The organism is Leucothrix arctica, from assembly GCF_003172895.1.
GTDB classification, from domain to species: Bacteria; Pseudomonadota; Gammaproteobacteria; order Thiotrichales; family Thiotrichaceae; genus Leucothrix; species Leucothrix arctica.
Genome location: NZ_QGKL01000035.1, coordinates 115,343 through 173,013 on the forward strand (window position 1 = coordinate 115,343; position 57,671 = coordinate 173,013).

Sequence of the window (57,671 nt, forward strand, 5' to 3'; positions counted from 1 at the left end):
GTGCTCGTAAAGGGTCGAGCAGAGACTATAACGAGCAGCGTAGCGCCGGTTACTTTAAGGATCGTGACAGTAAGCCTAGTTTTTATGGCTCTGATGATTCTGATAGTGATACGTCTAGCTTTTATAAAGGCGGCAGCTCAGCGAGTCGTAATCAAGGCAATAGTAAGCCTAGCTTTTATAAGTCAGACTCTGATAGTCGCGATAGCAAGCCAAGCCCTTATAAGGCAGATGTGCCAAGTCAGGACAGCAAGCCTAGTTTTTATAAAGCAGATGTACCTGCTGAAGACAGCAAGCCTAGTTTTTATAAGGCGAAGGTTGAGAGTCAGGATGCTAAGCCGAGCATCGATAAGTCTGGTGAGAGCTTGCCAAGTAAGTCGACTCATTATAAATCGGCAGCGGCAGATGACTCAGTAGCAGATACAAAGCCTACGCCAGCGAAAGACCCTTGGGGTAATTTCAAAGGTGGAGATGCAGACGAGTAAAGTTTAATTATCTACTTGTTTTAAAGGAAGCCACTAAGTTGTTTATTAGTGGCTTTTTTGTAGGTGCAGTTTACCTAGGCGAGTCTACTAGTGACTGCTTCTTTGGGCTTTTTGAAGAGAGGGAGAACCTTGTTACAAAATAGCTTAATCAGTAGTACAAATATACCCACTGCGAGCGAGAGTAGTACTCCGTCAATGACGGTGATTAGGTAGATTTTGATAAACGAGTCAAGGCCAGTACTACTTAAGAAGTAACCAAATTGTTGTGCGAATTCCACACCTATTTCAACAAGGCCAACAGCAGCCATTCCAGCGGCTATTTCAATGGCGGGGAGGAACTGGGTAAGTGCTTTGATAATGACACCAATCAGTAGCCATTTTCTGAGTGTATCTTTACCTTGTTGAAGCAAGCGAAGGTCTAGCAAGTAGTACAAAACGACAAAGGTGAATACGCCACAAATCATGCCTGCAATTGCGGATTCTGTTCGAGCAGAATTTCCCAGTGCCATGAAAAAGCTAAATGCAGCGTTTAACCAAACGAGTATGGTCCATTTACAAAAGAGTTGTGGTTTTGTCATTGCAGCGGCCTGTTTGTTTTAATGGTTTGTATCTTAGAGACAGGCCTTGCAGATTATGTGCAGAAGCTTCTGATTAACTCATGAGCTTCTGCTTTAGCTGGTTTAAGTACCGCAAAAAGTCCGTAAGACCACTTCTTCTTTTTGAGGAGGTAAACCGTATTTATCCTTCCCCACTTGCTCAGTAAATGGCTGTTTCAAAACGTCCAGCATTTCATAAAACGGCGCATAGTCTGCATTATCTTCGGCTGCACGAACCACCGCTTCAACCAAGTGATTTCGCGCAATATACAAAGGGTTCACCTTATGCATATTTATCTGTCGCTCTTCATCGGTAAGATACTCAGTCGCGAGACGATCACGCCATCGCTCAGCCCATGCTTCAAACGGCTTTGAGTTTTCAAATAAGTCACGAATCGCTTGGTCGTTGACCGTGCTATCCATTAACGCGCTAGAGAGATGGTAGAAGGTCAGTGTGAAGTCAGCCTCGTTAGCATCCAGGACATCAAGCAAGTCATTCACTAGTTCAAGGTCGCCTTCAATGACTTCGCTCAAGCCTAGTTTTTGACACATACCTGTCAGCCAATACTTTTCGTAATGCTTAGGGAAGTCGTTTATTGCTTCCTGTGCTAATTTGCCTGCTTCATCTTGGTCTTCGCTAAATAGCTGTGCCATTGACTCCGCTAGTCTACAGAGATCCCAATGTCCCGCAGCAGGTTGGTTTTGGTAAGCATAGCGACCACGACTATCAATCGAGCTAAAGACCGTTTCAGGATGATACTCATCCATAAAAGCACAGGGGCCATAGTCAATGGTATCGCCTGAGATAGACATATTGTCAGTGTTCATCACGCCATGAATAAATCCTAACTGCATCCAATGTGCAATCAACTTTGCTTGGCGCTCTATGACCGCATTAAGCAAGTCCAAATAGGGCGTGTCAGAGGTTTTAAGTTCAGGGTATGTGTGCTCAATGACATAATCAGCCATCGCTTTTAAACCGTCATAATCACCACGAATAGCGAAGTGCTGAAACATACCTACACGCACAAAACTACGTGCGGTACGGGTAATAATTGCCCCGCGTAATTGGGTTTGTCGAACGATGTGTTCGCCCGTTGATACTGCCGCTAAAGCCCGCGTCGTTGGCACACCAAGTATGTGCATCGCTTCACTGAGTAAGTACTCACGAATCACCGGGCCAATCGCTGCGCGACCATCACCACGACGAGAGAAGGGCGTCCTTCCTGGACCTTTTAGTTGTATGCCGTAATGGTGTTGATCATTACCAACCACTTCACCTAATAAGATCGCTCGGCCATCACCCATGTATTTATTAAGATTACCAAACTGATGACCAGAGTAAGCCATAGCAATAGGGTCTGAGCCTTCAGGCAGTTCATTGCCCGAAAAGATAAGCGCAGGGTCAGCAGCTTCTAGTTGCTCAAGGTCGATGCCCAGCTCTTGAGCGAGTTCAGTATTAAACTGAATAAGTTTTGGGTCAGCGACGGGCGTAGGTGTCGCGTCAGCATGAAAAGTTTCTGGTAGCTCTACATACGTATTGTCGAAGGCGAAAGGCGTTACTTGAGTCATGGGGAGGCATATCGGTAATAGTGTGAGTCTATGCTACAACACTCCATGGCTTGTCGCTAAAAAACCTTTCTAATGACAGTGACCTGTTTAAAGCCAAATGTAGTGTGCTTTTGGTGGAATGCCGCCGCTTAACCTGAAAAGCATTGTGCTGGTCAGTTATCGTTTATAGCATCAGGCAAGCCACAATAATTAATATAATAGGTCTCCCCAATGAAACTTAGACAGAACCCACTCTTTAAATCCCTTATTTTTGCAGCAGCAGTACTCGTCAGCCCCCTCGCGAGCGCATTGCAAATGGAGCCGTTATCCTTGGTTTTAAAGCCTGCTGGCGCGGGTGCAAACCAAATATTTAGTGTTATAAATGAGAGTGATAAGCCGATCGCTGTTCAATTCAACATGACAACACGACAGCAGAAAGGCGCTGAAGAAGTGCGTTTACCTGCGGATGATAAGTTTATGATTTATCCGCCACAGACAATCATCCCTGCAAAAACAGCGCAGAAGGTTCGTGTGCAGTGGTTGGGTGATAGCAGACTGCAAGATGAGCAAGCGTATCGTTTGATCGCAGAGCAAGTGCATGTGTCATTGGATAAAGAACCAACGGGCGTGACGATGCTAATGAAGCTAGTCGGTGCTCTTTATGTTCAGCCGAGCAAAACTCAAAGTAATGTGAGCGTCAGTGCAGTCCAGCCACAAGGCGACAAGTTGAGTGTGACAATTGCTAACTCAGGCACGCGTCATCAACTGTTGAATAAAGCTATTTTGAGCTTGAAGCACGGTAACCAAGTGATCACGTTAAAAGGTGACCAATTACTGGGTATGGAAGGAAAAAATGTACTGGCTAAGTCGACGCAGCGTTTCCTTATCAAGAAGCCAGCACAGTTTCAAAATGCCGCTTGGATTGCATCATTGAGCGTACCAAAATAATAAGAAAGTTATGCTCAGGGCCTTTTTATAGTGGCTCTGAGCAAGGTGGTTGTGGGGATTATGGGGTTAAAACTTGGTAGGAGTGGTAATAGCACTAATGGGCGTGTTCGTTCAGTGTTGCTCGCCAGTATTTGCCTGAGTTTATGCTTACTTGTGTCTCCCTCTATCGCTTTAGCAGATCAAGCAGCCGATATGCAGGCCTTATTTCTTAAGGCATTTGGTACCAAGAAAAAAGCAGTGCCTTCGCAGTTCACCGTTGATTTGATGATTGATGGTCAAAAACATGATGCTGTCATGGTCTTTAACAGCAAGCAGCAAGTCGTTAATCGTGTTAAATCGGTTGATGTGATTCCCCAGTTAAAAACTATTCTAAAAGAAGATGTTTTCATCGCACTAGAGAAAGCGCTGGGTGACACTAAAGAGGTGAGTTTTGAGTGGTTGGCTGAGCATGATATCAAAGCGGCTTATGACACTGCAGCGCTAAGCCTTAACCTAAAGCTAGACCCTGAACAGCGCGAACCGCTGATACTGTCATTACTACAAGATATCTCCTCATCCGTTAGGAAAGACAATAAACTAGAAGCCAGTAATGTCAGTGGCTATTTAAATTTATATACAAATACTGAACTCACGTTTCAAGACGGTGAGAATTACAGTGACCTCCAATTACAGCTTGATGGTAATTTGACGGTCAATAAAGTGACGCTAGAAAGCCAGTTAACGAAGTCCGATGATGATTGGTCGCTCTCTAATACATACCTTACTTACGACGAACCTCATAACTTAATCCGTTACCGTTTAGGGGATGTGAGGGGTATTCAACGAAACTTTCAACAAGGTGTCACGCTGACGGGGTTGTCGATAAGTAAGGATTTCTCTCTGGATAGGTCTCAGGAAAGTCAGCCTGTGGCCAGTGAAAAGCTGATTTTAACGACTCGTTCGGATGTGATTGTACTCCTCAATAACTTTCAAATAGAGCGTTACACCCTTGCCGCGGGTACTTACCAGCTTGAGGATATCGGCCTGACTGATGGGCACAATGATATTACGCTTAAAATTATTGATTCCTTTGGTAAGGAGACGATTAAAGAATCGTCACAGTTATTTGATAACCGATTATTAAAACCAAAGCTATCCAAGTACTCCGTCGCCACAGGTGCGTTGTCTAATGACTCGGATAAGTTTGTCGCGAGTGGTATTTATCAATACGGACTAACCGAGACCATCACTGTTGGAGCTGACGCTCAGTTAGTGGGTGACCAACTACTGTTGGGTGCGGATGTCTTGAGCGCGAATGAATTAGGAAGTCTTCATGTGGGGACTGCGATAAGTCATACGAGCGCTGGTGGCATGGGCACAGCACTTAGCGCTACATTTAAGTCGAACGTCATGAGTAAACAAAAACAGGTTAGATGGGAGTTGGGTGGTGAACTACATTCAAAAGGTTTTTCTGCGGCATTAAGTTTAGATGATGTGACCCTTGAGGATAGTGATAGCCTCAGAACGAGCTTTTATTATAAAGCCAGCAAAGTGCTACAAAAAAAGTGGAACACGGCCTTAGGGCTTAACCACGCTAATTATTATGATGGTAGTAATGACCTAACGTTGGACTTATCAACCTCGCGTCGTTTTGGGAAAGGTAATAGCGTTAGTTTCGGGCTTAATTATGCAGATGACACCGATTGGAGCGTGAAAACGCAATTATCAATCGCTTTGGGTGGTAAGACATCTCGAAGAAAGCGGATTGGTGTATTGGCTAATAGTAAGGATAGCTCTCTAGAAACACGCTACGAAGTGAAGGCGCTTAATTCAATCGGTAAAGATAGTTTAGCGGGCAACCTAATTTATCGTAAAAAGGGCAGTAGTGTTGAGCAAAGGGTTGAAGGCTCGTTAAAGATGCAAAAGTTCGAGTCTCACTTTAGTGCTAGTCATGCCAGTACTAGCTCGACCGACCAGCAAAGTGTGCAAGTGGGTATTAATACGAGCTTGGCATGTGCTGGGAGCGAGTGTGCGGTGACGTATCCGATCGATAATAGCTTTGCGCTGGTTGGTGGGCCTAGAAACCAGAAACAAGCGATAGCGCTCAATACAGGCAATCGTCGCTTTGTCTATGCAGATGATGAAGATAGTATTTTGCCAGTCACGTATTCTGCGTTAATTCCATCGGTAGGAAAAAAGGCTGTCATCCATTTAGATGATTATGAAAGGCAGCGTATTAGTGTCGATGAAATCTCGCTTCCTTTCGGTTATGACCCAGAAAAAACCGAGTTTGAAGCATTTTCAGGATTTCATCATGGGTTCAGTTTTAATGTTGGCGGAGAGCCTGGTACGGTCGTTGATGGTATCTTAGTTGATGTCACTGGAAAGCCCTTGGGATTCAAAGGAGGGCAATGGATTTCGACTAAAAATAAAGACAAGGCAATCGCATTTTTCTCAAACAAATCAGGACGTTTCCGCATTCCTTCGGTTGCTTCAGGTAGCTATATATTAGAGCTTCATGATTACCCTGATATGGGTGCAGTTGAGGTTAAAATAAGCATTCAAGAGGATGGTATCCAAGACCTTGGTAAAGTTACCATCCATCTGTAAGTTATCGAAACTGAACGAATATTAAGTTTCGTTCATAATCCGTTCATGTAAAATTCAGTAAAGTAGCGACCAGATCTGAGGTATCTCCCCCGAGTTGCACAGATTAAAAATAATATAATTATAAAAATATAAGGTCTTAAAAATGAACAAATTTTCCCCGATTTTTGCTTCTGCTGCGTTCGTTGTTTTAACAGGTTCTGCTTTCGCTGCGACTGATACTAAGACAATCGATATCGAAGTAATTCAAGGTACTTATGCTGAGTTAACAGGTTCTGCTGTTGACGGTAATGTGAACAACATCAATATGGATGACATCACAGCAAGTAACAGCACTTCACTAGGTACATTGGGTGTAAATTCAAATGGTTCTAACTGTTCGATTGAGTTTTCAACGTTGAATAACTACCGCTTCAACCACGAATCAAGCGGCGCGACACTAAAGACTTATTTCCTAAGCTACTTAGGGACTAATGTTTATTCAAATGTTGATGCTAACTCGAATATGGCACTAGATTCATGTGCTACTAATGCTTCAGCCTTAACAATTACACCTTCTGGCGATACATTAGCAACGATCGAAGCAGGTACGTATAAAGATACAGTGACAATCACATTGACCGCTGAGTAAGAAACACATACCTTTTTGTAAAAAAAAGTAGTAGGTTGGGACGATGAAATAAGCGTTCCAACCTATTTTTTTATGGAAAGGCCAGAGAATGAATGCATCCCCCCAAGCTTTCTTATTCACCTCACTATTACTTTTAAGCACTGCAGCGTTTGCCGCTAGCGATGTTAAAACAATCAACGTTCAGGTTACCCAAGGCACATTTGCCGAGCTTACTGGCTCTGCTGTCGACGGGAATATCAATACAGTTTCCATGAATAACATAGAGTCCAACGCCGTTGTTTCGTTGGGTACTTTAGGTGTTAAGTCGAATGGTGACAGCTGTTACATCAAGTTCTCCACCATGAATGACTTTGCTTTGCTCCATAATGCCAGTGGGTCGCTCTTGAAGCGCTACCAGCTAGGTTTTCTTGGTCATCAAGTCACTACAAATACTGATAAGACTATTGCCTTAGACTCTTGTTTAATCGCTAATTCCGCACTTACTTTTGCTGCGCGAGATGGATTACCAGCAATTATTGAAGATGGCTGGTATCAAGATAGAGTCACTATTACCCTAACTGCTGAATAATTTATTCCCCCTGTTTGTCTCAATCGCTGAATTCTGTATTACACTATTACCATTAGTTATTAAGGAATTATCACTGCCATGGGTCTTTTATCAGGTTTTAAGTCACTATTTTCATCATCACCAGACGCTGAGCCAAAAATAGATACGTCTAAAATTGAAGAGTATGAGGGATTTCAAATTATCCCAATGCCTCAGAAAGAGGGCGGACAGTATCGTTTGAATGGCCTTATTCGTAAGGGTGATAAAGAGCATAGGTTAATTCGTGCAGATACTTTCGGTAGTGCTGACCAGTGTGCATCAGAAGTGCTGCGTAAAGGCCGTTTACTGATCGATCAAATGGGAGATCAGTTGTTTGGCTAACAACAGTTGTTTAGACGCAGAGTCTTTGACTCAGCTAATACATGAGAGTATCCCGCTTTCTGAAGCCATGCACTTTAATATTGAGGTGCTAGCCGACCAGTCAATAACGGTTGTTGCTCCTTTGACGCCCAATATTAATGTTCATGGAACAGGGTTCGCCGGCAGTCTTTATTCGCTAGCTGCTTTATCTGCGTGGGCGTTGACGACACACTTGATAAATCAGGCAGGTCTCAAAGCAGATGTTGTGATGGCAAGTGCAGAGATACGTTATCGTCGGCCCATTCAGTCCGAAATCCGTTGTCAGTGTGAATGCATGCCTGTAGTCAGCTTGACGTTTATTAAACATTTAAAGCGCAAAGGTCGAGCGCGTTTGTCACTGATGGTTGAACTGGGTGATAACGCAGATGTAGTGTTTAGTGCAGCGATGGTGGCAAGCCATAAGGCTTAGTGGGATAAGTTAGGGTTACTCTTCAATATGTGGTTGAGTAATCCCTGTGAAGCCACTTCAATCATGGTTAGTACATTTTCGAAGCCTCGATCACCACCATAGTAGGGGTCGGGTACTTCGCTTTCGTCACGCTCAGGCGCAAAGTCCATAAGTGAGAATACGCGGTCTTGTACAGGGCTTACTTTACTCAACGAGTATAGGTTTGCCTTGTCCATCGCGAGAATGTAGTCAAACGCCTCAAAGTCTTGTTTTGTTATCAGACGCGATTGCTGCGTTGATAAGTCATAACCACGAGTCAGAGCAACAGCCTGTGAGCGCTCATCGGGTGCTTCACCAACATGGTAAGCATGAGTTCCCGCTGAGCCGACACTGATTTTATCGCTGAGATTGTACTGCTCAACCAACGCCTCAAATACCCCATGAGCAGTTGGTGAGCGACAAATATTTCCCATACAGACAAACAAGACGTTTACTTTATTCATAAGTGATAAGTGGCTTATTCGCCTTCGTCTAGGTCGTGCAAGTACTTATATAAAAGTCGTGCAGACTTTGGTGGCTTACTCTTCTTCGCTTCAGCGTTAGCATTGCGAATAAGTTGGCGTAAATACTGTACGTCACAACCCGGAAGCAAGCCGACTAATTCAGTGATTAAATTGTTATCACCTGCAATTAGTTTATCGCGCCACTCTTCAGCTCGGTGCAGCTTTTCAGTTGCCATCACCGCAGGGTGAGCTAGACGATCCATTGTTAAGATCATCAAATCTAGGTCTTCATTTTCAGTACGGCCGCTCATATAACGAATATGACGCTGCAATGCTGCACGCTCTATACGTCGAGCAAGTACTAAGTTTTCACGAAGATCATCTGACATAGGTACTTGATCGAAGTAGCCCTGCGGTAGTGCAATCATTCGCTTTAAAACTGCCTGAATGTGATCTAACTCACGTTTGATCAGGGTTTTGTTTGGACGTTCAGCGTAAACGTAATCTTGTATCTCTTCATCCCAATGCATAACTGGACTTCATATTGACTTAACTAATTGGCGAGTTTAGCACTATTAAGAAGTGAAACCAGCTTTGCTAGGCATAAAAAAAGGGCGAAGCCGTTAAGCTTCACCCTTTATTTCTATCTACGTTAGCGATTAACGCTGACGAAGGTACTGCGTAAGTGCACGATATTTTGCAGAGTTAGGGTTTTCTGGACGCTCTAACATAGCAAAGTAGTTACGGTTATCAATGTTTGAAATACCATTGAAGTGCATCATGATGCCACCGCCACTGCGCTTCCAGGCTTGTAAGTACTGCTGGTATGACTGAATCATACGAGGGTCACGGTTAGCATTTGAGAACAGCTCAAAGATCTTCTCATCATGAATTCTGTGAGCGCCATCTACACGTAGTAAATGCTGACCACCTTCATAAGCGACTAATTTAACACCGTGCTTTTTAGCAAGTGCAACGTTAGGTGTCATACGGTTTTTAACTGCACGAGGAATCGCTCCACCAGGGATATTATCTTGGATCAAGTTACCCTGATTAATTTCCCTAAACAGATTGTTCATACCTGCTGCGCCTGAATGTGCCCACTGACGTAAAAGGTTGCGGTTTTCAATACGAGCAATGTAATCACCGAAGTATGGTGCGATACCGTAAGCATCAACTTTTTGAGCACAGTTACCGCCTGCTAGAGGGCAAGTCAGAATCTCTTCACCCATTGCTGGAGCACCTGCGTAAGCAGACACGACACAAACAACACGGTTCTTTTGGTTACCAAATACTTGCTTCCAAATATCACAAATCTGACCAGTACGTAGTGCGTTGTAGTTTAACGCCCACTTCAGGTTACGAGAACCTTGGTTGATTTTAGGGTAACCGTTAGGCCACATTTTCTTACCCATAAGCGTTGCGTGATGAGTTGCTGGGTACATGTAGTTCCAGATCTCATTTGAATACTCAACGTATACTTTAAGGTGAGGCTTAAGGTTTTGCTTAACAGACTGAGCAAAACGATACATAAACGTGTTATCACCTAGGTGAGGCATCGAGAACCAAGGGTCAACGTTTACTTGGTTAGACAGCTCAACCATTGTCTCAACAGGCATACCAGCATTCTTATTATAGAAAGCATCGTTTGGTGTTGTACGCTGTTCCCAACGAGTCAGTAGTGTGTCTTTGGTATTCTGCCAAGGCATGAAACGAATAGAGTTAAACGGTCTGACTGTGTTTAGGTAGTCAGGGTTAAACTTTTGACGACTTGCAACGGCTACAAATTTCTTTGGGATAACTTTGACGTTACGAAGGTAGTTACCTGGGTTGATTCGAGTCACGTGTAAGCGAAGGTTACGCTTAGTTGACTTTAAGTTGAATTCGATTCTACCCGGAGCTTCACTTGTGATTGTTAGATCACCATGAGGCTTGATATCAACATCACCTTGATAAGTAACAACATAGTCACCCAGTGTGAAGTATTCACCTAAATCCCAAATCGCATTGATTGAGGTATAAATAGGTGCTTCACCTGAAGCAGGTAAACGCATTGGCCAACCGAAACGGTCAACTTTAACCTTGTCAGTTTCGCCAGTGTTGAACGATTTTTTCTTAGTACAACCCGCATCGATTGGACGATTTTCTTGCCAGTTAAACTCGCAAGATGTAATCCATCCACGAGAGACTTTAAATTTGTCTATGAAAGGGTTCGATACCGCTATCTGTGAAAGACCACTGGTATTAAATCCAAGTTTATTGCCGGGGTTAGCAGATGCCACAGAGGTCATAGCAAGCATCGCTACACCTAGGCCTAAATTACGCCAAAATTTCATCACAAGCTCCATCTTCATCGGTCGCTATTGTCCTTATTTTTAGTTAATAGTTTTGTTACGCTTTTTCTAGACACGCGTTACAAGACTAGATTCATTGTATTAATCAAACTTAATTTTTGAATTTCGCTCTTCAAACAAACTGGGGGTGTGAGTTCAAGGAGGAAGCATATTATAGCTACAGTAGGTTGGTCACCGCCTTACGAATTAAGTTCGCAAGGTTAATGTAGGCGACCAGCTGCGGCAGAGTATGACATACTTCCTCTTATCATCAAATTATGGCTAAATCACCCTTACTTTCCAGCCATGCTTTACGATCTGGTGCACGCTTTTTGGCGAGCAGCATATCCATCATACTGTCGGCTTGATCAGGGTCGTCAAGTGTTAGCTGAATCAAGCGTCGAGTGTCTGGTGCCATACTAGTCTCTCTAAGTTGTCCGGGATTCATTTCACCCAAACCCTTAAATCGAGTAACAGACACTTTACCTTTTAGCTTCTGTTTTTCAATACGATCCATAATTGCTTGGCGTTCACTTTCATCCAGTGCGTACTCAACTTTCTTACCAATATCGACTCGGTAAAGTGGCGGCATAGCAATGTAGACATGCCCTGCAACGACCATCGGTTTAAAGTGTTTAACGAATAGGGCGCAGATGAGCGTTGCGATATGCGCACCATCCGAGTCAGCATCGGCAAGAATGCAAATTTTTCCGTAACGAAGGTTGTCTAGGTTGTCTGAACCGGGGTCAACACCGACAGCAACAGAAATATCGTGGATTTCATTTGAGCTGAGTACTTGGTCAGAGTCTACTTCCCACGTATTCAAGATCTTACCGCGTAATGGCATGATTGCTTGGAACTCACGATCACGTGCTTGCTTGGCTGAGCCGCCTGCTGAGTCTCCCTCTACCAAAAATATTTCGGTTCTACTGAGGTCTTGAGAAGAGCAGTCAGCCAACTTACCCGGCAAAGCTGGGCCAGTTGCTATTTTTTTGCGAACAATTTTCTTGCTGGCTTTTTGTCGCTTTGCTGCGTTAAAAATAACGTGCTCTGCAATTTGGTCACCAATGTCAGGGTGCTGGTTTAAGAACAGGCTAAAGGCATCTTTAATTGAAGAGGACACAAAGCCCGCAGCATTTCGTGATGATAGTCGTTCTTTGGTTTGGCCAGCAAACTGTGGCTCACTCATCTTATAAGAGATGATAAAGCTAATGCGATCCCAAACATCATCGGGAGCAATTTTAATACCACGAGGTAGTAGGTTTCTGAACTCACTAAATTCACGTAGTGCATCCGTCAGGCCAGTACGTAAACCATTAACGTGTGTACCATCTTGCGTCGTTGGTATTAGGTTTACATAACTTTCTTGAGTTAGATCTCCGCCTTCAGGTAACCAAGTCAATGCCCAGTCTACCGCTTCTGTTTCAGTCTTTAATGAGCCAATAAAAGGATGGTCAGGTAGAGTGATGAAATCTTTGATTGAGTCAATAAGGTAGTCGGTAAGACCATCTTCGTAATACCACTCAGTCGTATCATTCTTCGCTTCTTCTACGAAGGTAACATGCAAGCCTGGGCAAAGAACCGCTTTGGCTCTTAGGTTATGCTTGAGGCGTGTTACTGAAAATTTAACCGTGTCAAAGTACTGAGCGTTAGGCCAAAAGTGCAGGGTAGTTCCGGTGTTTTTCTTACCGACCGTACCAATAACTTCTAGATCGCTAGACTTGTAGCCGTTCTCGAACATCATTTTGTATTCTTTACCGTCACGCTTGATACGAACATCAAGAATTAGTGATAAAGCATTTACAACAGATACACCGACACCGTGAAGACCACCAGAGAACTGATAGTTCTTGTCAGAGAACTTTCCACCTGCGTGGAGCGTACAAAGGATGACTTCAATACCCGGTAGTTTTTTCTCAGGGTGAATGTCGACAGGCATACCACGTCCATCATCCGATACCGAAAGTGAACCGTCAGCATGAAGTGTAACGTGTATTTTTGTAGCAAAGCCTGAAACGGCTTCATCGACACTATTATCTATGATTTCTTGAGCTAAGTGGTTAGGGCGTGTTGTATCTGTGTACATACCTGGACGCTTGCGCACAGGGTCTAGACCACTTAATACTTCGATTGCGGATGCGTTATATTCGCTCGTCATAGACTTCCATAATACGGTTTAATTTTATGAAAATAGCGTTTCTTGCGGGTGAGGTAAAGTCTTATCTTATGACAAGCATGAAAAAGGCCCGAAGCGTAAGCTACGGGCCTTAATTTAAGCGAGATTTAACTTATGGCTTAAATGATGTTAATTGTAAATTGTGACTCAGTAATACCTCCTTTTCCATCAGATACAGTTATGTAGATTGTATCGGTGTCACCTGAGCTTGCTTCAGTAGCGTGAGGTGTATATTCAAGAACTGAGCCGTTAAAAGTGATAGAACCACTTAGCGCATCAGCTACTGCAACATAAACTGAATCACCATCTGCATCAGATAGGTAGTTAGAAATGTCTAAAGTTGTTGTTGTCGTTTTCCCGTCAACATTTTGTGTTGGGATCGACGTAATGACTGGTGCACTGTTAGTCTGTATGTCAACTTCAACAAACTCAGTTGCTAGGTTACCCTCACCGTCTGATACTTCGTAGTAAAAAGTGTCAATACCAGAAGAGCCTGTATTTGCTACATAGATAACATTGTCGCCATCTATAGTTGCAGTACCTTTGCTCGGCGGTGTTGAGATACGTGTTAGCGTAAGTGTATCTCCTTCAGGATCAGTGTCATCTTCAAGTACACGAATGGTTACCGGAATACCATGACCCTGAACAGCTGAGTAGTTAGGACTCAAGATAGGTGCTTGATTAGTATTCGCTTCAACAGTTACGAAAACAGTCGCCGTTGAAGTCGCACCCTCGTTATCACATGCTATGTACACAAATGAGTCTGAACCTGAGAAACCATCAAATGGTGTGTATACGATATCAGTTCCACTATTTGAGATATTCACAAAACCACTCGTTGGGTCTGATTGAATACCCGATACACACGTTGTTGTACCATCTGGATCAGAGTCATTCCCAGCAACATTAATTGTTACTGGAACTTCGTAAGGTGTAGTGGCCGTATCGTCAACTGCAATAGGAGCTTTGTTAGCTTCTGGGCTTACGTTAACAGTCGCTGTTGCCGTTTCTGTATGACCATTGTTGTCAGTCACTGTGTAAGTGTATGTGTCAACACCCGTAAAGCCAGTTGCAGGCGTGTAAGTCGTTCCAGTGCCTGTGAAAGTCACTGCTCCGCCTGCTGTCGTTGAAGACACTGCTGTGATAACTAATGTGTCGTTATCGCCATCAGTATCATTCAATAACACGTCCATATTGATTGGTGTTTCAAATGGTGTTGTCACCTCATCATCAACCAGTACAGGCGCTTCATTAACTTTAACGACTGTTACTGTTACTGATGCTGTCTGAGTTGCGCCATTGTTATCAATAATGGTGTAGTCAAATATATCCGTACCATAAAAATCAGGGTTTGGCGTATAAATGATGTTAGTGCCATCAATGACAGCAGTACCACTAATTGGAGCAGTGTTGCTATCAAGGACTATGAAGTCACCATCATCAGGGTCGCTGTCATTTGACATAACTGCGATTGAGATCGCTGTATCTTCTGGCGTACTACGTGAGTCATTTGTTGCTATCGGAGCTGTGTTGACTTTAGTAACGTTAATAGAAACCGTTGCTGTGTCGCTAAGTCCGTCAGGATCAGTGATCGTGTAGGTAAAGCTATCAGGGCCAGCATAGTCTGTATTTGGCGTGTAAATAATCTCGCCGTTAATTAAAGATACTGATCCGTTAGATGGGTTGCTTGCAATAGCAACGCTTAGATTGTCTCCATCAGGATCACTATCGTTTGAAATATAGTCAATAGTGACAGGTGTGTTCTCAGGCGTGACTTCAGCGTCATTGACTGCAACAGGGGAGGAGTTAACATTCGTTACATTAATAATAACGGTTGCTGTATCACTCATTCCGTCAGGGTCAGTAATTGTGTAAGTTAAGTTGTCTGGACCTGAATAGCCTGTATTTGGTGTGTAAACAATCTCATTATTAACAACAGAAGCTGTACCATTTGATGGGCCAGACTCAATTGCAACCGTTAGCTCATCACCATCAGGGTCAGTGTCGTTAGCAAGAACAGTGACTGTTACAGGCGTGTCTTCAGCAGTATCTTTAGTATCATTCACTGCCATTGGTGCTGAGTTAACATCCGTTACATTAAGAATAACTGTTGCAGTATCAGTCAAACCGTCAGGGTCTGTGATTGTGTAAGTAAGGCTGTCTGGCCCTGAGTAGCTTGCATTCGGTGTGTAAACAATCTCATTGTTAACAACCGTAGCTGTACCGTTTGCTGGGCCAGATGCAATTGTAACAGTAAGATCATCATCGTCAGGGTCAGTATCGTTCGCTAGAACAGAAACAGTGACAGGTGTATCTTCAGTCGTTGCCTTTGCATCATCTTCAGCAACAGGCATTGAGTTAACAGTCGTTACAGTGATAGTAACGGTTGCCGTGTCAGACAAACCATCAGGGTCTGTCACTGTATAAGTTAATGTATCAGTGCCTGCGAAGTCAGTGTTAGGTGTATAAACTATCTCACCATCAACAACTGCAGCAGAACCGTTAGATGGATCAGTAGCAATCGCAACAGTAAGATCATCACCATCAGGGTCAGTATCATTGCCAATAACAGCGACTGTCACAGGTGTGCTTTCTGGCGTTGCTTCAGAGTCGTCCATCGCTACTGGCGCTGAATTAACATTGGTTACATTAATAGTAACCGTTGCCGTGTCAGACAAGCCGTCAGGGTCAGTAATTGTATAAGTTAGCGAGTCAGTACCAGAGAAGTTTGTATTAGGTGTGTAAACAACCTCACCATTAACAATCTCCGCAGTACCGTTGGCTGGGTTGCTTGCTAACGTAACGACAAAATCATCACCATCAGGGTCAGTATCGTTGCCAATAACAGCGACTGTTACAGCTGTGTTTTCTGGCGTTACTTCAGAATCATCCATCGCCACTGGCGCTGCATTTACATTAGTTACATTGATAGTAACTGTTGCAGTATCAGACAGGCCTTCAGGGTCAGTAATGGTATAAGTTAATGTGTCAGTACCCGAGAAGTTTGTGTTAGGCGTGTAAACAACCTCACCATTAACAATTTCTGCAGTACCGTTAGCTGGGTTGCTTGCCAGTGTAACAACTAAGTCATCACCATCAGGATCAACGTCACCCTCTAGAACAGGAATTGTTAATGCAGTGCCTTCAGCAGTAGAGCCTGAATCATCATCTGCTACCGGTGCAGCGTTAACATTGCTTACATTAACGTTAATCGTTGCAGTATCAGTGTTCCCATTGCCATCGTTTACTGTGTAGGTGAACGAGTCAGAACCAGAGAAGTTTTGGTTAGGCGTATAGGTAATCACGTCGCCGTTAACAACCACAGTACCGTTAGATGCTTGCCCAGCAGTGATTGTTAGTTCATCACCATCTGCATCAGTTGGGCTAACTTTAATATCTACAGCTGTATCTTCATCGGTTGAAACAGTTTCATCCGCTGCTACAGGTGCATTGTTCAATGCCACTGGCACCGTTACGTTTACTGTTGCTGTTTGCTCATTACCTTCACGATCCTTTACTGTGTAAGTAAATGTGTCAGTACCAGAGAAACCTGCACGTGGCGTGTAACGTAGCATGCCATTTACAATGGTAACTGTTCCGTTAGCACCTTGAGTAACACCTATGATCTCAGAGCCTGAGCTGTCATTACCAAGTACGTCTAGTAGTCCATCTCGGTCTGTAAGCGTGAACGTGTCGTTTTTAACGGTAGCAGCAGTACGAGTTGTGTAAGTGTTAATCGTCTTGTTGTGCTTAATCGTGTTACGAAGTGCACGTTTGATCCAAATAGGAGCAGACTTAACAACTTCTGTTTTCCAAACAAAGCGAGACGGTGTGCCAGGTGTTCCAGCTGTACCAGGTGTCGCTGGAATAGCTGCACGACCAGGAATTGCTGCGCGGCCAGGTGTGGCAGGGCGACCCGCTCGGCCTGGAATGGCAGCAACAGCAGGGCGACCGGCTTGAACAAGTACATTCTTATAATAAGACTGAGCATTTTGCTTTCGAGTAGAGCGCTCTGTCATATACTCTAAGTCAACACGACGGTTCTTAAAGTCGTCATCGTTACGGTTGTATTTAGGGCTACCTTTACCTAGTCCACGAGAGATTAGGTGCTGAGGGTTAAAGCCTTGCTCTACTAGATAATCACGTACTGCATTAGCACGATTTTCAGATAGACGCTGGTCGTAAATAGGGTCGCCAAGACCACACGTGTTACCCGTAATACGGATAGCACCGACATAACCATGACTACGTACTTGACCGACGATCTTATCCAAGTTGCTCATAGCAGAGCTTGTTAATACAGAAGAGTTAAGCTTAAAGAATGTTTCATTCTCTAGTTTCATCGTTGTCTTAACGAACTCATGGCCCGGCTTCTTAACGAGTTTACGCTCATATTGAGGAGGAACTGCTGCTTGTGCCGGACGACCTGGAGTGGCGGCAATAGCTGAAGTACCTGGAATAGCTGGACGACCTTGTACAGCAGGGCGACCTGCGTGACCTGCACGACCTGGGCGAGCAGGTGTACCTGGGATTTCTACACGACGACGTGATGTTGTTGTGTTTGACTGGAATGCACCGCCACCACCGAACTCATAACGATATCCAAGGCGAGCGTTGTAATCTGTGTCTGTTGCATCTGCACCACCTGACTTTCTGTTTCCAGAAACGTCTAGGCTGATACTGTGAGGAGAGTCATAGAAGTACTGCTCAACACCGGCTGAGATAGTCAGGTTTGCTGGACGGTCTTCATCATCAGCGAACTCAGTACCAAACTCATAATCCAAACCACCACGAAGTCGTGTTTGAGTGCTTTCAAGGAAAGTACCTACTTCACCACCGACACCGTAGTCATAAACACTGGTTGTGACTTCATCTGTTATTACGTCGTCACCCATACCCGCGCTAACGTGGCCAGACCAAAATAGATCTTCTGTTTCTTGTCCGTAACCAACCGTTGCCTTTGAGAGATCATCAGAATTACGGTCATAAGCACCAAATACTTTATGAACAGTATCAGCGTTATCATTCACCCATTGGTGATTGATTTTAGCACCACCGCTATCAACACCTTTTGAGCTATTCTCATCATCTTTAGTTTTGTAACCAAACCAACCTTCTACACTTGTTGCGCTACTATCGTCATCATGAATGATTTGATTGATGTCGACCTGACCTTGTAAGTCTCTGTCGATACTCACGCCAATACGTGTATTGCCACCTACGTAGCCAAGGCTACCAGAGTCAGCCATACCATCACGCGAGTCATCACCATTTAGTTGAATAGTCGGACCTGCTTGAAGCTGTGACGAAAGCACCGCCATAGAGCAGAAAATGGGTGCGTAATAACAGAATCTACGCAGTTGTCGGTTGGTTATTTTCATTTTTGATACTCGTTTTTTTTATTATTACGTCAGGGGTTTTCTTTATTAATAATGCAATTAAAATGGTTATTGATTGGGGGATCAAGAAAAAAGCGCGAAGCTGTAATAACTTTTTGATAAGTGGGGTTTGGATGCTTTTTTTCGTTTATTTATAAGTATGTTAGAGATTTTTAGCTATATCCTAGCTGAATTTATTGAGTAGTTAAGCATCCTTGGTCACATTTAAGTGTGCCTTGTGTAGAATACGCCGCAGAACAATTAATCATAAAAAAGGACATATAAAACTAATGATAATAAAGGGTGGGTTCTAATGAGTCGTTTATTCCGTTCAGGCATCGCGATTAGCATCATGACGTTAATGTCGCGCATCCTTGGTTTAGTGCGCGACGTGGTTTACGCCAACTACTTTGTTATGGGTGGGGCAATGGATGCCTTTTTAGTGGCGTTTCGTATTCCAAACCTCATGCGTCGCTTGTCTGCGGAGGGTGCTTTTTCATTAGCCTTTATTCCTGTGTTGACAGAGTACAAAGAAAAACGTAGTGAGGCTGAACTGAAAGATCTGGTCAATCATGTCTGTGGCATGTTGGGTTTGATTCTCTTTATGATCACGTTAGTTGCAGTGGTTGCGGCACCATTACTGATGATGGTATTTGCGCCGGGCTTTGCCGCAAAAGCGGATGCTGAGCCTGAGTTGGCAGCTTACTTATTAAGAATTACAGCACCCTATATGCTGTTCATTTCCTTGTCTGCATTTTTTAGCAGTATCTTAAACGCCTTTGGTAACTTTGCCGTTCCCGCTTTTACGCCGGTATTACTCAATGTTGTAATGATTGCGGCCGCAGTGTGGTGGGCGCCTCACTTTGACGAGCCTGTAGAGGCACTGGCTTGGGGTGTTTTCTTGGGAGGAATCGCACAGGCTTTGTTCCAAGTGCCTTACTTAAAGAAGCTTGGGCTTGTTCCAAACTTTAGTTTTAAGCGGGGTCATGAAGGTGTAAGTCGCATATTAAAGTTGATGGCACCTGCTTTATTAGGCTCTTCGGCAGCACAGTTAAACATCACCATTAATACCATGATCGCCTCACTGCTTGCCTCAGGCAGTATCAGTTGGTTGTACTTTTCTGACCGTTTTGTCGAGTTTCCGTTAGCATTAATTGGAGTAGCGATTGGTACAGTTATTCTGCCAAAGTTATCGGGCAATCACGCAAATGCAGAAGGTAAAGAGTTCATTCAAACGTTAGACTGGGCAATGCGCTTGTCTATGTTAGTAGCCATTCCTGCTACGTTTGGTCTAATAGTGCTAGCCGTGCCCATTTTAGCGATAGTCATTGATAACGGTGTAAATGGCTGGCGCGATGTAGAAATGGCTAGCATGAGTCTGATGACCTATGCGATTGGCTTACCTGCTTTCATTATGGTGAAAATACTTGCGCCAGGTTTTTACTCTCGACAAGACACTAAAACACCCGTAAGAATCGGTCTGATCGCGATTGGCGTAAACATTATCTCTAACTTAGTGATTGTGTTGCCGTGGTATCAGATGGGATTTGTTGGCGCACATGCAGGTCTCGCATTATCGACAGCTATTTCCGGTTTTGTGAATGCAGGTCTACTGTATTACACCTTGAAGAAACAAGGTCACATGGTTTTGAATAGTGGGTGGGTGCCGTACTTGCTGAAAATCACTGCTGCATCGTTGGCGATGGTGCTAGCCGTTTGGTTTTTAAATCCTGATGATGCTTGGTGGCAAGCGGCAGGCGTTTGGAAAAAACTAGGTGAGCTGGGTATTTTACTACTAACCGCGATGGTGACTTATTTAGTGGCTATTCTTGCCGTCGGTATTCGACCAAAGCAATTATTAAAAGTATGAATCGTTACCTCAAGTTTACAACTGCTGTCATATTGCTACTTGTTACAGGGTGGCTAGTCAGTAGTTGGTATTTTGCTAAGCAATCAAGTCAAACATTGGATGAGCTTGTTTCTGGCTGGCATACGTCCAGTACTGAACATGTTGCGGGTTTAACGTTATTAGAGTCTGAGCAAGGCGTATTTAGTAGTCATAAAAAAATACGTGTCACACCTAACGTGCCTTATCTATTTGAGCTACTGGGTGACTTCACTCTAAATGTCGATCAAAAAGCAGGGCCGATACTGTTTGGTGAAAACGGGTTAGCTTTTGGACGAGCAGAATGGGTCGTTACTTTAGACTTTGATGAATCTATTGAGTTGTCAGATAAGACGACTGCGCAGCTAAAGGTCATTGATGACTTTTCCTCGCGATTACAGATTGAAGGAAGTATTACTCAATTTAATACATCGACTCTAAGTGGAGATAACGTAACGACTGAGGGTGCTGTCGATTTAGACAGTGGTGAATACCAGTTCGTGACGGTTGTAGAGGCGCTAAATGGTTATGCATCTGGTGTTCGTTTAAAGCTTACGAATGCTCGCCTAGAGGTCGATTCAGCGATGAGCCTCATGAATGGCGAGTCGGTGAATCTAACTGAAATAGGTTTAAGTGCAGCTAACGGCCAGTTATTAAATGAAAAAAGTGGCAAAAACATGTCGCTAAATTTAAGCAGCGCTGCCTCTATCTGGAAAAAGAATGATACATTAGATGCTGATTTTAAAGTGTCGTTTGTTAATACATTACCTCTGAACAGCAAAGAAGCTTATCTTTCTGTCCAGTTACGCCAGTGGCTAACGGCTGGTGCGCGTAATTATTTGGAACAACTGTCTAATAGCAGTCACCTATTAAGGCAAGGGCAGTGGGCGTTGGAAGAGGTTGAAACAACCGAACAGCAAGACTTCTATCGCTCGTTGATATACCAAGCGGAGAAGGTGGGTCGTCTTAATTGGACGGATGTTATCAGTCCAATGCTGACAGCAGACCAGAGTCAATTGATGGTTGAAGTAGGTGTTAAACAGTCAATTGAAACATTAGCTAAACTAAACTTAGCAGGTAATGCTGTTCTGTTGGACGAAAAACCTAGTTTGCCGTTAACGGGCGACTTAAAAATTGTAAGTAGCGAGTTAGATAAGCCATTTGCGCGGTTATTGCGGCGCTGGGTTAGCCGAGCTTGGCTAAGAGAATATGAAACAGCCTTTGAAGGCGATGTTGCCGTTAAGGGACAAACATTATTACTGAACAAGGGTCGAGTGTCGCTAGTGCGTTTAACGGATGAACTAAAGCGCGCATTCAATGACCAATAAAAACCATAAAGTGGATAAATAGACTAATTATATGAGACATAAAAATAGTGTAAAAGGGTTGCTCGCGGGGTTGCTATTATTGGTAAGTATGGGGGCTTCAACTGCTCATGCTGGTATATGGAAAGCGACTAACCAGTGGTCAAATGCTTGGGAGAGCAAGTATCAGGCTTGGGTAGCAGAGAAGTGGACGACGGACTTCTTTATGAACCCTACCGTGCCTATGTATGACCGAGTGGCTCATGACTGTGCAGATGCGATTTACTTTATGCGTATCGCTTTCTCTTATGAGAATAAGCTGCCGTTTGCGATTAATAACATCATGCGCCCTGGTGAACTTCTGACCAATGACCTTGCGACTTGGGACAAGCTTCCTGAAACACAGCGTATGAGATCATTCCTTAAGTACATAGCAGACCGTGTAGGTACGCGCAGCTTGTATAAGGATACTTTTCCTATTGCACTAGCAGATATCAAGGCGGGTGATTTATACGTTCAGCCGGGTGCTCATTCATATGAGATCACGGGCATCACAGAAACGGGTGTTACTTCGATCATGAGTTCTACCACACCTGCGTCAGCGAAGAACATGGTGCGTTTGTTTGCATACCCATTCTTCATTCCACAAGATAAGAAAAACATGCGTGACGGCTACCGTCGTTTCAAATGGCCTAAAAACATCAAGAAGCCAATGCAGCAGCAGCCGGGCTTTAGTGATGAGCAATACCGTATTGCTGAACAGGTAAAATATAACTACGTTGCATTCACTGACATTATTGCGAAGAAGCTACGTCGTCGTCCTGAGCCACTTGAAGAAAAAGCAACACGTGTACTTTACGGTCTATGTGCTTTTGCAAAAGAGCGTGTGAACTATGTTAATGATGGTTTGAATCAGCTACGCAGAATCCGTGCTGGCGGTCGTCAGTGCATGAATCGTACTGAATATGATTATTATTCAACGCCATCTCGCGATAAGCGTTTGAAAATGTATTTCAACGAAGTAGAAAAGATTGCTTATGCCGGTGGCGCGTTAAAGCGTAACGAGATTTCGATTGAGTTATTGGCACGTGCGATTTTCCACCCTCAGATTCCTAATCATCTGAATGCTGAATTGAATCGTTTTTGTAGTCTTGCGGCTTATCCTTCGAATACCAAACGCACGATTAATTTGCGTCAATTGTGGAGCAATCTCAAGGCCGGTAAGGTATCATCCGACCCCCACGCAAGTATCGAGCACCGCTGGGGCACGACGAACACAACACACCGGGCAACTTGCCCAACGTATTAGGATAGAACATGGCACGTAGACGTAGACCACCAAAGCCACCTCAAACACCTGTTGAGGCGGTTATAGAATCACTGAGTTTAGAAGGTAAAGGGATTGCCCGCGTAGATGGCAAGACCGTTTTTGTTGGTGGCGCGTTGCCAGGTGAAAAAGTTATTTTTCAGTACACTGCGATTAATCTCAAGTACGATGAAGCTTATGTAACTAAGGTCTTAGAAGCTTCAGCAGAACGTGTTGAACCAGGCTGTGAATATTTCAATATTTGTGGTGGTTGCAGCATGCAGCACCTTGCGGTTGAAACACAGATTCACCATAAGCAAAAAGCGATGTTAGATGCTTTGAAACGCATCGGTAAAGTAGAGCCTGAAGAAGTCTTCGAGCCGATGATTGGTGAAGAGTGGGGTTACCGTCGTAAAGCACGTTTAGGCGTGCGCTACGTGGCTAAGAAAAAGAAAGTGTTGGTTGGTTTCCGTGAGCGCTCTGGTGGTATGTTGGCTGATATCGAGTCATGTAAAGTGCTTCACCCTTCAGTGGGTGAGAAGTTAGTCGACTTCCAAGAACTTATTTACAAGATGGATGCGCGTGAAACTATTCCACAGATCGAAGTGGCAGTAGGAGATAACGCGACCGCACTTGTGTTCCGTAACTTGCAACCACTGAGTGACAAAGACACGCAACTACTGATTGAGTTTGCTAAAGAGCACAACTTCTTGATGTACTTGCAGCCTAAAGGTCCGACGACTGTTCATTGCATTTGGCCAGAAAATCCAGGTTTGTTCTATGAGCATCCCGAGTTTGATACCAAAGTTGCTTTTGGTCCTCAAGATTTCTTCCAAGTGAATAGCAGCATCAACCGTAAGATGGTGCCACGCGCTGTTGAACTTCTTAAGCTAGACGGCACTCAAAAGGTGTTAGACCTGTTCTGTGGTTTAGGTAACTTCACACTGCCAATCGCTCGCAATGCGAAAGAGGTTGTGGGTGTTGAAGGTGATACTGTGATGGTGCAACGTGCAAAGCAGACAGCGCTAGACAACGGTATCGAGAATACAAGCTACTTTGCCTTTGACTTAACGTCGGATGTAAAGAGTGAGCCGTGGATGAAGCAGACGTATGACTGTATCTTGCTTGATCCGCCACGTTCAGGTGCTAAAGAGATTATTGAACATTTCGGAAAGTTGAAAGCTGCGCGTATCGTTTACGTGTCTTGCCACCCAGGAACATTAGCGCGTGATGCTGAAATCTTGGTGAATCAGCAAGGCTATCGCTTAGTGGGTGCTGGTGTGATGGATATGTTCCCTCATACTGCACATGTTGAGTCGATTGCGGTTTTTGAAAAAGGCTAAATATTCAGCTTAGGTTCTGACTTTATAGCCTTTAATGTAATAGAAACGTTAATGTACAATAACGGTCACTACTCGGAAGGGTCGAGTAGTTTTGGAAGCGGGGGTTTCCAAGCTGTTAACTCTGAATCTACTTCAGACTAGCTACTATTATAATAAATTCTAAAGGCCAGATATGTTTGAATATATTACAGCGGGAGGATTCTTAGTAATCCCGATCTTACTTTGTTCTGTATTAGCAATGGCGATAGTTATCGCCTTGTTTATAAAGTTGAGCTCGAAGAAGGTTGTGCCTGAGGGCGTTGCTGAAATGGCAGGTAAGTTGGCGCTGTCAGGTAAAATGACGCCATCTCACATTGCACAAATTCGTGACGGTTCGCTTCTAGGTCGAGTGCTTGCAGCCGGTTTGGAAAGTGTTGACCAGCCACGTCATGTCATGAAAACGAATATTGAAGAAACTGGGCGTCACGTGATCCACGAGATGGATCGCTACATGACGACGCTTGGAACCATTGCTGCGATTGCACCATTACTTGGTCTGTTAGGAACAGTAGTGGGTATGATCAGTGTGTTTAGTGTTATCACTAGTCAAGGTGTTGGTAACCCAACTGAGCTTGCGGGTGGTATCTCACAAGCACTGATTACAACGGCAGCTGGTATTTCAGTCGCTGTTCCTGCATTAATATTTCATCGCTATTTCCGCAGTAAGATTAATGGTCTTGCTATAGATATGGAAAAGTCTGCGATGAAGCTAGTTGATACAGTGAGTAGTGCCACAGCTAGCAAGCGTAGTGCGGCGGCAGTTGCATCAGCGGCGGCTCCTACTTCTGTAGGCTCACAAAAAGCAATGGCGGCGATCAGAGCAGCCAAGGCTAAAGCAGCAGGCGGTGTAGCATGAATTTTACACAACATGTACCAGACGAGGTGGAGGTTAACTTAACGCCCCTTATCGATGTGGTATTCTTGTTGTTGATATTTTTCATGCTGACAACAACGTTTGACCGCAACGCAAAAATTAAGATTGACCTACCAAAAACGCAAAGTGCGGTGGCGGTAGCTGAAAAGAACACGATGGAATTGATGATTGATGGCGGCGGTAACTATTATATCGATGGCCGTGAAGTGCTTAATAAAAAGTCTGAAACACTATTCCAAGCAATGAGTCAGGCACTTGATGACCGTGGTAGTAACCCACCACTTGTTATTAGTGCAGATGCTAATGCTAATTATCAGTCAGTAATTACGGCGATGGATATTGCTGGTCGACTTGGACTGACTAACTTCTCAATGGCAACGGCTCAGTCTCAACGTAAATAAACTTACAAAGACAGGATGTCATCTTTGACAAATAGTACAACAACCCCGCCTCCGAGCGGGGTTGGCATATATAAGCGTTTAGGAAGCTATTCACTCAAGCACTGGCGCTATCTTCTATTGGCCTTATCTGGCCTAATTATTAATGCTCTAACACAACCCATGTTTGCTGCTTATCTCCAACCCTTGTTGGATGGTACGTTCATGGATAAGGACCCTGATATTATTCGTTGGGCGCCTGTGGCATTACTCTTCATATTCTTACTGCGTGGTGTCTCTGGTTTTTTATCCGGCTACTTCATGGCGTGGGTTGGACGAAAAGTGGTGACAGAGCTTCGAAAGCAAGTGTTCTCTCGTTTGATACACCTTCCTGTTAGTTACTACGACCGCACGAACTCGGGTCAGCTAATTACTAAAGTGATTTACCATGTAGAGCAGGTTGCGAATGCAGCAACGAGCGGACTCACTGTGTTGGTACAAGACATTGCAACGATTGTTGGCTTGCTAGGTTTGATGATGTATTACAGCTGGGAGCTAACGCTGATTGTGTTGCTCACAGGACCCGTGATTGCCGTTATTATTAACTACGTATCTAAGCGCTTCAAACGTTTTAGTCGACAGATACAAGAGTCTACGGGTGAAGTTTCCCAGATCAGTAGCGAAGTGATTCAAGCGACACGTGAAGTACGAATCTTTGGTGCGACTGATTTTGAGAAAGATCGTTTTTCTGAAGTGAATGAGCGCAATCGTGTGTCATATATGAAGCGTATTTTGACTGAGCGATTGAGTATGCCTCTCGTTCATTTCATTGTCGCCATCGCACTATCAGTGATCATTGTTGTAGCGACCCGTGGTGACTTACTGGAGCGTTTTTCTCCAGGTATGTTTATGTCGTTTATGGCGGCAATGATGTTGTTGTTTGATCCACTCAAGCGTCTAACGTCGGTAAGTTCGACTTTGCAAGCCGGTGTCGCAGCAGGAGAAAGCATCTTTGCAATCATTGATGCGCCGGTTGAGGTAAATCAAGGAACTCATAAGACTGAACGTGCGAAAGGTGACTTGGTGTTTAACCAAGTGACATTCAAATATGACGATGCTGAGCCGGTACTAAAAGGCATTAGCTTCGAGGTTAAAGCAGGTGAGAAGATCGCGCTAGTCGGTAAGTCAGGTAGCGGTAAAACAACACTAGTGAACTTACTGCCACGTTTTTATGATTACCAAGGCGGTGATATTAAATTAGACGGCGTTGCTTTAAAAGATTATGAGTTAGCAAACTTACGTGAGCAGTTTGCATATGTTGGTCAAAACATTACGCTGTTTAACGACACAATACGTAACAATATTGCTTACGGTCAGTTGCGTGATGCTGATGATACGAAAGTGATTGCAGCAGCGACAGCCGCCCATGCGATGGAGTTCATCGATCAGTTCCCGCTAGGTCTGGACACGATGATTGGTGAGAATGGTACGTTACTTTCTGGTGGCCAAAAACAGCGTCTAGCAATCGCACGAGCGATACTCTCAGATACGCCTATTCTGATTCTGGATGAAGCGACGTCAGCACTGGATACTCAGTCTGAGCGTTATATTCAGGCCGCTTTAGACGAGCTTCTAAAAGACCGTACGACCTTCATGATAGCTCATCGTTTAACGACTATCGAGCAAGCTGATAAGATCTTAGTGATGGACCAAGGGCAGATTGTTGAGTCTGGCACGCACCAAGAGTTAATCAAGGCTAATGGTGTTTATGCGGCGCTTCAGCATATGCAAACTGATGGCTAAGTCAGACCCTAAATCTTCACAGAGTCAGATCAGTTGGGTGCAACGTCGCCTAGAAAAAATCTGGTACAAGGGTGGCTGGGGCGCAAGCGTCTTGCTACCTTTGGAAGGTCTATATCGCCTATTGGCAAAAGCTGATCAGTCTTCCAGTAAAAATAAGCAAATACCTCATCCATTGCCTATAATTGTTGTAGGGAATATTAGTGTTGGCGGTACAGGCAAAACTCCACTCGTTATCTATTTAGCAGAACAGCTTCAACAAGCGGGCTATCGCCCTGCGATTATCACGCGAGGTTATGCGGGTGACTTGCAAGAATGGCCTGTAATGGTGTCGCCAGAGAGTGATCCATCTGTCTGCGGTGATGAGCCGGTGTTAATGGCACAACGAAGTGGCGTACCCGTCATAGCCGGGCCAGATCGTAATGCTGATGTAACATTTCTGTTAGAAAATACCGACTGCAATATCGTGATCAGTGATGATGGTTTGCAACATTACAAACTCAAGCGTGATATTGAAATAGCGGTAATCGATGGTGCGAGAGGCTTAGGTAATGGACATTGCTTACCGGCAGGTCCCTTACGTGAGCCCGCAGCAAGGTTAGCGTCATGTGATTTTGTCATTGTGAACGAAGTGATGGCTAATGCCGACATAAGTATGCAACTACAAGTAAGCGAGCTATCTCACTTGAATTCTGGTAATCAACAACCATTATCAGCGTGGAAAGGACAAACGGTACATGCGGTGACTGGGATAGGGAATCCATCTCGGTTCTTTGACACGTTACGCAGTGAAGGTTTGGATGTAATTGAACATTATTTCCCCGATCATCATCCGTTCAGCTTGAGTGATATAGAATTCGACGACCGATTTTTAGTGGTAATGACTGAAAAAGATGCAGTCAAATGTCATTCGTTTGCAACAGATAAACATTGGTGTGTACCCGTTACCGCTAAAGTCAGTAAAGCATTCATCAAGGATTTGTTGAAACGCTTAGGAGAAATGGAGTTTGAACACAATAAGCCATAAGTTGTTAGATATTTTAGTCTGTCCTGTTACTAAGGGACGCTTGATCTACGACCGTGATAAGCAAGAACTCATTTCCCGCTCAGCTCGCCTCGCATACCCAATCATTGACGGTAAGCCGATCATGCTTGAAAGCGAAGCCCGACCACTGACCCAACAGGAAGTAGAGCAACGATGAAAACCATACTCGTTATTCCAGCTCGATATAATTCAACTCGTTTACCCGGTAAGCCGTTATTGCCTATTGCGGGTAAACCTATGATTCAACGCGTTCATGAATGCGCACGCTTAGCAGGTTTCGATGACATCATCATTGCAACCGATGATGAGCGTATTCGTGAAGTCTGTAGTACCTTTTCAGCAGATGTTTGCATGACCAGTCCTCACCATGAAACGGGTAGTGATCGTCTGGCAGAAGTCGTATCAATGCGTGGGTTTGATGATGAAGACATCATCGTTAACCTGCAGGGTGATGAGCCGTTAACGCCCGCTGCGAACTTACACCAAGTTGCTGAGAACTTAATCGCTCATCCAGAAGCGATGATTGCGACCTTGTGTACGCCGATCATGACTGATGAAGAATACACTGATCCAAATGTCGTAATGGTTGTAAAAGATCATGTAGGCATGGCGATGTATTTCTCTCGCGCACAGATTCCTTACCAGCGTGACCAAGACTTTGAAACGTCTGAATTTGCTAATCGTCATATTGGTATTTATGCTTATCGTGCGAAGTACCTGCGTGATTTTGTCAATATGGAAAGTTGCCAGCTGGAACAGTTGGAGAAATTAGAGCAGTTACGCGCTATGTGGTACGGCACACGTATACACGTTGCTGAGGCGCAAGAAGTGCCCGGTGGTGGTGTTGATACAGCTGAAGATCTAGCGGCTGTTGAGCGCGTGTTTTTAGCACGTCAAGCAGGTCTTCAAGAGTAGGCTGAGTATGTATTAGGTCAGCAACTGGTCTTTGCGAGTCTTTACTCTTCCACAAGTCGATTGGCTTGTGTCGTGTTTCAGTTCATAGTAATGGTATGGCAGTGTCGCTGGGTAATTGATACTCAGTGGCGCTGATAGCATTACTACTAACGTGTTTAGCTTAGGAGCTTACAAGTGAAAACATTTGAAACGATCAAAGACATCTTTGACAATACAGAAAAATTCCACAGCTATGCCGCTGACTTTTATGACAAGCTCGATGAAGAAAGCAGTAATCCACGTACAAAAATGTTGCTGAGTTATGTGAAAAAGCATCATAAAGCGGCGGTCAAAGAACTTAAAAAATTCACTGAGCATACCTCAGACGCTGTACTGAAAACGTGGGTGCAGGTTACCTTAGAAAAATCTCCGGAAGACTTCTTTAGTCACCTCTCATTTCATAAAGACATGAATCACGAGGAAGTGGGTGCGCTTGGACAACAAGTAGATGGTTATCTAGTCGATGTTTATGACGAGATGAAGGACGTCGCTTCAACGGACGAGTTGCGAGGCATATTTCAAAATTTGATGGAAATGGAAGTGACGAGAAAACGTCGTTTGTCTCAGGCGGTGAATAGCTTGTTACGAGAAATGTAAGAAAGACAGTGCGCTTATGTGCGCACTGTTTCTTGATCGATAATGACGGGTTGAGTTAACGGCTTGCCGTCTAAGTAAGCGATATCACCTTGGTTATTCAAACGTCCGTTTGCAAACCAAGTGACTACTTCTGGATATACGACATGTTCAATTTTATGAACACGTGCCTGAAGTGCTTCCTCATCATCGCCTGCTAAAACAGGGACGCGACCTTGAACAATGACCGCACCAGAATCAAGCTCAGGCGTCACATAGTGGACACTAGCACCGTGGTGACTAACACCATCAGCTAGTGCACGCTTATGAGTGTCTAAGCCTTTGTAAGCAGGGAGTAGCGCAGGGTGTATGTTGATCATACGACCGTTATAATGCTCAACAAAACCTTCGCTCAGTATGCGCATGAAGCCAGCTAATACGATGAGCTCAGGATTGATTGGATCAATCACCTTAATCATCTCTTGATCAAACGCTTCACGAGAGTCAAATTGCTTATGGTCGATTACCGCGGTTGGGATACCTGCTTTTGCAGCACGCTCCAAACCAAATGCATCCGCACGATTACTCAGTACTAACTCAATTTTAGCATCTAGATTATCGGCAGCCAGACGATCCATGATCGCCTGTAAGTTGCTGCCGCTACCAGAAATTAATACAACAATTGATCGCATTGATTAAACGTACTCAACATAGGCTTCTTCAGTCTCAGCAGCGCTGATCTGACCAAGCTTAAAGCTCTTAATGTCTTGTAGCTTAAAGCTGTTGATGACTTCATCAGCTTGATCTTCAGCGACAACCAATACCATACCAATACCGCAGTTAAAGGTTTTTAGCATTTCCATGTCTTCGATGTTGCCTTCTTTTTGAAGCCAATTGAAGATCTCAGGACGGTCCCAGCTCGTTAGATCAATTACTGCTTTGCAGTTACTTGGTAAAACACGAGGAAGGTTTTCAGTTAAACCGCCGCCTGTAATATGAGCAAGTGCTTTAATATCAAACTGCTTAAGCGCTTTTAGCAAAGGCTTAACGTAGATAATTGTTGGTTCTAGAAGTGCATCACCTAGTAACGTTTCTTCTTTATCAGAGAACTTCTCATCTAGCTTAGCGCCAGATACTTCGATCACTTTACGTACTAAAGAATAGCCGTTTGAGTGAGGGCCGCTAGAAGCAAGACCGATCAACACGTTGCCGTTAGCAACAGAGCTTTGATCAATGATTGCGTCACGCTCAACAACACCTACACTGAAGCCAGCAAGGTCAAAATCGCCTTCACGATAGATGCCCGGCATTTCAGCCGTTTCACCACCAATTAGCGCAGCGCCAGCTTGCTCACAACCGTCAGCAATACCTTTGATTACGTTTTCCGCGTCATCATTATTCAACTTACCCGTTGCATAATAGTCGAGGAAAAATAATGGCTCAGCGCCCGTTACAATGATGTCATTGACACACATAGCAACCAAATCCACACCAATCGTGTCAAAACGGTTCATATCAATAGCGAGTTTTAACTTGGTACCAACACCGTCAGTACCAGACACTAGTACAGGGTTTTCGTAGCGACTTGGGATAGACATAAGCGCACCAAAACCACCAAGACCACCCAATACTTCCGGGCGTTTAGTACGTTTTGCGTGAGGTTTAATGCGGTCGATTAATGCGTTACCAGTTTCGATGCTAACACCAGCGTCCTGATAGGTCAGGGAGGTTTTATTCTCTTCCATTGAAGCGTAGATCCTTACGAACCGTTTAAAAAAGAGAATTCTACCATGTTTTAATTCAATTACGACGTGTGATGTGTTTTTATTACGAGCCCTGATTGATGCTGTAGGTTGATGGATGTCACGCGCACTAGAAATTCTTAACACGACCTTTGGTTATTCTGAGTTTAGACATAACCAAGCGGACATTATTGATACCGTCATATCTGGGCAAGATGCCTTTGTATTGATGCCTACAGGTGGCGGAAAGTCACTTTGTTATCAAATACCTGCAATGGTTCGTGACGGTATCGGGATTGTTATATCGCCACTCATTGCTTTGATGCAAGACCAGGTGGATGCCTTAACCCAAGTAGGTGTTAGAGCGGCTTTCTTGAACTCGACTTTAGATAATCAGCAGCGACAAGCGGTTGAATCAGCCTTACGAAACCAAGAGTTGGACTTTCTCTATATAGCGCCAGAGCGTCTGAGTAATGAGTACACATTAAGCCTATTGAGTCAGTGCAAAATCTCTTTGTTTGCAGTGGATGAAGCACATTGTGTATCGCAGTGGGGTCATGATTTTCGACCAGAGTATCAGCAGCTAAAAATCCTTAATGAGCGCTTCCCAGACATTCCATGTATTGCGCTGACAGCAACGGCGGATAAGCGTACTCGCCAAGAAATTATTGATCAGCTTCACCTACAAGACGCCAAAGTATTTGTTAATAGCTTTGATCGACCTAATATCAAATACACATTGTCAGATGCGCCAAATTCACGTGATCGTTTATGGCGTTTCATACAAGAAAATCATCCTACGGATGCCGGTATTGTTTATTGCCTATCACGTAAGAAGGTAGAGGCAACCGCAGAGTGGTTAAGTAATAAAGGCCGAGTCGCCTTACCGTATCATGCAGGTTTACCGGCAGAGCTACGCCAACATACTCAAGCGCGTTTTCTGCGAGACGAAGGTGTGATTATCGTTGCGACAATTGCTTTCGGCATGGGTATTGATAAGCCTGATGTACGTTTTGTGGCTCATCTAAGCCTACCTAAAAATATAGAAGCTTATTACCAAGAAACAGGTCGAGCAGGGCGTGACGGTACACCCGCTAACGCGTGGATGAGTTATGGCCTTCAAGATGTTATTACGCTTCGGCAAATGATGCAGGATGGCACGGGTAGTGAAGACTACAAGCGTGTCACGCAGCATAAGCTTGAGGCGATGTTGGCATTGTGCGAAACAGTCAGTTGTCGTCGTGCGGCTATTCTAAATTACTTTGGTGAGCCTAGAGATAATGGCTGTGGTAATTGCGATAATTGCATCAACCCACCTGAAACCTGGGATGCGACTGAGGATGCGCAAAAAGCATTGTCAGCAGTGTACCGCTCAGGACAAAGCTTCGGTGTTGCTTATGTGACCGACATATTGGTGGGTAAGGATGATGACCGAATCAAAAATAATGGTCATGACAAGCTGAAAGTATTTGGGTTAGGCAAACACCATACTCAAGTGGATTGGCGCAGCCTGTTTCGTCAGTTGATTGCGCAAGGTTACTTGTTGATTAATATGGAACGGTTTGGTGCTTTGCAACTCACTGAAAAAGCACGTCCATTACTAAAAGGCGATGCGGGGCTTCAAGCGCGTAAATTAGCTATTCCAAAGCTTGCAGGGAAGTCTGGAAAAACACGAGAACGTGCACAACTGAGCTCCGATGATGATGTACTGCTAACCGCGCTAAAGGCGCTTCGGTCTGAACTTGCGAAAGAGCAGGGTGTGCCGCCTTACGTTATTTTCCATGACAAAACCTTGGAAGAAATGGCGCAGCGTCAGCCGCAAAGTAATGAAGAGTTCCGTTATCTTGCAGGTGTGGGAGAGTCAAAGTTAGACCGTTATGGTGATGACTTTATGGCGGCTATCTCTGAGCACCTTATTCATAATGAGCCTGTCAGTCCTGCGAGTTCTGCGACAACGACGTTGGCTATGTTTGAGCAGGGTATGACGATAGAGCAGATAGCTAAGCAACGGCAAGTTGTTGCGATGACGGTGTATAGTGAACTGGCTGATGCAGTGCGTGAAGGAAAGTTGTCGGTTGAAGATGCGACAGATTTAGGTGAGGAAGAAATTGCTGAAATTCGTCAGGCGGCGGCTAAGTTGTCAAACCAGTCTGAGGGAGCGTTGAAGCAACTCTATGCAGATTTGAATGGGGTTTGGAGTTATGGAGTGCTTAGGTGTGTTTTGGCTGGGTAAGAATATATTAATATTTTGACGCTCTTTCATTCTCATTTAAAAGCCACCTGTGAATACTTTCATCAGGTGACTTTTGTTTAACTAACAGTTAAATGCGTTAAGCGCTTAATTATTCGTGTCGTCTTTAACCAAACGAGTAAGTAGTGCCGAATTCGCTCTATTTGAACCCGTTGCACCATCTTGAAAGTAAACAGCCCAAGATAGCTGATCAGCAGGTCGAAAATTAGCATACATAGGAGCCTTGCTTAAACTAGAGCTCCAAACAGAGGCTACCGTTGTCGTCGGAAATATACTGAGATTAATAGCAGGGTTTCCACAGCCATATTCAACAATACTGATTAGCTCTTTAATGTTAGGAAGTCTCCAACCCTCGGGGACTTCTTGGTGAGCTTGAAGCCAGTTTCTTGCTATCGGGCTACCTTCACACGTGCTTGTTTCTTGGCTCCATGCTTGTCCTTCCATGCAACGCTTCCAGATTAAACCCGTTTGCTTATCCTTAGCTTCGCCATCAGACAGTTCATATCGTGAGTTCGGTGCTAACTGCTCAGTGTTCTCATTACAGACTTGAGCGGCGAATGCTGCACTAGATACGCTCAATAATAGTGTTACTAGAGTTGCGTGAGTAATTGATTTCATGATTATTCCTCGCTTGCCGTCGTTGATTTACTGACAAGTCGTACAGCCAAAGATGAAGACTTAAGATTCGTATGAATATGACCGTCATAAAACGCAATGACCATAGCGTACGCAGGTGAACGAGCACTCAATGTTTCTGTGCTGTAAGTACCGTAAGTTGTATGCGGGAAGAACGTTGAGTCAATTGTGCGGCTGTTATCATTAAAGTTAAGCAGCGAAGAAAGTTCATGGACTGTTGGCATCTGCCAGTCAGTTAAACCACAAAGTGATTCAGCATTTACACGTGCAACAAAAGCTTCCGTATTACAGTATGTGCTTGTATCGTTTACATCAAACCCTGAGCAAGAGTTTGGGCTGTAAATGGAGCGTATTGTTCCATTACCTGCGCTACCATTCTTACTAGGGTCTGTTGAGTACCATGTAAATGTATCGTCAGCAGAGTGCGCACCTGCAGCGGCAGTGCCGTTACCGAGTCCTTTTTTACTCTCCCAAACTAAGCCAGAAACATTATCTTTAACGCAAGACCAGCTTTGTGCCGATGCAGCTAGTGGGCTACCTGAAGCATCTAGTTTAGTAAAACTAAAGCCTGCGTGACCATCACTATCATCGTTTGCAGTTGCGTCACGGCCACTGACAGCATCTTGACCTTGTGGTATCGCGTCGCCTTCTGAGTCAGTTTCAGCAGTACATGTCGTTAAGTCATTTTGATGGTTAACGCTATTATCATAAGCATAATCACCACAAACAGTGAGGCCCGTATCGTTAAGAGGTACTTGAGCAACAGGCGTTGTAGCACCCACATTCACCACTACTTTAGCGCTATTTGTACGTCCCCAAGCATCTTCAAAGACATACCAAAACTCATCTACACCTTCGAAGTCAGCATAGGGAGTGTAAGATAATTTCCCATTAGTGATTGCAACAGTGCCCCAGCGTACTGAGCTTGTATTGACGCTTTTCAGGCTTAACCCGATACCCGCGTCATTAGCGAGTACATCTATGATAGCGCTAGTGTTAACGGTAGTTTCAGCAGTATCGCCACTCGCTGTTGGCCAAGCGTCAGGCTTATCTTCAGTGCTTAAAAGTACTTTGACTTTGCCCGCGTTTGAGCGTCCCCAGCTATCTTCAAATACATACCAAAATTCATCGACCATTGGCCATGAGTTTTGAGAGACAAATGCTCTAAACGTCACGCTTTTCTTGTCATCACTTAGGCGAACGATATTGCCATTTTGAGTCCATTCGTTAACGGATGTGATTGATAGTCCCACACCGATGTCGTTAGCAAGAACATCAATAGGGATGTAAGAGTCAGAGCTAATGATATAGTTTGGTTGCGCTGTCTTTATGTGTATGAAATCTTCAGTAGCCGTAGGCCAAGCTTCAGGTTGTTCAGTCACATCACCTTCGATACGCACCGTCACCTGTGCCGCATTAGTTCGACCTTGGTTGTCTTGAAAGTCGTACCAAAACGTATCTGACCCTTGGAAATCAGTGCCTGGGACAAAAGTCACCGATGTTCCATCTTCATTAATACTGGCGCGCCCACCGTTAACAGACCAGTCATTTACTTTGGTGAGCACCAAGCCTTCACCGGTATCATTAGCAAGCACGTCGATGCTAATGGATTGGTTAACGGTTGTGACTGCGTTATCTGCTTCTGAAATAGGCCAGTCTGCAGCGACTGCCGTGGCAAAAGGGATACCCGCCATCGCTAGATATAAGAGGCTTTGTTTTAGTTTCATTGTTGTCCTTAACGTATGTGATTTATGAGTCAGAATAAAATCAATAACAAGACAGTAACGGCTTTACTAAATCAACGAATGTGGGATGCGGGTCAGTGGTGGGAGTTCTCAGATATTAGGTAAGTCATAAAATGATTATTTTATAAGCTGAATATTTTTTTATTAGGGAATTTACTGCATGGTCAAATACAAAAAAGGCACACCTACGTAAGCAGGTATGCCTTTTGAAAACTAAAGCATTGGCTTATTTGTTCTTAATGCCTTCAACAAACAAGTCTAGCTCAACTTCAGCATCGCCAAGTTTTGTGATGTTGTAATCTTTAAGTGCAAAGCTTGCATCGCCTTTAAAACCGATACGCTCGCCACCCCAAGGATCTTTACCAGCATTCGTCATTTTCACATCAATCGTTAATGGCTTAGTGACGCCATTAAGAGTGAAATCACCCACTAGCGTGCCTTTCTTATCTTCGCCAAGTTTAAAGCTAGTGCTCTTAAACGTTGCTTCGCCAAACTTATCCGTATTTAAGTAGTCAGCACCACGTAAATGCTTATCACGTTCAGCGTGGTTAGAGTCAACAGTTGTCGTTTTGATTGTTACGTTAAGTGTTGAGTCCTCTGGCTTTGCTTCATCAAAGCTGAAAGAGCCTTCAAATTCATTAAAACGACCATTTACCCAGCCAAAGCCAAGGTGGCTTACAGCAAACTCAATCGCTGTGTGAGCGCCTTTTGTATCAAGCGTATAGTCAGCAGCTAGCGCATTACCAGTAAACGGCAGCGTTGTTGCAAGTAGTGCAGAAGCAATTAATTTTTTCATGTTTTATGTTTCCTAAGTGTCATGTTATTCAATGTGTCATCACGGTCGATATAGTGATGTTTTAAGGCGGCCAGACCATGAGCGCCTGCTAAAAGTACTAAAGCCCAAGCAAGATAAAAGTGAACGTCACCTGCAAGGTCAGTGTATTCGGGAGTAATTTTTAATACTGAGGGCACGTCAAACCACCCAAAAAACTCAACGCCATCGCCTTTCGAAGTGGATATCAAATAACCACTACAACCAACAATAAGAGTCAATACATACAACAAGCGATGGCTAATGGATGCAATTTTTTTCTCCCATGGCTTATGTGCTGCTAAGGGGCGAGGCTTAGGGTTGACCATTTTCCAAAACAATCGAACTATAAGTAAGCTTAGTACAAGCAGCCCAAAGCTTTTATGCCACCAAGGCGCTATGTGATATAAAGAGTCGTAGTAGCCGAGGTCGGTCATGTACAAACCGACACCAAATAATGCAAACAATATAAGAGCCATACTCCAGTGCAAGGCGACAGCGACTAAGCCATAGGCCGTGCTGGTATTTCTAATCAAAGGCTTTTTCCTTAAGTGTTTAATTTGTTATGTTTTTGATTACGGGAATAATAGCGGTTTGGATTCATAACACAATTAGAAAATATTGCTCATAGGTTTCAATGAATTCGAACGCTAAAATTGACTTAGATAGTTTACGTGTAATAGAAGCAGTCGCTGAACAAGGTAGCTTTAGTGGTGCTGGGATCGTATTGCACCGTGTGACATCAACTATTTCCTATACTGTTGCGAAACTAGAAAAATCATTTGGTGTTAAGTTTTTCGAAAGGCAAAAAAACGGCGTCGTGTTAACCGAGGCTGGGCGAGAATTATTGCGTCACAGTCAAAATTTGCTGCAGGTTGCCAGTGATGCACAACGTGCCATTGAGCGTGTTGCCAATGGTTGAGGCACAGCGAAAGGGGCTCGGTGTGGGAACTGTTTCGAGAAAACTGGTCGAACCACATATCGCTAGCGGCGAGATGGTAATTAAAGAAGTTGAATTAGATACCAACGGATTTTACCCAGCGGTGTGTGCGTGGCGAACAACGCACAAAGGGCAAGGTCTGCAATGGCTAATCAAGCAGTTGCAGAAGGATGAAATAAAACAACAATTATTGGATGTGAAATAATGAATGTAATGAAGTGGTCTATAAGTACCTTACTATGTAGCTTGACCTTAATAGCGACACCCAGTGTTGCATCAGAAAAAATGAGTGGTGTATTCACTGTCTCAAAAAGTTGCGAGGCCTATCGCTCTATTCGCAAACAATCTAACCCTGTTGAGTTGGAGAAAGGTAAAGCGTATACGGTGAGAGCAAAGAACAAACCAGCGCCAAGTCATTACCTAATCGATATTCCAAAGCAGTCAGTACCAAGCTGGGTCTCTGTTGACTGTGGAAGTTTAAAGGGTGGGGCGGTCGCAAGCTCAGCACCTAAAAGCTCAAAATCAAAAGGTAATGAATACTTACTAGCATTGAGCTGGCAGCCAGGTTTTTGCTCAACACACGGTAGCAAGAAAGAATGTAAACGTGCGGATAGTGGTGATCACTCAGCGAAGAACTTATCGCTACATGGTTTATGGCCACAGCCGCGTGACAATGCTTATTGCGGTGTGAGTGAAGCGGATAAAGCAATTGATCGTCGTGGTCGCTGGGACTTGTTAAAGAAGCTAGACCTAAGCTCTGATACTGTTAAAGCGTTAAGTGTGGCGATGCCGGGTTACTTGTCGGCTCTACAGCGTCATGAGTGGATTAAACATGGAACATGTTATTCGAAAGATGCTGAGACTTACTACAAAGACTCTATTCGAGTAACTAATGAGTTTAATGAAAGCCCTGTTGGAGCGTTGTTTGCATCAAATAAAGGCCGCTCATTGCGCTTGAAAGATATACGTAAAGCCGTTGCTAAAAGCTTTGGTGATCAAGCAGCGTCGAGAGTTTCATTGCGTTGCGGCCGTAGAGATCAAATCACAGAGTTGTGGATTGGTATGAAAGGCGATGCGGCAAATGACTCAATGAAAGATTTGATGGCTGCGGGTAAAGCGCCTTCATCAAACTGTCAGTCTGGCTTAGTTGCAAAATATTAAGACATAAAGTTCACCCTGTCGGATGGTAGCTTAACGGCATTGCCTCCGATCAGGGTTTATATTGCTGGATGTACGGCAGCGCATTAATCTACGGCTAAGCATGAGGCAACCCCAAGCCTCAACCTCTAATAGTGTCAGTTCAGGTATACTGTTTCATATGGATTTTTCAAAACCCCTCAAAATCTACCCCACTGCTATGCACGCTTGCGCTTATTTGCCAGGTAAACTCGCTCGAAATGCCGTAATAGACCCTGATTTTGATATGACAATGTCGGTGTATGATTACTTGATAAAATCAGGTTTTCGTCGCAGTGGCAGTCAAGTATATCGCCCGTATTGTGAAGGCTGTAATGGGTGCATTACGACGCGTATTGAAGTCAAAAAGTTTGCCATGAGCAAAAGCCAAAAGCGTAACGCAAAGCTAAATCAAGACTTACGTGTTGTGATCAATGAAGATGGCTTTAAAGATAAATACCTTCCACTTTATGAGTCTTATTTAGCGTCACGTCATGACGATACTGAAGCAGAAGGCGTACAGGATTTCTTGGCTGCCTCTTGGTGCGACACGTTGTTTGTAGAGTTTTACGACGGCGAAGAAATGATTTCGGTGGCAGCGGTTGATCGTTTGGAATCAGGCTTATCGGCGGTCTATACCTTCTTTGACCCTGAAAAAGGCGGTAAACGTGGATTAGGTGTTTTTGCGGTGATCTGGCAAATAGAGCACGCGAAGAGCCTTGGGCTAGAGTATGTCTACCCCGGTTACTGGATTAAAGAGTGCCGCAAAATGAATTACAAAACCCGCTTCCAACCTTTAGAAGGCTTGGTTGACGGTAATTGGAAGCCGCTAGAAAAGCAGTGAGAACGACTTTCTTCTCACTCATCGGCTAACCATAATAAAATTCCCTTAATCACCATTATTACCTAATGGTGATTTCTATCGCTTCGGTAGTTTAAATAAATAGCCGCTTTACTGTAATTCCCAAGAAATTTGGTTATCATTCCCCTTCGGTTTAACTGCAGGAATATAAACTGTACGCAGAAGTTTCAATGCTTTTGCTGCGTTCGAATTCCTCGCTTATAAAGCAGTTTCATAAACTCAGGTTTAGAAGCATTAAGGTGCTATAGCATGACACAGACAATTACGATCGCCCTTTCAAAAGGTCGTATCTACAAAGAAACAATGCCACTTCTCAAAGCAGCAGGTATTGAAGTATTAGATGATCCAGAAACTAGCCGAAAGCTGATTTTGGACACCACCAATGAAAACATTAAAGTAGTTATTATTCGCGCGACAGACGTACCGACTTATGTTGAGTACGGTGCTGCGGATTTGGGTGTCATTGGTAAAGACGTATTGATGGAGCATGGCGGTCATGGTTTGTACGAAATGCTTGACCTAAATATCGCGTGTTGCAAGTTAATGACCGCGGGGTTTAAAGACACTCCATTGCCAGAAGGTCAGCTGAAAGTGGCGACAAAGTTCGTTAACTGTGCAAAAGACTTCTTCTCTGGACAAGGGCGTCAAATCGAAGTGATCAAACTTTACGGCTCAATGGAACTAGCACCGATTGTTGGTTTAGCTGACTGTATTGTTGACGTTGTAGATACGGGTAATACATTGCGTGCTAACGGCTTAGTTCCACAAGAGCATATTGCTGACATTAGTTCGCGTCTTGTTGTGAACAAGGCATCAATGAAAATGAAACATACTGCTTTGCAGGGCATTTTAGACAAAGTGTCTGCGGCAGTAGGCGCAAGAAAATAACGGAGCTTTACAAAATGAAACACCAGACGGATGATTTGCGAATTACAGCAGTAGAAGAAGTTTTATCACCAGCGGAACTTATTAAAGAGTTTCCAGGTTCTGATAACGCTTTTGATACTGTCTATCAAGCACGTCAAGAAGCGCATCGCATCATCAAGGGTGAAGATGATCGCTTGTTAGTTGTCGTTGGCCCATGTTCTATCCATGACACTAAGGCAGCGCATGAATATGCGGATCGTCTAATGGTGATGAAGGAAGAGCTAAAAGATCATCTACAGATCGTCATGCGTGTTTATTTTGAAAAGCCTCGTACGAGCGTTGGTTGGAAAGGACTGATCAACGATCCTGATATTACAGGTGAGTTCAACATCAATAAAGGCTTACGTGTAGCGCGTGGTTTGTTGGTTGAGCTTTCTGAAAAAGGCATGCCAGCGGCGACTGAGTTCTTGGATTTGATCTCACCACAGTATGTTGCTGACTTGATTAGTTGGGGCGCTATTGGTGCGCGCACGACTGAAAGCCAGGGCCATCGTGAATTGGCATCGGGCGCGTCTTGCCCAATCGGTTTCAAGAACGGTACTTACGGTAATGTTGATATTGCGATCAATGCAATCAAAGCAGCATCGAAGCCGCATCACTTCTTGTCTGTGACTAAAGAAGGCCATTCAGCGATTTTCACTACGAAAGGTAATGAAGATTGTCATGTGATTTTACGCGGTGGTCAGCGTCCTAATTATGATTCGGTCAGTGTTGAAGATGCGTCAAATGAGCTTGCTAAAAATGGCTTATCACCATCATTGATGATTGATTTTAGTCATGCGAACAGCCGTAAAGATCATAACAACCAACCTAAAGTCTCGGCGACAGTAGCGAATCAAGTCGCTAGCGGCAGTCATGCGGTAAGTGGCGTGATGATTGAGAGTCATTTGGTTGCTGGAAATCAGAATGGTGAGGGCGTAGATAATAGTAGTTTGACTTACGGTCAGAGTATTACGGATGCGTGTATTGATTGGGACGATACGGTAAAAGTACTTCGTCAATTAGCAGATGCAGTGGCAACACGCCGCGCACTGTAAGCAGGTAAGCGAGATGGATATTAAGCGATTAAACACCAGTGATGCTAGCTTTTGGGATGACCTAAAGGGCATGCTGGAGTGGGAAACGGTTTCTGATAAAGCAGTTTTTAACACAGTAAATGACATCCTAGCCGATGTACGTACGCGTGGTGATGAAGCGCTGCTTGAGTACACAAACCGCTTTGACCGTATGGATGCTGGAGCAATGTCTCAGCTAGAAATTCCACAAGCGCGTTTGCATGAAGCACATGCTAACTTGCCCGCTGACCAGCGTGAAGCGCTTGAGTTGGCAGCAGGTCGTATTCGTAATTATGCTGAGCATCAGACGATGGAGTCTTGGCAGTATACGGAAGCGGACGGTACGGTATTGGGGCAGCAAGTCACCCCGCTTGACCGTGTTGGTTTGTATGTGCCAGGTGGTAAAGCGGCTTATCCTTCATCGGTATTAATGAATGCAATCCCTGCGAAAGTCGCGGGTGTTGCTGAGTTGATCATGGTTGTACCAACGCCAGATGGTGTTGTGAATGAATTAGTATTGGCTGCTGCGTTAGTCGCAGGTGTTGATCGTGTATTTACAGTGGGTGGCGCGCAAGCGGTTGCTGCATTGGCTTATGGTACTGAGTCTGTTCCACCGGTTGATAAGATCGTTGGGCCGGGTAATATTTATGTTGCTACGGCTAAGCGCATGGTATTTGGAACGGTGGGTATCGACATGATCGCTGGGCCATCTGAAATCCTTGTGATGTGTGATGGCAAGACTGATCCAGATTGGATTGCGATGGACTTGTTCTCACAGGCTGAGCACGACGAAGACGCACAGGCTATCTTGCTAACCACTGACGCTGCATTTGCTGAGCAAGTCATTGAAAGCATGAAGCGCCAAGTATTAGAAATGCCACGTGCAGACATCATTCGTGAGTCGATCGTTAGTCGCGGTGTTGTGATTGTTGCCGATGACTTGGATAACGCCATTGAAGTGGCTAACTTCATTGCACCTGAGCATTTAGAGTTGTCTTTAGATGACGCAATGGAAGTGTCTAGCAAGATTCGTCATGCAGGTGCTATCTTCATTGGTCGTTATACGTCTGAAGCGATTGGTGACTACTGTGCTGGGCCTAACCACGTACTGCCAACGTCACGTACAGCGAGATTCTCTTCACCGTTGGGTGTTTATGATTTCCAAAAGCGTTCGTCGTTGATTTCATGTACTGCTGACTCTGCGTCTCGTTTAGGAAAAACAGCGTCAGTATTGGCACGTGGCGAAGGGCTCATCGCTCACGCACGTTCTGCTGAGTATCGTATAAAGGACTAAGATATGGTTGCACTGACTGAGTTAGTAAAAGCTGCTGATGAATTATTGGATGTGAGTCGATTTAGAGACTACGCACCGAATGGTTTGCAGCTGGAAGGTAAGTCTGAGGTGCAACGTATCGTCTCTGGTGTGACCGCGAGTCAGGCACTCATTGATGCTGCAATCGCTGAAAATGCAGATGCCATACTGGTACACCATGGTTGGTTCTGGAAAGGTGAAGACCAGCGCATTGTTGGGATGAAAAAGAATCGCGTAAAAGCGCTACTGCTGAATGACATTAGCCTGATTGGCTATCATCTGCCATTAGACGCACACCCTGAGCTTGGTAATAACGCTCAACTTGCTAAGCGTTTTGGTTTTATTCGCGAAGGTGCGATGAACAAAGAAGGTGTGGGTGACTACGGTCATCTTGCTGAAGCGTTATCCGTTTACGAACTTGCACAAACTATTCAAAAATCATTAAGCCGCACACCGACTGTTGTGGTTGCAGGCGAGCATAAAATCAAAACTGTTGCTTGGTGTACGGGCGGCGCTCAGTCTTATATTGAGCAAGCTATTGAGCTGGGTGTTGATGCCTTTGTGAGTGGTGAAATTTCAGAGCAAACGACGCATTTGGCGCGTGAGAATAGTGTTCATTATTTCGCGGCAGGGCATCATGCTACTGAGCGATATGGTGCGCCAGCGCTGGGTGAGCACTTGGCTGAGAAGTTTGGGTTAGAGCATACGTTTATTGATATTGATAACCCTGCTTAAGTATAGTTTTCCACAAGATGAAGAACGTTTGCACAGTTTAATAGTCTACTTAGCGTGATTTATGGAATTAAATATTATAAGTGTATTAGCTATGACTTTAAAAAACTAATCGTTATTTTTCATTAAAAAAGATAAGTAACAAGGTGGCGAGTTATATGCCAACTTCATCGTTTTGCCAAAATTATGACTAATGAATTTATCTGTGTAGTTGGACTTAATGAAAAGGTAATCATCCAAAAGCATGAATAACTTACCTAGTAAAATTATCTGTGATCACTGTGGATAAAGTGTTTTTTGACGTAACCTTCGAGTCGAAAATGTCCAAAAATTAGATATGTGTTCACAGTTAGCTATTGTCCAAAAGCCTCAAGAAGTTTGAAAGAGTGAGTCAGGAAGTCGCAACCTCATCTTCTGCTTATAATGCTTCAATGTTGAGTGATCAGACAGCGATGTCGTTTGTACCTGTAAATAAGGTCACTATACCTTTTATAGCGAGCTTTTCAGCTGTAGGTACACTAATGGATGCGTATAACTACGGTAGATGATAGTTTGGAGGGGGAGAAATGGTTACTGGATCTAATTTATATACCGAAGAGCAGCAGGCGTGGCGTGAGTATTCTGCGTTGGGAGGAGTGATACCTGTATTGGCTTTGTCTTTCAATCAAACGGCCATTTATTTGTTGGCTTTTAGTGTGGCTATACTCTTTTTTTTATGGGTGAAGAGAAAAAGAAGTTGGTACAATAAAAAAAAGAAATTAACATTATTTTTTCTGTTGTGTACGAGTTTCGCTGTTGTGATGCAAGGTCATAATGAAGGATTAGCTCTTTTAACATATGTTATTGGTTGGGTAATATATTTATTTTCTTACCCAAAGTCTAAAAGTGCGAAATAATACAATAGCATTGATAATTGGGAGCATCAGATGGTGTTACTATTTAGATAATTGATACTGTTGGCATAAGTACGCTAAGCGCAGCTGGTTACTCTGAATCGACTGATGCGTTCGTTCCAGCCTACGCCTTTCTATCTGCATGGTATCCACCATCAAAAAAGGTAGTGATTTACCATAAAACCGCTTGGTCGCAGCTTCTAAAAAATCCCGTTCGATCTTCGCATAATGTACCAACAGCACCTTGCCTTTTACCGCTTCAAGTAAACGATCCAAAGCATCATGCAGCGGCACACCTGTTTTCATTCTGTCATCGGTAATCTGGTGAATGACAACACCCTGTGCGGGGAGATCACGTTTGAGTCTAATCACTTCATAGTTAGACGAAGCCATCGAAATACGCCCGTCTTTATACGTTTAAAGACGCGAGATACCACAATTATGACGCGACTAAAACCCATGCACTTCGCTATGTGAAAAATACTGCTGGCACCACATTACGAACGTATAACTACGATGCCAATGGAAATATGGAAAGTGGTGATAGCCGAACTATTGAATGGACAAGTTTTAACAAACCATCAAAAATTACCAAAGGCAAAACTGTTGTATCGTTTGGTTACGGTATAAACCGTGAATGCCTGGTTAAAGAGGTAAAAGATGGTACCAAGACATGGTACATCGGTGGTTTAGTTGAGCGTGAGCTTAAGAAGGATGGTTCAGAACTACTAAAGTACCACCTTAAAGTCGGTGGTAACGCCTTTGGTACTATCAAGCAAAACTTTAATGCTGCGAAAAGCCGTACATCACTGACCTTGCGCTATGTGCTAAAAGACTACTTAGGCTCTGTCGATACCATTGTTGACTCTAATAACAAGAAAGTGGCTAAGCTAAGTTTTAGCAGTTGGGGTGAGAGACGTGGTGATACATGGAGTCCATTAAATACGATTCAGTACAACAGTATGCTCGCGGGGATCAATAAAGAGTCAGTTAAACGAGGCTTTACAGGTCATGAGCATGATGATGAAGTTGGTTTAATCAATATGGGTGGGCGTTTGTATGACGCGAAGATCGGTCGATTCATTAGTGCTGATCCGCATGTCCAAGCACCGAGTGATACTCAGAGTTATAATCGGTATAGCTATGTGAAGAATAATCCGCTGTCTTATACTGACCCTAGTGGTTACTTCTTTAAGAAGTTGTTTAATAAGATCGGGACATTCCTGAAAAAGTATGGACGTACGATACTTGCTATTGGTGCGGCTGCATTGACAGCTGGGTGGTCTTTGGGGTGACAGGCTGCTGCAGGTATTGGTACTGCGATGAAAGCCGGTGCGTTAGCAGGGGCTGTGTCAGGTGCTATAATGACTGGGAGTGTCAAAGGAGCTTTATTTGGAGGTTTGTCTGCTGGGATTGCATTTAAAATAGGTGCTGCTGCTAGTTTAGGTAAGTTTGGTAAGTCACTTGCTCATGGCGCAACACAAGGAGGGGTCAATGTTCTTCAGGGCGGAAAGTTCAGATCAGGCTTTATGGGAGGTTTTTTTGGTCACCTTTCTGCTGGCTTAGGGCAAAGTCTTGTTGGCGATGGCCGTTCATGGGGGAGCATTATGGGTCGTACTGCTGTTTCCTCAGTGGTAGGAGGCACTATCTCTAGAGTATCGGGTGGTAAGTTTGCTAATGGTGCAATTACAGCTGCTTTTACACACTTGTTTAATGCAGAGACAGCAAAAAAAATTACTTGGGATAAGTTATCATTAGCCCAAAAAAGAAATGTTGTCTCAGGAGTGGGGTCTGACTACGATAGATTATTAAAAGATTATGGTAATATGACTGATAAGGAGATAGGGGCACTTCTTGGAATTAACCCCTTTGAAGCTAGATATAGGGCTTTAAAAGGACTTAATCGAATTAAAATGAATATTCTAAATGTACAAATCGCAGATGCATTCGCTGATACGGCATCTTATGCATCTGACGCTTTTGCTCTAAAAAGAACATCTAAGGTTGCTCAGGGTCTCTGGGGCTTTCTCTCGGGTGCGACAGGCGATGGTCATGTTGTAGCACGAGGCTATATTTACGTTGATACTAAACATGGTTATATTTTTAAGGCAGGTTGGGGAATTGAATAATTTAAGTAAGTTGTTATTTGTTTTTTTCATGTTTTTTTGTGTAAGTTGCCAAGCGAGTTCAGAGCTCTCTGCCTTATTAGAAAAGGTTAGAAAAGAACAGTCAAAGTTAAATAACGCAAGATCAGTTCTTGATTTAAAAACATACACCTCGTATGTCGATCAATATAATAATCATATTGTTGATCATGGCTTCGAGGATCTTTCTCCTAGCATTATCTCTCATATTAGAGGTCGTTTAGAGTCGGTGGACTGTAAAAATTTGGTAGAAAAAAATGATAGAGAAACACTCCACATGTTATTTCGAAACTTCAATATTTTTGAATATAGGTGTATTTCAGATTTTTCATTTGATAATGATCTTGAATTTTTATTATTTCATACTGACTCTATTGATGAAATTGTAAATAAATACGAATCAACGGTTGGTTCAATCCCGCCAGCAGCGGAAAAATTCATATATGATCTTGCCTTTGTGTATTGTGAAAAATACCTCATAGACTATTTATCTGAGAGAGGCGTTTCAGAGGGTAATATGTTCACTGAAGCAGAGTTTATACTTAGAGAAGAGTCCAGTATGTACTCCTGTTTGTAACTAACTAGGTATTTTTTGTTCTTAGTGTTTTGTCTATATGGATGTTTTAGCTATCGTCGTTTACATCATTCAGTGGCACACCTGTTTTTCATTTTGTCATCGGTAATTTGTTGAATAACAACACAGTTAGATGAAGCCATCGAAATACGCCCGTCTTTATACGGCATATAACTCACGCTCAGGATCGCGTCAGTATTTGCTTGGAGTCCTGTCGTTTAAAATTCAATGGCAGAAAGACCACCTCATCAATCGGTGTTTTTTTAACAGGTAATACCGCATTCAAATAAGCACGTGCAGTCGGGTTGTTGACATGGGGTAGCAGCTTATGTTGCTGGTGGACAAACCAGATATTAAATTCCCTGAAAGATTACTAAGCAAGGTCCCAGTCGCGGAAATAAACAAAGCCTGCATCTGTCAGTCTTGCTTGTTAAAACATGCGGCTAGTCAACGAGCATAAAAAAGCCACCAATGCTAAAAGCAAAGGTGGCTTATATTCAAGCTCTCAAGCAGTCAGTCTTAGCTTAAACCACCCAAGCAAACATACTTGATTTCTAAGTAGTCTTCGATCCCGTACATAGACCCTTCACGGCCCAAGCCAGACTCTTTCACACCACCAAAGGGTGCAACTTCAGTCGAGAACGCGCCGGTGTTCACCGCAACAATTCCATACTCCAAACCTTCACTCACTTTTGTATAAGTGTTGATGCTCTGAGTGTAGAGGTATGCCGCCAAACCAGCGTCAGTGTCGTTTGATACAGCAATCGCTTCATCAATCGTTTCAAACTTATAGACAGGTGCAACAGGGCCAAAGATCTCTTTAGAGCAAAGTTGCATAGAGTCATCAGCGTTAGTTAAAACAACAGGACTTATGAAAGGTGCTCTTTTGTTAGTGACTAAGTCACGCTTAGTCGCTTGCACAGCACCTTTCTCTTTAGCATCTAGAATTAGTTTAAGTACTGACTCATGTGCCTTCTCATCAATTAAAGGCCCTAAATCAACACCTTCTTCCATGCCGTTACCGATTTTAAGCTTGTCAACCTCAGCTGCCAGCTTTTCAACAAACTCATCATGAATGCCGCTTTGTACATAGAAGCGATTAGGGCAAACACAGGTTTGACCGTTGTTTCTAAACTTAGCAACGACTGCACCGGCGACCGCAGCATTAACATTAGCGTCATCAAAAACGATAAATGGCGCGTTTCCACCGAGCTCAAGAGATAGCTTTTTGATGTTGTCCGCAGACTGTCGCATAAGGATTTTACCGACACCTGTAGAGCCAGTGAAAGACAGCTTACGTACTGTTTTGCTTTCACAAAACACTTCACCGATAGCAATAGAGTCACCTGTAATGACTTGTAAAACTCCAGCTGGAACACCTGCTTCTTCAGCGAGTGCAACTAGTGCAAATGCGGTTAGTGGTGTCTGTGGTGCAGGTTTAATAATCATCGTGCAACCTGCCGCTAGAGCAGGGCCCGCTTTACGTGTGATCATTGCTGCTGGAAAGTTCCAAGGTGTAATCGCAACCGTTACACCAATAGGCTCTTTTCTAACCGTCATGCGTGTGCCAGGAATGTTCTCAGGAATGATGTCCCCATAGATACGTTTACCTTCTTCGCCAAACCACTCGATAAACGACGCGGCATAAGCGATTTCACCCTTAGCCTCGCCGAAAGGCTTGCCTTGCTCAGATGAAAGAATTAACGCTAAGTCATCCTGGTTAGCCATCACTAACTCGAACCAGCGACGTAATATCGCAGATCTAGTTTTTGCAAGTTCTGAGCGCCAGCCAATTTGTGCAGCTGCTGCATGCTCAATGGCTTTAAGTGCTTCCGTATCATCCATGAACGGCACAGCAGTAATCACTTCGCCTGTTGCAGGGTTCATTATATCTTCTGTCTTCCCTGAAGCCGCTGAGTGCCACTCTCCGTTGATATAACATTTGTCTTTCAATAGAGCAGGTTGAGTAAGAGTCTTCATGAATATTACCTCATGTTTGATGTTGTATGATTTTTATGACTGCCTTGATATAAAAAGTTAGGCGGTTTACCTATATTAATTACATTTAAGGGTGGTTAGATGCTTTGTAATTGTCTGGCTTATTAGGTGCTTTTTAGCCAGTCAGCAATTACATTGACTTGTTCGTCATTACGCAGTGTTGGCGTATGGCCGGTGTTTTCAAATTCCACTAGGGTCGTTTCTGGGCCTGTTGATATCATTCTTTGTGCAACCTCTTCAGTCAAAAAACTTGAGTCTTTGCCTCGAAGTATGAGTACTGGGCAGCTTATTTGGTCCCATGCTTCCCACATATCAACATTAAGATAAGTAATTGATTTTCTAAAAGCTTCACCGACACACTTGTCCGTTTTCAAACGCCATTTACCCTTGCTCGTGCGTCGGCAGGAGTGCTTTGTTAGGTGTTTCCAGTCCACATCAGTCATGGGAGCAAACTCTTCATAAATAACTCTGAAATAAGCTTCGACGTCTTCAAGTGTGTCAAAGTCTTCCTTCGGTTCCATGTTCTCAGACAGTGAGAGTAAGGTATCGCGAGCAACTTCCGGACCAATATCATTAATCACGAGTCGGCGAATAGGGGACTGCGGCAGTGAGGCTAAAACCATACCGATGATGCCTCCCATAGAAGTACCAATCCAGTTCACTTCTGTAACACCTAGGCGAGCAATCAGAGCATTCATGTCTGAATTGTACTGTAGGTAGTTGTAGCCTTCGTCTGTACCTAGGTGGTCGCTATCACCACGGCCCACAACGTCAGGACATACGACTCGATAATCTTTGCACATTTTCTTTGCTAGATAATCAAAATCACGGGCGTTTCGGGTAATACCGTGTACGCAGAGCAGGGTTTCTTGTGTGTTGAATTTACTCGCTTTTCCCCATTCAATGTAATGGATTCTGTGAAAGCCGTGAAAGCCTAAACCAAGATGAAATTTTGTTGAATAAGCAGTGGCAGGTTGGGTTACTTTATGTGGCATATTATTAGCTCCTGATTATTTGGTTGATTTTAGAGACTTGAGTTGTCCTTGAAGGACTTCAAGCTCTGCTTGCATATTGGCCAACTTTTTCTCCAAATCTACAGTGGTATTACTACCTGTAGCTTCAGTGGTCTCTGTATCTTCTGTTGTCTTATGATTAAATATTTGAAGCGATTGATTGAAAAACTCAATGTTTTGTCGTGCAATATTTTGACCAAATTCCATCGCTACTTGGGTGTTTTTGTTGATGGCGTCACCCCAAGCTTCGGTCATTTTGTTCTTTTCTGTTTGAAACAACCGCATCGATTCTGTTAGATAATCAGGCACCATGTGTGAACAAGTATCCGAGTACATATTGATCAATTGCTTTTGTACTTCTAACGAAAAGTGATAATTTTTAGGCTTAACTTCTTTCTCAAAAATGATCTGATTAAGAATGCTACGGGTGATGTCATCACCGGTTTTTTTGTCTTGAATAATAAATGGTGTATCTGAATTAATCAGCTCTATCACATCATCTAGTACTATATATGTACTAGTCGAAGTGTTGTAAAGACGACGATTAGGGTACTTCTTTATTAAGATCGGAGTTGGCTCGGCTGATGCCGTATTCTCATTCTCTAGGGTTGTTTTTTTTGTAGAGTTTGGCACGTTCGTTACCTGTTATATTGCAGTGCACATCTTATCATGTATGTTTATTGCAAACAAATATATGTAATTACGGGTTTGTTTTTTAGAGATTAACTATATGTTTTAATTGTATTTATTTTGGGTTTGATGTTTCTTTGGAGGGTAGTTATGAGCTTGAATTGTGCGGCGCAGCAAATAAATGTTGCAACGCACAAATAGTTGGGTTAATCTAGCATCACGGTCTGACTAAAGATGGAGATTTACATCTCTAAAATTTAATTCATTAAGAGGTAATTTGACATGGCTACAGTAAAGACGAAAACAGAAGCGAAAGTACAAGAAGCAGTAGAAAAGACACAGGAATTTGCAACAAAGCAAATCACTGCATCTGAGAAAGCTACTGAGAGCATGATTGAGTTCAACGCAGCAATGTTTAAGAACAGTGAAGTTGTTGCTAAGAAAGTTTATGACAACTACTTATCAAATGTTGCAGCAAGCTTTGAAGCAATGAAGTCATTGAACAAAGCATCTGACGCAGCAGAGTTTTACAAAGTTGCTTCTAAGAATTCAGCAACAGCTTCTGAAAAATTCATGGAACAGTCGAAAGATCTAATCGAGCTTTCTGGTAAGATGATTAAAGAGACGACTGAAATTGGTCAAAGTGCTTACGCTAAGAGCTTTGCTTCAAGCATGTAAAAAGCGTTTAGTTCGCAGGTTATGAAAGTAATTTGTAGGCATACTAGAAAAAGCGATTTCATTTAATTATGGAATCGCTTTTTTTTTACTCAATTGTACGAAAAAACAAGAACATTGGCTGATATTGTTTAATTATTGACGTATGATTTGGTCTTATCTTGATCTATTCTAAGTCCATTATTATTAAAATAAATATTCATTATAATTTAATGATATATATAGAATTTATCGTATAGACAGGGGAATTCACCAAACGGTATTGTGATTACACAATATGTTTTAACAAGCGTGTACGGAGAAAAAACGAATGAATGCAGCTCAACTACTCGTAAAGTGTCTCGAAAATGAGGGGGTAGAATATATTTTCGGCATCCCAGGAGAAGAAAATATCGCAGTGATGGATGCACTGCTTGATAGTCCAATTGAGTTTATAATTACACGACATGAGCAGGGTGCTGCTTTCATGGCTGACGTGTACGGAAGATTGACGGGCCGAGCAGGTGTTTGTATGTCAACGTTGGGTCCGGGTGCAACTAACCTAGTGACTGGTGTTGCTGATGGAAATATGGATTTCGCCCCGATGGTTGCGATCGCTGGTCAAGGCGCGACAACTAGAATGCACAAAGAGAGTCATCAGGTACTAGACTTAGTTAATCTGTTTGACCCAATTACTAAGTACTCTACACAAATTCGCGAACCAGAAATTGTGCCAGAAATTGTACGTAAAGCGTTCAAAAATGCTCAAGCTGAAAAGCCGGGCGCAGCATTCATTGATTTCCCAGAAAACGTAGCCGATATGGACGTGGGAAATAGCGTTCCGTTGTTTGTACAATCTCCGCAACAATCAACTGCGCCAGTCGGTAAGTGTCGCCAAGTTGCTGAACTTATTAGTGCAGCAAAAAATCCTATTATTATTGCTGGTAACGGCATTATTCGAAACAAAGCATCTGCCGAACTCGTTCATTTTGCTGAGTTGGTAAACGCGCCTGTTGCGACAACATTTATGGCGAAGGGTGTTTTACCTTCAGCTCATCCATTAAGTCTTGGCACGGTTGGCTTGAAAGCATATGACCTTGTTTCATACGGCATAGATGACGCGGACTTAGTGATTTGTATCGGTTATGACATGATCGAATATGATCCTGCTTATTGGAATCCTAATGCTGATAAGCGCATTATTCATATTGATTCTCGTGCAGCTGAAGTAGATACAAACTACATCGTTGAAGCTGGCGTTATTGGTGACATGAAAAACTCGCTAACTCGTATCGCGGCACGTTGTGAGAGTGAGCCACGCAAGCCAATGGTAAAGTTGCGTGAAAAAATTAAGCATGAACTTAATAAGCACGCTGACGATACTGGTTTCCCAGTTAAGCCTCAGAAGATTATCCATGACTTGGGTAAGGTGTTAGACCCTGAAGATATTCTAATATCGGATGTTGGTGCTCACAAAATGTGGGTTGCGCGTATGTATCAGGCACAGCGTCCTAATACTTGTATCATTTCAAATGGTTTTGCATCAATGGGAATCGCCTTACCGGGCGCTATCGCAGCAAAGCTGGTTTACCCTGAAAAGAACATCGTTGCAGTGGCGGGTGATTCTGGTTTCATGATGAATAGTCAAGAAGTCGAAACAGCGGTACGTCTTGGTCTAAATATTACGATTATCATCTTTAACGATAACAAGTACGGTCTTATTGAGTGGCATCAGCTACGTCATTATGGACGTGCGAGTCATATTGATGTGACAAACCCAGACTTTGTTATGTTTGCTGAAAGCTTTGGTGCTAAAGGCTACAAAGTTGACAGTGCAGAGTCGTTGGTAGGAATTCTTGAAGAAGCAATGAATGATGGCACTGTGTCTATTATTGATTGCCCAGTCGATTATTCTGAAAATATGAAGCTAACCGAACGATTAAAATCTCTAACATCTATTGATCAAGAGTAAAATCTAATGCATACATTTCAATTTAATACGACGAAGTCTGTGCTTTGTGAAGTTGGCGGCACAGCCAAAATTGGCGACCTGATGGTAGCAATGGGCTGTAAGAAAGTCGCATTTGTTACAGACAAGATTATTTTAGAATTGGGTTTAGCGGAAGCTGCCTTAGAAGGACTAAAAATTGCAGGTGTAGAAGTTCACTTAATTGATGATGTTGTTCCTGATCCACCAGAGGCAATGGTGCTAACAGCCGTTGCTGAAGCTGAGAAAGCAGGTGTTGATGGTGTTGTCTCTGTGGGTGGTGGTTCATCGTTAGATACTGCAAAACTGATTGCAGCATTGGTCGGTTCAAAGCAAGAAATTAGTGAAATGTACGGTGTCGGTCAAATTACCGGTAAGCGTCTACCACTTATACTTGCGCCAACAACTGCAGGTACAGGTTCAGAAGTAACGTCCATCTCGATTGTCTCTACTGGCGATAGTGAGAAAAAGGGTGTTGTTTCAGAAGTGTTACTACCTGACTGGGCAGTACTTGATGCAGAGCTAACGGTTGGTTTGCCGAGTCACATTACGGCAGCAACGGGTATTGATGCGATGGTACATGCCGTCGAAGCCTATACCTCAAAGATTAAGAAAAATATCCTTTCAGATACTTTGGCCTGTCGTGCTTTAGCGTTACTTGGAGAAAATATCCATATCGCGTGTAAAGATGGTCAAAATCGTGAAGCACGTTCAAACATGTTATTGGGTTCGATGCTTGCAGGTATGGCATTTGCCAATTCACCTGTGGCTGCTGTGCATGCGCTGGCATATCCATTAGGTGGACATTTTCATGTTCCTCACGGACTTTCAAACGCATTAGTACTGCCTTATGTACTAGAGTTTAATATGGTTGAAGCCAGTGAGCAGTATGCAGATATTGCCCCTATCATCTTCCCAGAATTAGCAGGATTGTCTGTTGAAGCTAAGGCTGATGGTATGGTTAAAGGCTTTATGGAGCTAGGGCCAGCATTGGGTTTACCTACTAAGCTGTCTGAAGTGGGCGTTACCGAAGGTGACTTAGCGATGTTAGCGGAAGATGCTATGAAGCAAAGCCGCTTGTTAATGAATAACCCACGCGAAATGACTTATGAAGCTGCTTTAGCGATTTACACTAAAGCACTGTAAGCGTTTTTCACTGATTCAATTGCGACACTTGTCGGAGGATTTTAAATGTCAAAGAATGATGGTTTTGAACAAATGATGAATATGTGGAGCGAGGGTCAGGCGGCCTTTTTTAAGGCTCAGAAAGATTCAATGGAAAGTTTTGAAAACGCGTTATCAGGCACTAAAAAGCAAAAGGACTCCGACCCTTTTGCAATGTGGCAGGACTTTGTTCAAGCATGGGCACCCAATTGGGATGTTAAGTCGATGTTGGATAATCCGCTAGATGCAGGATTCTCTAGTGGGCGTGATGCTTTTTTAAATATGATTACGCCGTCGAATTGGTCACCTTTTGCGCCTGAGCAACTGCGAACAATTCTTGAAAGTGTTGCGCAAGGTCCTCAATTTGCTGACCTTGCGACACCTCAAATTGAAATGGCTGAGGCGTGGCGTGAAACATTAGACTACCAACAGTCCTTAGCTGATATGGGGAAGGTGCTGCAAGAAACATGGGCACGTACTCTTAAAAAATATACTGAAGAATATTCAGTAGATGATCTAAACTCTGGTGACGTTTCTGGCGCTTTAGAAACGTGGCTGAAAATTGCTAACTCAGAATTATTAGAGACACAGCGCTCTAATGAATTTATGGCTGCTCAGCGCGGTATGTTGCGCTCTTCAATAGAAATCAAAGCGCGCATGCGAGAGGTTGCTGAGAACTGGAGTGAGTCCTATCAAATGCCTACACGAACAGAGCTTGATGACCTGATGAAGACGGTTCATGAGTTACGCCGTGAAGTGCGCAAATTAAAGCGTGATGTGGTATTGCTTAAAAAGGGCCAGTAATCATGATACCAAGTAAAAGAAATAGATCTGGTGAGCCAGTAAATGCTTACGAAGAAGCCGCAGAAGCGTGGGGCTTAGCTTGGCAACAAATGGTTGCTTCTGGGACTAAGGCTGCAAAATCGAATGCCTTTCTTACGGAAATCAAAGCAGAAGATATTCAGATAGCAGAAACGCCTTCTGAAGTTGTCTTTGAAATTGATAAAGTAAAACTGCATCGCTATTTGCCACTGACTGACAAAAAGAAAGATGCTGACCCTCTACTGATCTGTTACGGCCTGTTTGGTCGTCAAACAATGATTGATCTGCAAGAAGACCGTTCATTGGTTCGAAACTTACTAATGGAAGGGTTTGAAGTGTATGTCGTGGATTGGGGTAACCCAACACGCGCTGATCAGTTCCTCAACTTTGATGATTACATCGACCTATACTTAGGTTCGTGTGTCGAACATGCGGTAGAAGCTAACGGTGGTAAGCCGATTAGATTGTTTGGAATTTGTGAAGGTGGAACGTTTGCCGCTTCTTTAGCAGCACTAAGACCAGAGCTACTTTCCGGTTTAATACTGGCTATTACCCCTATCGATTTTCATGGTAAACCAGATGAGTTTTGGGCAGGAGAGGGCTTCTTAAACACGTGGTTTAATAACCTGTCTGAAGATGATGTTAACTTGGTTATTGATACTTTAGGTATGTTACCGGGCGCAATGACTGGGGCAATATTTTCTTCACTGTCGACCGTTAACAGTTCTACTAAGTACAGCCTTGGCTTGCTCAAGATGGAAGGGAATGAAGCAGCGATGCTAAACTTCCTTCGTATGGAAAAGTGGATTGCTGATCGTCCTGACCACCCCGGTGAAGCTGCACGTCAATGGGTTAACGAGCTCTACCGCGAAAATCGTTTGATTAAAGGCACTTTCGAAGTGTCTGGTGAGAAAGTAGATCTCGCGAAAATCCAGTGTCCAGTACTGAATATTTATGCTGAAAAAGATCATATTATTCCGGTGAGTTGTACTAAAGCACTCGGACAGTTTGTTAAAAAAGACCTGTATGAAGAAATCGGTTTCCCCGGTGGTCATGTCGGTGTTTTTGTAAGCCGCAAAGCACAAGGAGTGGTTGCGGGAGGTATTCTTGATTGGGTCAACCGTACAACAGTTAAGGCGCCTACAAGAGCCAAGAAAGCACCAGTAAAAGCAGCAACTAAAGCACCTGTTAAGGCCGCAGCAAAGACGGTAGCAAAGGCACCTGTTAAAGCCGCAGCAAAGACGGTATCAAAAGCACCTGTTGAAGCTGCAGTAAAGACAGCGTCAAAAGCACCCGCTAAAGCACCAGCAAGGGCTAGGGCACCAAAAGCTCCCCCAAAGAAATAGGCTATTCTATTTACTGATCAAAACGTACACGAGGAAGGGAATCATTTAATGGTCGATAAAGTAGTTAAGTTGGAAGACGCAGTAGCCGCAATTAACGACGGTGACACAGTGTGTGTATCAGGTTTTGTCGGGATTGGTACGCCTGAGTGTTTGCTGCGTGGTATAGAAAATCGCTTTTTAGAAGAGGCGATGCCTAAGAATATTTCTTTATTGTTTGC

Annotated in this window: 54 protein-coding genes (2 of these 54 running past the window's edge); 37 read left to right on the forward strand and 17 right to left on the reverse strand. The window is 43.6% G+C overall.

Annotation, left to right across the window (positions count from 1 at the left end):
* Positions 1–482, forward strand: partial view of a VF530 family protein gene (locus DKT75_RS12870; protein WP_109823844.1) — the 3' portion only. Its footprint begins 385 nt before the window's first position; 482 of the gene's 867 nt are visible here — the last part of the coding sequence; its start codon lies beyond the left edge, outside the window; it ends in the stop codon at positions 480–482.
* A gap of 74 nt (positions 483–556) precedes the next feature.
* Here DKT75_RS12870 and DKT75_RS12875 read toward each other — a convergent pair whose 3' ends face one another.
* Both DKT75_RS12875 and DKT75_RS12880 read right to left on the reverse strand, forming a co-directional pair.
* On the reverse strand, positions 557–1,060 hold the full coding sequence (locus DKT75_RS12875; protein ID WP_109823845.1) for a hypothetical protein: 504 nt from the start codon (positions 1,058–1,060) through the stop codon (positions 557–559).
* A 102-nt stretch (positions 1,061–1,162) separates the two neighbouring features.
* Positions 1,163–2,650, reverse strand: coding sequence for a protein adenylyltransferase SelO (locus DKT75_RS12880; RefSeq protein WP_109823846.1), 1,488 nt, complete (start codon positions 2,648–2,650; stop codon positions 1,163–1,165).
* 210 nt (positions 2,651–2,860) lie between these two features.
* Here DKT75_RS12880 and DKT75_RS12885 point away from each other — a divergent pair, with 210 nt between their 5' ends.
* The 6 genes from DKT75_RS12885 (at position 2,861) to DKT75_RS12910 (ending at position 8,170) form a co-directional block, all read left to right on the forward strand.
* Entirely contained in the window at positions 2,861–3,577 is a 717-nt protein-coding gene (locus DKT75_RS12885) for a fimbrial biogenesis chaperone (protein WP_109823847.1), read from the forward strand.
* A 30-nt stretch (positions 3,578–3,607) separates the two neighbouring features.
* Complete coding sequence (locus tag DKT75_RS12890; protein ID WP_146201373.1) at positions 3,608–6,166, forward strand: fimbria/pilus outer membrane usher protein; 2,559 nt, start codon at positions 3,608–3,610, stop codon at positions 6,164–6,166.
* Positions 6,167–6,308: 142 nt separating this feature from the next.
* Positions 6,309–6,794 (forward strand): hypothetical protein, encoded by a 486-nt coding sequence (locus DKT75_RS12895; protein WP_109823849.1) that lies wholly within the window; start codon positions 6,309–6,311, stop codon positions 6,792–6,794.
* An 88-nt stretch (positions 6,795–6,882) separates the two neighbouring features.
* Complete coding sequence (locus DKT75_RS12900; protein WP_109823850.1) at positions 6,883–7,362, forward strand: hypothetical protein; 480 nt, start codon at positions 6,883–6,885, stop codon at positions 7,360–7,362.
* A 78-nt stretch (positions 7,363–7,440) separates the two neighbouring features.
* Positions 7,441–7,722, forward strand: a complete 282-nt coding sequence (locus DKT75_RS12905) for an HlyU family transcriptional regulator (protein ID WP_109823851.1) — start codon at positions 7,441–7,443, stop codon at positions 7,720–7,722.
* Complete coding sequence (locus DKT75_RS12910) at positions 7,715–8,170, forward strand: YiiD C-terminal domain-containing protein (RefSeq protein WP_158278865.1); 456 nt, start codon at positions 7,715–7,717, stop codon at positions 8,168–8,170. Before DKT75_RS12905 ends, DKT75_RS12910 begins: the two co-directional genes overlap by 8 nt.
* Here the strand turns inward: DKT75_RS12910 and DKT75_RS12915 are convergent.
* From DKT75_RS12915 to DKT75_RS12935, 5 genes are all read right to left on the reverse strand, one after another.
* On the reverse strand, positions 8,167–8,652 hold the full coding sequence (locus DKT75_RS12915; RefSeq protein WP_109823853.1) for a low molecular weight protein-tyrosine-phosphatase: 486 nt from the start codon (positions 8,650–8,652) through the stop codon (positions 8,167–8,169). The two genes, DKT75_RS12910 and DKT75_RS12915, sit on opposite strands and share 4 nt — an antisense overlap.
* 14 nt (positions 8,653–8,666) lie before the next feature.
* Positions 8,667–9,182, reverse strand: coding sequence for a ribosome biogenesis factor YjgA (gene yjgA, locus DKT75_RS12920; protein ID WP_109823854.1), 516 nt, complete (start codon positions 9,180–9,182; stop codon positions 8,667–8,669).
* Positions 9,183–9,311: 129 nt separating this feature from the next.
* The gene (locus DKT75_RS12925; protein WP_146201374.1) at positions 9,312–10,988 is read right to left on the reverse strand and encodes a hypothetical protein; all 1,677 of its coding nucleotides are present in this window, start codon (positions 10,986–10,988) and stop codon (positions 9,312–9,314) included.
* A 268-nt stretch (positions 10,989–11,256) separates the two neighbouring features.
* Positions 11,257–13,143, reverse strand: a complete 1,887-nt coding sequence (parE, locus tag DKT75_RS12930; protein ID WP_109823856.1) for a DNA topoisomerase IV subunit B — start codon at positions 13,141–13,143, stop codon at positions 11,257–11,259.
* A 137-nt stretch (positions 13,144–13,280) separates the two neighbouring features.
* On the reverse strand, positions 13,281–18,542 hold the full coding sequence (locus DKT75_RS12935; RefSeq protein WP_109823857.1) for an OmpA family protein: 5,262 nt from the start codon (positions 18,540–18,542) through the stop codon (positions 13,281–13,283).
* Positions 18,543–18,852: 310 nt separating this feature from the next.
* Here DKT75_RS12935 and murJ point away from each other — a divergent pair, with 310 nt between their 5' ends.
* The 11 genes from murJ (at position 18,853) to DKT75_RS12990 (ending at position 30,063) form a co-directional block, all read left to right on the forward strand.
* Complete coding sequence (gene murJ, locus DKT75_RS12940; protein WP_109823858.1) at positions 18,853–20,409, forward strand: murein biosynthesis integral membrane protein MurJ; 1,557 nt, start codon at positions 18,853–18,855, stop codon at positions 20,407–20,409.
* Entirely contained in the window at positions 20,406–21,752 is a 1,347-nt protein-coding gene (locus DKT75_RS12945) for a DUF945 family protein (RefSeq protein ID WP_109823859.1), read from the forward strand. Before murJ ends, DKT75_RS12945 begins: the two co-directional genes overlap by 4 nt.
* 31 nt (positions 21,753–21,783) lie before the next feature.
* The gene (locus tag DKT75_RS12950; RefSeq protein WP_109823860.1) at positions 21,784–23,037 is read left to right on the forward strand and encodes a hypothetical protein; all 1,254 of its coding nucleotides are present in this window, start codon (positions 21,784–21,786) and stop codon (positions 23,035–23,037) included.
* Positions 23,038–23,045: 8 nt separating this feature from the next.
* A complete protein-coding gene (rlmD, locus tag DKT75_RS12955; RefSeq protein WP_109823861.1) occupies positions 23,046–24,377 on the forward strand; it encodes a 23S rRNA (uracil(1939)-C(5))-methyltransferase RlmD in 1,332 nt (443 codons plus the stop codon).
* 172 nt (positions 24,378–24,549) lie between these two features.
* The gene (locus tag DKT75_RS12960) at positions 24,550–25,272 is read left to right on the forward strand and encodes a MotA/TolQ/ExbB proton channel family protein (RefSeq protein ID WP_109823862.1); all 723 of its coding nucleotides are present in this window, start codon (positions 24,550–24,552) and stop codon (positions 25,270–25,272) included.
* Positions 25,269–25,691: an ExbD/TolR family protein gene (locus tag DKT75_RS12965; protein WP_109823863.1), complete on the forward strand. Its 423-nt coding sequence runs from the start codon at positions 25,269–25,271 to the stop codon at positions 25,689–25,691. The genes DKT75_RS12960 and DKT75_RS12965 overlap by 4 nt, the downstream gene beginning before the upstream one ends.
* Before the next feature lie 24 nt (positions 25,692–25,715).
* Positions 25,716–27,470: a lipid A export permease/ATP-binding protein MsbA gene (msbA, locus tag DKT75_RS12970; protein WP_245923204.1), complete on the forward strand. Its 1,755-nt coding sequence runs from the start codon at positions 25,716–25,718 to the stop codon at positions 27,468–27,470.
* The gene (lpxK, locus tag DKT75_RS12975; RefSeq protein ID WP_158278866.1) at positions 27,463–28,494 is read left to right on the forward strand and encodes a tetraacyldisaccharide 4'-kinase; all 1,032 of its coding nucleotides are present in this window, start codon (positions 27,463–27,465) and stop codon (positions 28,492–28,494) included. The genes msbA and lpxK overlap by 8 nt, the downstream gene beginning before the upstream one ends.
* Positions 28,484–28,669, forward strand: a complete 186-nt coding sequence (locus tag DKT75_RS12980; RefSeq protein WP_109823982.1) for a Trm112 family protein — start codon at positions 28,484–28,486, stop codon at positions 28,667–28,669. Before lpxK ends, DKT75_RS12980 begins: the two co-directional genes overlap by 11 nt.
* Entirely contained in the window at positions 28,666–29,427 is a 762-nt protein-coding gene (gene kdsB, locus DKT75_RS12985; protein ID WP_109823866.1) for a 3-deoxy-manno-octulosonate cytidylyltransferase, read from the forward strand. Before DKT75_RS12980 ends, kdsB begins: the two co-directional genes overlap by 4 nt.
* A gap of 174 nt (positions 29,428–29,601) precedes the next feature.
* Positions 29,602–30,063, forward strand: coding sequence for a ferritin family protein (locus tag DKT75_RS12990; RefSeq protein ID WP_109823867.1), 462 nt, complete (start codon positions 29,602–29,604; stop codon positions 30,061–30,063).
* Between the two features lie 14 nt (positions 30,064–30,077).
* On the opposite strand, the gene purN is transcribed toward DKT75_RS12990, so the two are convergent.
* Together purN and purM are read right to left on the reverse strand one after the other, a co-directional pair.
* Positions 30,078–30,731, reverse strand: a complete 654-nt coding sequence (gene purN / locus DKT75_RS21890; protein WP_170310673.1) for a phosphoribosylglycinamide formyltransferase — start codon at positions 30,729–30,731, stop codon at positions 30,078–30,080.
* A gap of 3 nt (positions 30,732–30,734) precedes the next feature.
* Positions 30,735–31,784 carry a phosphoribosylformylglycinamidine cyclo-ligase gene (gene purM, locus DKT75_RS21895; protein ID WP_170310674.1) on the reverse strand — a complete coding sequence of 350 codons (1,050 nt, stop codon included), beginning with the start codon at positions 31,782–31,784 and terminating at the stop codon, positions 30,735–30,737.
* Positions 31,785–31,899: 115 nt separating this feature from the next.
* Between purM and recQ the strand changes: the two genes are divergently transcribed.
* Positions 31,900–34,014, forward strand: coding sequence for a DNA helicase RecQ (gene recQ, locus DKT75_RS13000; protein ID WP_109823868.1), 2,115 nt, complete (start codon positions 31,900–31,902; stop codon positions 34,012–34,014).
* 105 nt (positions 34,015–34,119) lie between these two features.
* On the opposite strand, the gene DKT75_RS13005 is transcribed toward recQ, so the two are convergent.
* The 4 genes from DKT75_RS13005 to DKT75_RS13020 all read right to left on the reverse strand — a co-directional run bounded on the left by DKT75_RS13005 (position 34,120) and on the right by DKT75_RS13020 (position 37,760).
* Positions 34,120–34,650, reverse strand: coding sequence for an Lcl C-terminal domain-containing protein (locus DKT75_RS13005; protein WP_109823869.1), 531 nt, complete (start codon positions 34,648–34,650; stop codon positions 34,120–34,122).
* Positions 34,651–34,652: 2 nt separating this feature from the next.
* A complete protein-coding gene (locus DKT75_RS13010) occupies positions 34,653–36,395 on the reverse strand; it encodes an Ig-like domain-containing protein (protein ID WP_109823870.1) in 1,743 nt (580 codons plus the stop codon).
* 244 nt (positions 36,396–36,639) lie between these two features.
* Positions 36,640–37,209, reverse strand: a complete 570-nt coding sequence (locus tag DKT75_RS13015) for a YceI family protein (RefSeq protein ID WP_109823871.1) — start codon at positions 37,207–37,209, stop codon at positions 36,640–36,642.
* Positions 37,206–37,760, reverse strand: coding sequence for a cytochrome b (locus DKT75_RS13020; RefSeq protein WP_109823872.1), 555 nt, complete (start codon positions 37,758–37,760; stop codon positions 37,206–37,208). The genes DKT75_RS13015 and DKT75_RS13020 overlap by 4 nt, the downstream gene beginning before the upstream one ends.
* A 101-nt stretch (positions 37,761–37,861) precedes the next feature.
* On the opposite strand from DKT75_RS13020, the gene DKT75_RS13025 reads away from it, so the two are divergent.
* The 9 genes from DKT75_RS13025 (at position 37,862) to DKT75_RS13065 (ending at position 45,124) form a co-directional block, all read left to right on the forward strand.
* Positions 37,862–38,146, forward strand: coding sequence for a LysR family transcriptional regulator (locus DKT75_RS13025; RefSeq protein ID WP_109823873.1), 285 nt, complete (start codon positions 37,862–37,864; stop codon positions 38,144–38,146).
* A gap of 22 nt (positions 38,147–38,168) precedes the next feature.
* A complete protein-coding gene (locus DKT75_RS13030) occupies positions 38,169–38,369 on the forward strand; it encodes a type 2 periplasmic-binding domain-containing protein (RefSeq protein ID WP_146201375.1) in 201 nt (66 codons plus the stop codon).
* Positions 38,369–39,325, forward strand: a complete 957-nt coding sequence (locus tag DKT75_RS13035; RefSeq protein WP_109823875.1) for a ribonuclease T2 family protein — start codon at positions 38,369–38,371, stop codon at positions 39,323–39,325. Before DKT75_RS13030 ends, DKT75_RS13035 begins: the two co-directional genes overlap by 1 nt.
* 157 nt (positions 39,326–39,482) lie before the next feature.
* Positions 39,483–40,184 (forward strand): arginyltransferase, encoded by a 702-nt coding sequence (locus tag DKT75_RS13040; RefSeq protein ID WP_109823876.1) that lies wholly within the window; start codon positions 39,483–39,485, stop codon positions 40,182–40,184.
* Positions 40,185–40,451: 267 nt separating this feature from the next.
* Entirely contained in the window at positions 40,452–41,090 is a 639-nt protein-coding gene (gene hisG / locus DKT75_RS13045; RefSeq protein WP_109823877.1) for an ATP phosphoribosyltransferase, read from the forward strand.
* Positions 41,091–41,104: 14 nt separating this feature from the next.
* Entirely contained in the window at positions 41,105–42,166 is a 1,062-nt protein-coding gene (locus DKT75_RS13050; protein WP_109823878.1) for a 3-deoxy-7-phosphoheptulonate synthase, read from the forward strand.
* Between the two features lie 13 nt (positions 42,167–42,179).
* Positions 42,180–43,478 carry a histidinol dehydrogenase gene (gene hisD / locus DKT75_RS13055; RefSeq protein ID WP_109823879.1) on the forward strand — a complete coding sequence of 433 codons (1,299 nt, stop codon included), beginning with the start codon at positions 42,180–42,182 and terminating at the stop codon, positions 43,476–43,478.
* Positions 43,479–43,481: 3 nt separating this feature from the next.
* The gene (locus DKT75_RS13060; RefSeq protein ID WP_109823880.1) at positions 43,482–44,231 is read left to right on the forward strand and encodes a Nif3-like dinuclear metal center hexameric protein; all 750 of its coding nucleotides are present in this window, start codon (positions 43,482–43,484) and stop codon (positions 44,229–44,231) included.
* A gap of 563 nt (positions 44,232–44,794) precedes the next feature.
* Positions 44,795–45,124 carry a hypothetical protein gene (locus DKT75_RS13065; RefSeq protein WP_109823881.1) on the forward strand — a complete coding sequence of 110 codons (330 nt, stop codon included), beginning with the start codon at positions 44,795–44,797 and terminating at the stop codon, positions 45,122–45,124.
* A 39-nt stretch (positions 45,125–45,163) separates the two neighbouring features.
* Here the strand turns inward: DKT75_RS13065 and DKT75_RS13070 are convergent, their stop codons facing one another.
* The gene (locus DKT75_RS13070) at positions 45,164–45,514 is read right to left on the reverse strand and encodes a 3'-5' exonuclease family protein (protein ID WP_109823882.1); all 351 of its coding nucleotides are present in this window, start codon (positions 45,512–45,514) and stop codon (positions 45,164–45,166) included.
* Between the two features lie 80 nt (positions 45,515–45,594).
* On the opposite strand from DKT75_RS13070, the gene DKT75_RS13075 reads away from it, so the two are divergent.
* The 3 genes from DKT75_RS13075 to DKT75_RS13085 are packed head-to-tail and all read left to right on the forward strand — an operon-like array spanning position 45,595 to position 47,842.
* Positions 45,595–46,416, forward strand: coding sequence for an RHS repeat domain-containing protein (locus tag DKT75_RS13075; protein ID WP_146201376.1), 822 nt, complete (start codon positions 45,595–45,597; stop codon positions 46,414–46,416).
* Between the two features lie 27 nt (positions 46,417–46,443).
* Positions 46,444–47,250, forward strand: coding sequence for a hypothetical protein (locus DKT75_RS13080; RefSeq protein WP_109823884.1), 807 nt, complete (start codon positions 46,444–46,446; stop codon positions 47,248–47,250).
* Positions 47,243–47,842 (forward strand): hypothetical protein, encoded by a 600-nt coding sequence (locus DKT75_RS13085; RefSeq protein WP_109823885.1) that lies wholly within the window; start codon positions 47,243–47,245, stop codon positions 47,840–47,842. The genes DKT75_RS13080 and DKT75_RS13085 overlap by 8 nt, the downstream gene beginning before the upstream one ends.
* A gap of 516 nt (positions 47,843–48,358) precedes the next feature.
* On the opposite strand, the gene DKT75_RS13090 is transcribed toward DKT75_RS13085, so the two are convergent.
* The 3 genes from DKT75_RS13090 to DKT75_RS13100 form a co-directional block, all read right to left on the reverse strand.
* A complete protein-coding gene (locus tag DKT75_RS13090) occupies positions 48,359–49,819 on the reverse strand; it encodes an NAD-dependent succinate-semialdehyde dehydrogenase (RefSeq protein ID WP_109823886.1) in 1,461 nt (486 codons plus the stop codon).
* Positions 49,820–49,941: 122 nt separating this feature from the next.
* The gene (locus DKT75_RS13095; protein WP_109823887.1) at positions 49,942–50,832 is read right to left on the reverse strand and encodes an alpha/beta fold hydrolase; all 891 of its coding nucleotides are present in this window, start codon (positions 50,830–50,832) and stop codon (positions 49,942–49,944) included.
* A gap of 15 nt (positions 50,833–50,847) precedes the next feature.
* Complete coding sequence (locus DKT75_RS13100) at positions 50,848–51,483, reverse strand: polyhydroxyalkanoate synthesis repressor PhaR (protein ID WP_109823888.1); 636 nt, start codon at positions 51,481–51,483, stop codon at positions 50,848–50,850.
* Between the two features lie 279 nt (positions 51,484–51,762).
* Here DKT75_RS13100 and DKT75_RS13105 point away from each other — a divergent pair, with 279 nt between their 5' ends.
* The 6 genes from DKT75_RS13105 to DKT75_RS13130 form a co-directional block, all read left to right on the forward strand.
* Positions 51,763–52,158 carry a phasin family protein gene (locus tag DKT75_RS13105; protein WP_109823889.1) on the forward strand — a complete coding sequence of 132 codons (396 nt, stop codon included), beginning with the start codon at positions 51,763–51,765 and terminating at the stop codon, positions 52,156–52,158.
* 307 nt (positions 52,159–52,465) lie between these two features.
* Positions 52,466–54,106, forward strand: coding sequence for an acetolactate synthase large subunit (locus DKT75_RS13110; RefSeq protein ID WP_109823890.1), 1,641 nt, complete (start codon positions 52,466–52,468; stop codon positions 54,104–54,106).
* A 6-nt stretch (positions 54,107–54,112) separates the two neighbouring features.
* A complete protein-coding gene (locus tag DKT75_RS13115; RefSeq protein ID WP_109823891.1) occupies positions 54,113–55,267 on the forward strand; it encodes an iron-containing alcohol dehydrogenase in 1,155 nt (384 codons plus the stop codon).
* 45 nt (positions 55,268–55,312) lie between these two features.
* Positions 55,313–56,089 (forward strand): poly(R)-hydroxyalkanoic acid synthase subunit PhaE, encoded by a 777-nt coding sequence (locus DKT75_RS13120; protein ID WP_109823892.1) that lies wholly within the window; start codon positions 55,313–55,315, stop codon positions 56,087–56,089.
* Between the two features lie 2 nt (positions 56,090–56,091).
* A complete protein-coding gene (locus DKT75_RS13125; protein WP_109823893.1) occupies positions 56,092–57,453 on the forward strand; it encodes an alpha/beta fold hydrolase in 1,362 nt (453 codons plus the stop codon).
* A gap of 48 nt (positions 57,454–57,501) precedes the next feature.
* Positions 57,502–57,671, forward strand: partial view of an acyl CoA:acetate/3-ketoacid CoA transferase gene (locus tag DKT75_RS13130; RefSeq protein WP_109823894.1) — the 5' portion only. The gene runs 1,762 nt beyond the window's last position; the window shows 170 of its 1,932 coding nt (coding positions 1–170); the start codon lies at positions 57,502–57,504; its stop codon lies off the right edge, out of view.

Coding starts and splice junctions, on each gene's coding strand:
- DKT75_RS12945 (WP_109823859.1), top strand. CDS start 20,406: ATGAATCGTTACCTCAAGTTTACAACTGCTGTCATATTGCTACTTGTT.
- DKT75_RS12950 (WP_109823860.1), top strand. CDS start 21,784: ATGAGACATAAAAATAGTGTAAAAGGGTTGCTCGCGGGGTTGCTATTA.
- DKT75_RS12905 (WP_109823851.1), top strand. CDS start 7,441: ATGGGTCTTTTATCAGGTTTTAAGTCACTATTTTCATCATCACCAGAC.
- recQ (WP_109823868.1), top strand. CDS start 31,900: ATGTCACGCGCACTAGAAATTCTTAACACGACCTTTGGTTATTCTGAG.
- DKT75_RS13040 (WP_109823876.1), top strand. CDS start 39,483: ATGGATTTTTCAAAACCCCTCAAAATCTACCCCACTGCTATGCACGCT.
- DKT75_RS13060 (WP_109823880.1), top strand. CDS start 43,482: ATGGTTGCACTGACTGAGTTAGTAAAAGCTGCTGATGAATTATTGGAT.
- hisD (WP_109823879.1), top strand. CDS start 42,180: ATGGATATTAAGCGATTAAACACCAGTGATGCTAGCTTTTGGGATGAC.
- DKT75_RS12875 (WP_109823845.1), bottom strand. CDS start 1,060: ATGACAAAACCACAACTCTTTTGTAAATGGACCATACTCGTTTGGTTA.
- DKT75_RS13035 (WP_109823875.1), top strand. CDS start 38,369: ATGAATGTAATGAAGTGGTCTATAAGTACCTTACTATGTAGCTTGACC.
- DKT75_RS12960 (WP_109823862.1), top strand. CDS start 24,550: ATGTTTGAATATATTACAGCGGGAGGATTCTTAGTAATCCCGATCTTA.
- DKT75_RS13105 (WP_109823889.1), top strand. CDS start 51,763: ATGGCTACAGTAAAGACGAAAACAGAAGCGAAAGTACAAGAAGCAGTA.
- DKT75_RS13120 (WP_109823892.1), top strand. CDS start 55,313: ATGTCAAAGAATGATGGTTTTGAACAAATGATGAATATGTGGAGCGAG.
- yjgA (WP_109823854.1), bottom strand. CDS start 9,182: ATGCATTGGGATGAAGAGATACAAGATTACGTTTACGCTGAACGTCCA.
- DKT75_RS13090 (WP_109823886.1), bottom strand. CDS start 49,819: ATGAAGACTCTTACTCAACCTGCTCTATTGAAAGACAAATGTTATATC.
- rlmD (WP_109823861.1), top strand. CDS start 23,046: ATGGCACGTAGACGTAGACCACCAAAGCCACCTCAAACACCTGTTGAG.
- murJ (WP_109823858.1), top strand. CDS start 18,853: ATGAGTCGTTTATTCCGTTCAGGCATCGCGATTAGCATCATGACGTTA.
- DKT75_RS12885 (WP_109823847.1), top strand. CDS start 2,861: ATGAAACTTAGACAGAACCCACTCTTTAAATCCCTTATTTTTGCAGCA.
- DKT75_RS13110 (WP_109823890.1), top strand. CDS start 52,466: ATGAATGCAGCTCAACTACTCGTAAAGTGTCTCGAAAATGAGGGGGTA.
- kdsB (WP_109823866.1), top strand. CDS start 28,666: ATGAAAACCATACTCGTTATTCCAGCTCGATATAATTCAACTCGTTTA.
- DKT75_RS13070 (WP_109823882.1), bottom strand. CDS start 45,514: ATGGCTTCGTCTAACTATGAAGTGATTAGACTCAAACGTGATCTCCCC.
- parE (WP_109823856.1), bottom strand. CDS start 13,143: ATGACGAGCGAATATAACGCATCCGCAATCGAAGTATTAAGTGGTCTA.
- DKT75_RS13010 (WP_109823870.1), bottom strand. CDS start 36,395: ATGAAACTAAAACAAAGCCTCTTATATCTAGCGATGGCGGGTATCCCT.
- DKT75_RS13125 (WP_109823893.1), top strand. CDS start 56,092: ATGATACCAAGTAAAAGAAATAGATCTGGTGAGCCAGTAAATGCTTAC.
- DKT75_RS13050 (WP_109823878.1), top strand. CDS start 41,105: ATGAAACACCAGACGGATGATTTGCGAATTACAGCAGTAGAAGAAGTT.
- DKT75_RS13005 (WP_109823869.1), bottom strand. CDS start 34,650: ATGAAATCAATTACTCACGCAACTCTAGTAACACTATTATTGAGCGTA.
- DKT75_RS12965 (WP_109823863.1), top strand. CDS start 25,269: ATGAATTTTACACAACATGTACCAGACGAGGTGGAGGTTAACTTAACG.
- DKT75_RS13080 (WP_109823884.1), top strand. CDS start 46,444: ATGAAAGCCGGTGCGTTAGCAGGGGCTGTGTCAGGTGCTATAATGACT.
- hisG (WP_109823877.1), top strand. CDS start 40,452: ATGACACAGACAATTACGATCGCCCTTTCAAAAGGTCGTATCTACAAA.
- DKT75_RS13015 (WP_109823871.1), bottom strand. CDS start 37,209: ATGAAAAAATTAATTGCTTCTGCACTACTTGCAACAACGCTGCCGTTT.
- purN (WP_170310673.1), bottom strand. CDS start 30,731: ATGCGATCAATTGTTGTATTAATTTCTGGTAGCGGCAGCAACTTACAG.
- DKT75_RS12900 (WP_109823850.1), top strand. CDS start 6,883: ATGAATGCATCCCCCCAAGCTTTCTTATTCACCTCACTATTACTTTTA.
- DKT75_RS13065 (WP_109823881.1), top strand. CDS start 44,795: ATGGTTACTGGATCTAATTTATATACCGAAGAGCAGCAGGCGTGGCGT.
- DKT75_RS13025 (WP_109823873.1), top strand. CDS start 37,862: ATGAATTCGAACGCTAAAATTGACTTAGATAGTTTACGTGTAATAGAA.
- DKT75_RS13095 (WP_109823887.1), bottom strand. CDS start 50,832: ATGCCACATAAAGTAACCCAACCTGCCACTGCTTATTCAACAAAATTT.
- DKT75_RS12935 (WP_109823857.1), bottom strand. CDS start 18,542: ATGAAAATAACCAACCGACAACTGCGTAGATTCTGTTATTACGCACCC.
- DKT75_RS12880 (WP_109823846.1), bottom strand. CDS start 2,650: ATGACTCAAGTAACGCCTTTCGCCTTCGACAATACGTATGTAGAGCTA.
- purM (WP_170310674.1), bottom strand. CDS start 31,784: ATGGAAGAGAATAAAACCTCCCTGACCTATCAGGACGCTGGTGTTAGC.
- lpxK (WP_158278866.1), top strand. CDS start 27,463: ATGGCTAAGTCAGACCCTAAATCTTCACAGAGTCAGATCAGTTGGGTG.
- DKT75_RS12915 (WP_109823853.1), bottom strand. CDS start 8,652: ATGAATAAAGTAAACGTCTTGTTTGTCTGTATGGGAAATATTTGTCGC.
- DKT75_RS12895 (WP_109823849.1), top strand. CDS start 6,309: ATGAACAAATTTTCCCCGATTTTTGCTTCTGCTGCGTTCGTTGTTTTA.
- DKT75_RS12925 (WP_146201374.1), bottom strand. CDS start 10,988: ATGAAATTTTGGCGTAATTTAGGCCTAGGTGTAGCGATGCTTGCTATG.
- DKT75_RS13115 (WP_109823891.1), top strand. CDS start 54,113: ATGCATACATTTCAATTTAATACGACGAAGTCTGTGCTTTGTGAAGTT.